This window comes from Rhodococcus sp. C-2 (assembly GCF_027854095.1).
Classification (GTDB): domain Bacteria; phylum Actinomycetota; class Actinomycetes; order Mycobacteriales; family Mycobacteriaceae; genus Rhodococcus_F; species Rhodococcus_F qingshengii.
In genome coordinates this window covers 101,894-159,564 of the sequence record NZ_JAQGFI010000005.1, presented here as the reverse complement: position 1 = coordinate 159,564, position 57,671 = coordinate 101,894, and the positions used below count along the sequence as shown (strand labels likewise).

Sequence of the window (57,671 nt, the reverse complement as noted above, 5' to 3'; positions counted from 1 at the left end):
GAACCTCCGAGATCGGCCTCGCCATCTGTGAGGAATACCTGAAGAAGGCGCCGCTCCGCGTCGTTCTGGCGGCACTCCCTGGCGATCCGGGACGCGAAGCTGCGGTCAAGCAGCTCGAAGCGAAGGGTGCCACCTCGGTGGAGCTCATCGATTTCGACGCCGTTGATTTCGAATCGCACCCGAAGGTGATCGACCAGGCGTTCTCGAACGGTGACGTCGACGTCGCCATCGTCGCCTTCGCACTGGACGGTGACTCCGAAGAGCTGTGGCAGAACCAGCGCAAGGCCGTTCTGGTGGCAAACGTCAACTACACCGCTTCCGTCTCGGTCGGTGTTCTTCTCGGCGAGAAGATGAAGGCTCAGGGCTTCGGCAAGATCATCGCGATGTCGTCGGTTGCCGGCGAGCGCGTCAAGCGTGCCAACTTCGTCTACGGATCCACCAAGGCGGGCCTCGACGGTTTCTACCTCGGACTCGGCGAGGCTCTCGCGGAATTCGGACCGCAGGTCACCGTCGTTCGCCCCGGCATGGTGCGCACGCAGTTCAGTGCCCACGTCAAGGAAGCTCCGCTGACGGTCAACAAGGACATCGTCGCGAAGCTCGCTGTTGCCGCCTCGGACAAGGGCAAGGAAATCGTCTGGACTCCCGGCCCGTGGCGCTTCGTCATGATGGGTCTTCGCCACGTGCCGCGCCCGATCTTCCGGAAGTTGCCGGTTTAAGCTCCTCCCGTGCCAGAAACAACAACTGCTCCGAGTACAGACCTTTCGACCCCGTCGCCGTGGCGTAATGCCGCGGCGACGGTGGTGGAAATGGCCCTCGGAGCGCTGGTCGCCGCTGTTGTAGCCGCTGTCGGGCTCTTTGCTTTCGGCCGAGTGCAGTGGCCGGCGTTCACCTCTTCCAATGTCACGCAGGCAGTCACGACGGTGCTGCAGGTGCTCTGCATCGCAGTGGTCGGTGTTGCGGTTCTGATGTTCCGCGCCCGCAAGGCCGAGCGGGTCGCAAAACTCCTCTCGTGGGCCGGGCTCTCCGGCTTCGTCACCACGACGCTCGGACTTCCCCTGGCCGCGACGAGTCTGTATCTGCACGGCGTCTCGGTCGATCAGCAGTTCCGGACCGAGTACCTGACCCGGCTGACGGATTCTGCTGCGCTGCAGGACATGACGTACGTGGATCTGCCGCCGTTCTACCCGGCCGGCTGGTTCTGGATCGGTGGACGCGTCGCGAACCTGCTGGGAATGGACGGCTGGGAAGCCTTCAAGCCTTATGCGATCGGCTCGTTGGCTGTCGTCGCCGTCGTTGCACTCGTGTTGTGGACCAAGCTGATTCGACGCGATTGGGCCGTCGTCGCGGCATTGGCCGTCACTGCCGTCGTGTTGGCGTACAACTCCCCCGAGGCGTACGGCGCCGTCATCAACCTCCTGATCCCGCCGGTGCTGATCCTCGCGTGGGGCGCATTGGACCGGCCGGGGGCATCTCGATTTGCCGGAGCCGGCGCAATACTCGGGACGGGCCTGTTCCTCGGTCTCGCCGCAACGGTCTACACGCTCTATCTCGGATTCGCCGCGTTCGCAGTGACTCTGATGGCCTTGGTTGCCGCAGTACTTGCCGCACGCGCCCAGAACACGTGGAAAGCCGCACTGGGACCCCTCGTCAGGCTCGCCGTGATCGCGGTGATCTCCGGCCTGGTGGCTCTGACCGTCTGGACGCCGTACCTGCTGAAGGCACTCTCCGGTGCCACCGCAGAGTCCGGCACCGCAATGCACTACCTCCCCGATTCCGGTGCGGTGCTGCCCTTCCCGATGCTGAGCTTCACCCTTGTCGGTGGACTGTGCCTACTCGGCACGATCTGGCTGATTTCGCGGTTCCTGTTCTCCCGCCGCGCCCGAGCACTCGGTATCGGCGTCATCGCCGTGTACCTGTGGGCACTGTTGTCCATGACGTTCACCGTTGCCGGCAGTACGCTCCTCGGTTTCCGACTGGAGCCGGTACTGATCGGACTCCTTGCCGCCGCCGGTGTGTTCGGTTTCTTCGAGTTCGCCGGTTGGATCGTGCTGGGCACCAGCGAAAATCCTCGCGTCAAAGCGGTACTGGTTGCACTCGGTGTCATCGGAGCCATCGCTTTCGCGCAGAACATCCCGCAGGTGCTGGCGCCGGATATCGCTGTGGCATACAGCGATACCGACGGTAACGGCGAGCGCGGCGACAAGCGGCCCCCGGGTGCCGAAGCCAATTACGCCGACATCGACCGGATCATTCGCGAGCAGTTGGGACGCGAACCCCATGACACGGTGGTCCTCACTGCCGACATCGGCTTCCTGAGCTTCTACCCGTACTTCGGCTTTCAAGGACTGACGTCGCACTACGCGAACCCGCTCGCCGATTTCCGTGCGCGCGCTGCGCTGATCGAGCAGTGGTCGGAGCTGAAGACGCCTGACGAACTGGTAGCTGCGCTGGACTCGGCGCCGTGGCGCAGCCCCGACGCCTTCGTCTTCCGCCAGGGCGCCGACGGGTACACGCTGCGGTTGGCAGAGGACGTCTACCCCAACGACCCGAACGTCCGCCGCTACACGGTCACGTTCCCCAAGGAACTGTTCGACGATCCTCGTTTCACCGTGACCGAGCAGGGGCCGTTTGTGGTCGTTACCCGCTCTGACGCAATCTAACCAGGAGATACGTCACAAAAGGCTTACCGTCGGGGTCGTTGACGCGACCCCGACGCACCCCTAACTTCATACCGTGCCCCGAACCGATGCCCGAGCGGCGATGATCGATGCAGCCGAGCGTCTGGTTGCCGAGCGAGGTCTGGCCGCTCTGACTCTTCGTGATGTTCAGACCGAAGCCGGGCAGGCCAACAAATCGGCTGCGCAGTATCACTTCGGGTCACGTGAAGGTTTGCTGGCGGCCGTCGTCGAGTCCAGAATGCGACCTGCCGGTGAGCGTCGTCGTGAGTTGCTCGACGCGATCGATCTCGACGCGAATCCACCGATGATGCGTGCCCTCATCGAGGCTCTCGTCCTGCCGTTGGCGGAACAGACCATCTACCGCGAGGGCACGTTGTACGCACGGTTCCTGGTGCAGTCGATCTTCGACCCGGCGATGTCGTCGACTATCCGTGACCACATGCAGGCCGAGAGTTTCCGCGAAGTTCAGCGGCGGATAGTCGCTGCGTCCTCGTTACCGGCAGAGATCGCCGAACTTCGGGCGGGAACTCTGACCGTGCTCACCGTCGTCACTTTTGCCACGTGGGAAGGCCGCGTCGACAGCCGCGAACGTGCTCACGTGATCGTTGCCGACCTGATCGAAAGTTGCCTCGGAGCACTCTCGGCCCCGGCTGCGCAAATCTGACACGCGGTCCGGCGAGTTTGTTTCCGAAACTGCCGGGGTACTCAGCCCCTCCAAGCGCAGTCGAGCAAACGGCCGCATCAACCACCGGCGGGGTAGGTGATGACAGTGAGCGAACTCGTTGCGCAAAGCCGCGAGCTTGTACCGCATCGTGCAGTTCTAGATTCCGCAGAGCATGTTCTGGTCATTGCGCGCGGCAAACCGTTCGGGCGCGAACAGGCTTTCCATGAAGTGTTGAGCGTCGCGATTCGCAATCGCATCGAAGTACTCACTCTGGCAAGGGCTCTCATCGACGTGTCCGAGTCCCGCGACTACCGCGCGATCCCGACCGACACCGCGCACACCGTTGCGGTGCTCGAATGGGGCGAGCTACTCGAGATCCCCACCGAACACCACCAGAAGTCCAGGGCCGAGTCATCCGAGGACGTCGATGAATCGAGTGAACCCGACGATCCGATCGAACCCGAATATCTGGTCGAGACCGACGTGGGCGGACGGGTCGTCTTCGTCGCCCTCGCGTTCACGATCGGCGGGATAGTCGGATTCTTCGCGCACGACTGGGCACTTCTGCTTCTGATCACCGCCGTGTACCTCGTGTGGATCGCGGCACGGTTGGTCGCGAAACTCGTCAGTGTTTCCCGTAGTGCCCACTGGGCGGACGCTTCGCCGATTCGTGGCGCCGATTCGACCACACGGAACGCGGAAAACTCCCACCATCACGCTGTTGCAGCGTGACGGCGGGAGCATCCGCTTTCGCTAAAGCCTCTGCGGTACACCGTAAGTGACGACGGTATCGCCATTCGACGTGACAGCCTTCGCGTACGGCCTGATGGTCACCGGACCGATTGCTCCCTGTACGTAACCGTGAACTCCGGACAGACGGACAGCGGCTTCGGGACCGTCGAACTCCTGATCTTCGAGCAGCGCGACGTCGGTGATACCGCCCGGCGCCAGGTCGACGTCCAGTTCCTGCGACGGAATGATGTCACCACCGATGACGAACCCATTGGAAATATCCAGGCCCAGTTCGAAATCCGGAACCAGACCGATCCCGAGGTTCGTTCCACTCTCGACTGCCCAGTCGAGACCAGGACTGTTGAGAACGACCGTCGCGCCGGTCAGCGCGATCGGGTAACCGATCTGATAACCGATCGTCAGCTTCGTTCCGGTGAAGCTTGCCGCGTCCGGCCCGTCGATCTTCACGCCGGCAACCCCGTCGTGGAAGAACTCGACACTCAGCGGTGAGCTGTCGAGAGGCGGAAAGACGTGGATAGCGGTATCAGCCTGGAAGACTTCTATCCGATTCCCTTTGACGTCGGTGATCGAACTGGTGTTGTCAACGCCTGCCGACGCCGTCCCACCCCCCAGGACAACGGCCAACAAGGCCACTGCTCCTACTGCGCTACTACGAACTGCTGTCTTCGACATGCACAAGCACCATCCCATCCGGTATAGGCCCCGGACGTAGGTTCCAACTCTTCGTCGAGGATGGGATTCGTCGGGGCTGCCTGAACAAACGCGAGCAAGATCCTTGTTGCGATACCCCGGTCACGAACCCGTCAAACGGTGCACGAAAACATTACTTTCCGGACAAGTCGGGCGGACCGGTTTGTCCCGCTGAGTGCGCCCGCTCGCGGACGCGAACCGTTTTGTTCGTTACTCTGACAGTGGAAGTTATCGAATCGAGACCTAAATAGGCCACCCCGAACTTCTGAGAACTGCCACTTCAGGGATGGGCGCCAGAACCGAAAGGCACCGACTGCATGACCGAGACCTTGCCCGACGTCCAACTGCTCGAAGAAGCACGTCCAGGGCGAGTCCGTTCAGCAGTGCGGCGCTCGGTCGTCCAGCGCGGGCGTCTTGTCGACCTCGCGATCATGGCGACGTTCACCGTTGCGGCGATCTACGTGATGTCGAACCTGTGGAGCGACCTGCAGTCCGGCTATCTGTTCAACGCGGGCCGCGACCAGGCCATGTGGGAATGGTTCTTCGCCGATACCGCTCACGCCCTCGCCCAGTTCCGCAGCCCACTGTTCAGTGACCTGCAGAATTACCCACTCGGCGTGAACCTGATGGCCAATACCGCGATGTTCGGCATCAGCATCCCGTTGGCCCCGATCACGCTGATCTTCGGACCGACCGCCACGTATGCGATCGGGCTGACCGCCGGCCTCGGCGGCACCGCCATCGCTTGGTACTGGGCATTCTCGCGGCACGTACTGACCGGAGTCTCCGTCCGCTCCAAGGTCGCCGCCGCCGTCGGAGCGGGGTTCTGCGGATTCGCGCCCGCCATGATCTCGCATGCCAACGGCCACCCGAACTTCGTCGCGTTCTTCGTACTTCCGTTCATATTCTTGCAGGTAGTGCGCATTTCGAACGGCAAGCGTCCGGTTCGCGACGGTGTCGTCCTCGGCCTACTCGTCGCCTGGCAGATCTTCCTCGGCGAAGAACCGCTCCTCATCTTCACGATGTCAGCCATGGTGTTCGGCGCCGCCTATGCACTGCCCGGCCTGGCCAAGTCGCGCCAGGCGATCAAGCGCGCGATGCCCGGCCTCGTGATCGGCGGCGCGGTCACACTCCTGATCACTGCGGTGCCGCTGTGGTCGCAGTTCTTCGGCCCAGCGAGCTACGACGGCGTCTCACACGGTCAGGCAGGCAACGACACCGCTGCACTCACCACGTTCCCGACCGAATCGGTTGCGGGCGACCCCGAGGGCGCGGAGTTCCGAATGAACCCGACCGAGGAGAACGCGTACTTCGGATGGCCGCTGGTGCTCCTGCTTCTCGGTGCAACGGTGTGGCTGTGGCGCATCCGCCTGACCCGCGCGGCTGCCGCCGTGATCGTGGTCATGGGTGTGCTCTCACTCGGTTCCGAACTGACCATCGACGGTGACAAGACCGGCATCACTCTGCCGTGGAAACTCCTCGCCGACCTGCCGTTGTTCGAATCGGTGCTCGAATCCCGATTCGCGATGGGCGCGATTCCGGCGATCGGGCTGCTGCTCACCCTCGGCACCTACCGCGCTTTTGTCGAACTTCGTGGACCGCGCCGCACGGCAGCCGGTGTCTGGCTGGTGGCTCTCGCCGTCGCGATGATTCCCCTGATCCCGACCCCCATCGACGCCGATCAGCGATCTGCGACGCCCGAATTCATCACCAGCGGCTCGTGGGAGAACTACGTCAGCGACGGCACCCTGGTGACGGTTCCCGTCGCGAGCGCCGAAGACGCCCGCGCACTGAGCTGGCAGGTCGACGCCGACTTCGGCTTCCCCATCGCCGGCGGGTACTTCGTCGGCCCGGATTCGAAGACCCGCGCCGGAATCTACGGCGCCGAGTCCCGGCCCACCTCGACCCTGCTGGTCAATGCCAAACAAACCGGCAAGGTCCCGTTGATCGACGTGGGCACCAGAGCGAACGCACTGACCGACCTGCGGTACTGGCACGCCGACGTACTGGTGCTTCCCCGATTCTCCGGCGACGACGCCCTGCGCCACACGGTCGACGAACTGGTCGGCTTCGACGCCAAGCGCGTCGACGACGTGTGGGTGTGGGACGTACGAGACCTCGTGAGCGGCAAGACCTCCAACCAGAGCTGAGCGGGTTGATCAGCGGGTCATGATCACCGGACCGTCTTCGGTGATCGCGACCGTGTGCTCACTGTGCGCAGCCCGGGCGCCCGAAACGGTGCGAAGGGTCCACCCGTCGGCGTCGTGCCGGTAGTCGTCGGTTCCGTCGGCGATGAGCATCGGTTCGATGGCGATGACCAGGCCGGGCCGTAGCCGGAAGCCTTTGCCTGCTCGGCCTTCGTTGGGCACGTCCGGGCCTTCGTGCATCTCGCGGCCGATGCCGTGCCCACCGTGATCGGCGAGCATTCCGTATCCGAGGCCGCGCGCGTACTGTCCGATCGCGGCACCGATGTCGCCCAATCGGTTTCCGGGCTGGGCGGCGGCAATGCCACGGGCTAGTGCCTCATCGGTCGCGTCGATCAGTGCCTGATCCTCACTACTTCCCTGTCCGACGGTGAAGCTGATGGCGGAGTCGCCGCACCAGCCGTCGAGTCTCGCACCGCAGTCGATACTGATCAGGTCACCGTCACGGAGTCGGTACCCATTCGGGATACCGTGCACCACAGCATCGTTCACGCTGATACAGGCCACACCGGGAAAGGGTATCGGCGCCGTCGCCGGCCGATAATTCAAGAACAGCGCCGAGGCGCCGGCAGCCGAAATGACCTCCGCGGCAACGGCGTCCAATTCGAGCAACGTCACTCCGACGCTCGCCGCCTCACGCGCCGCAGCCAGCGCCTGCGCGGTGATTCTCCCCGCCGCCGCCATCGCGTCGATTTCCCCTGCGGTCTTGATTTCGACCATCTCGAACACCTTCCTTGTCGAATAACTATACCGGTATTACTATAAGCACATGGTGCGCGTGCCGCTGACGGCGGAAGAACTCGAACGAGGACTACGACTGGGTGAACTCCTGCGATCGGCGCGGGGGGACCGAAGCATGGTTCAGGTAGCGCTCGACGCCGGCATCTCGGTCGAAACTCTGCGCAAGATCGAAACCGGCCGCATCGCGACACCCGCCTTCTTCACCATCAGCGCGGTCGCGGAAGTGTTGGGTATTTCACTCGACACCATCGCCCGAACACTTGAAACACCACAATCCGAACAGGAAGTTGCATCCTGAGTAGTTCTCTCAGGATGTGCGGGCCCGCACTCGCCTAACATCGTTCCTTGTGCCGTCTGAAGTAGTAGTGCCCCCGAAACCCGTGCCCACTGGCCCCGAAGCTCCCCGAGAATCGGATTCCCAGCGAGTCCGGACGGCACGACTCATCGCGATAGTCACCGGCCTTCTGGGCCTGCTTCTTGCACTCGCGACGCCCTTCCTGCCCGTCAAGCAGGAAGCCGCGAGCATCGACTGGCCGCAGGGTGGGACCGTCAACAGCGTCTCGTCGCCGCTGATCTCCTACTCGCCCACATCGCTCGACATCACCATCCCGTGTTCCACCCTCGGCCAGTTGGGCGGCAGCGGCGGCACACTGCTCTCGACCATGCCGAACGGGGCGCCGGACCGAAACGCCCGCGGCCTCACCGTCCGCACCACTGCCGACCGCCTCGAAGCACTCACCCGCGATTCGGTATTGATCTCGACCCCGCTCGATCAACTGAGCGGGTGCACGGCGATCACCATCACGACCAACTCCGAGCAGACCGTCGCGGCGGTCACCGGTATCGACGGCGTCGGCACCACCCTGACCGGTGACTACCGCCCACAGGTGGTCGGCATCTTCACCGACCTGCAGGGCGCAGCGCCCGCCGGACTGTCCGCCCACATGGACGTCGACTCCCGGTTCTCGTCCAGCCCCACACTTCTCAAACTGTTCGCGATGATCGTCGCGGCACTCTCGACCATCGTCTCGCTGTACGCACTGCACCGGATCGACGGCGTCGACGGCCGTCGTGCGCGGCGGTTCCTGCCGGCGCGATGGTGGAAGTTCACCGGCATCGACGCCCTGGTTATCGGCACGCTGGCGCTGTGGCATGTGTTCGGCGCCAACACTTCCGACGACGGTTACCTGCTCGGCATGGCCCGGGTCTCGGAGCACTCCGGGTACATGGCCAATTACTTCCGTTGGTTCGGCGTCCCCGAAGCGCCGTTCGGTTGGTACTACGACGTGCTGGCGCTGTTCGCGAAGGTCAGCACCGCGAGCATGTGGATGCGCCTGCCCGCGTTGATCGCCGGCATTCTGTGCTGGATGGTCATCAGCCGCGAGGTGATACCGCGACTCGGTGTTGCGGTGCGCCGCAACAAGGTTGCCATCTGGACGGGCGGGCTCGTGTTCCTGGCCTTCTGGTTGCCGTACAACAACGGCCTGCGTCCCGAGCCCATCATCGCCCTCGGCGCCCTGCTCACGTGGTGCTCCATCGAACGCGCCATCGCCACCGGACGTCTGTTGCCCGCCGCGATGGCCGTGCTGATCGCCGCATTCTCGCTGGCCGCCGGGCCTTCCGGGCTGATCGCCATCGGCGCGCTGATCGCCGGAGCCAGGCCGATCCTGCAGATCCTGATCGCCCGCGGCAAACGCGTCGGCTTCCTGTCCCAGATCATGCCGATTCTCGCCGCCGGAACCGTGGTGCTCGTCGCGGTCTTCGCAGATCAAACCCTCGCGACAGTTCTCGAATCGACCAGAGTGCGAACGGCCGTCGGGCCGAACGTTCCGTGGTTCGAGGAACGGTTGCGTTGGGACGCACTGATGACCATCTCCCCCGACGGCTCACTCGCACGCCGCTTCGGCATGTTCGTCATGATCGTCGGACTCGTCTTCTGCGTCATGATGATCCTGCGCAAGGGCCGGATCCCCGGCACCGCTATCGGGCCCTCGCGCCGAATCCTCGGCATCGTGTTCGCGTCGCTGCTCCTGATGCAGTTCACCCCCACCAAGTGGACTCACCACTTCGGTGTGTACGCCGGTCTGGCCGCCACGGTGGCCGTCCTCGCTGCCGTCGGTGTGAGTGCGTCGAGCATGCGTTCCAAACGAAACCGCGCGCTGTTCGCCGCGGGCATCCTGTTCATCCTCGCTGTGGCGTTCACGAGCTCCAACGGCTGGTGGTACGTCTCGAGTTACGGCGTCCCGTGGTGGGACAAGCCGCCGTCAATCGCTGGCAAGGGATTCTCGACGGCCTTCCTCGGCCTCACGATTCTCGCGCTGCTGCTGGCCGCGTGGTACCACGTCATGGAGCCGCGCCGGCGAAACGGCACGGAGGACAGCGTCAAGAAGACCAGGCGACTCCGCCTTCTCGCCCCGTCACCGTTGACCATCGCGGCCGGAGCGGTCGTGCTGTTCGAGGTGCTGTCCCTGCTCAAGGGCGCGGTCGCGCAGTACCCCGCGTATTCGATCGGCAAGTCCAACATCGAATCCGTCTTCGGCGGAAGCTGCGGTCTCGCGGGTGAGGTACTCGTCGAGTCCGATCCGAACGCCGGCGTTCTGCAATTGACGGATCGGCCCACCGATCTCGCCGGCGCAGGTGCATTCGGTGCGAGCGAATCAACCGGGTTCTCGCCGGACGGGGTTGCAGGCGACCTCACGGCCGACGCAGAAGACTCGACGGCAGGCAGTGCAAACAGCCTCGACACCTCGACCTCGCAGTCCGGCACCACCACGCCGGGAACCGGATCCGGCACCGCCGGTGGCTCGCAGTCGACGGCCGGCGTCAACGGCAGCAACGTCGCGCTCCCGTTCGGGCTCGACCCCGCAAAAACCCCGGTGCTCGGTAGTTACGGAGCACCTCAGAACGCGTCACTGACCACCGGTTGGTATTCACTCCCCGAGCGCAACGACGCCGCACCGCTCCTGACCGTCGCGGCCGCCGGACGCATCCGCTACGTCAACTCCGACGGCATCGTCACCCCCGGCGCAGTGCTGCAGGTCGAGTACGGCAAGAAGCAGGCAGACGGGAGCGTCGACGCACTGGGACGTGTCGATCCGATCGACATCGGCCCGTCGCCGTCGTGGCGCAACCTGCGCGTTCCGATGGATCAGCTGCCCGCCGACGCCGACACCGTGCGTCTGGTGGCCAGTGACACCGACATCAGCGCCGACCAGTGGCTGGCGGTCACACCGCCACGAGTGCCGACCATGCGCACGCTGCAGGACGTCGTCGGATCCACCGATCCCGTGCTGATGGACTGGGCTGTCGGTCTGGCCTTCCCGTGCCAACGTCCGGTGGATCACCTGTACGGCGTCGCCGAGATCCCCGACTGGCGCATCCTGCCCGACCGCATCGGCGCGGAGTCCACCAACGCCTGGCAGGACCACTACGGCGGCGGACCGCTCGGCTGGACTACCGAACTGCTCTCGGCCAGGGCATTGCCGACCTATCTGGACAACGACTGGGATCGTGACTGGGGATCGCTCGAGCAGTACACACCGCTCGATTCGGACGCGGTTCCCGCGCAAATGAACGTCACCACCGAGACCCGATCGGGCACCTGGACACCGGGCCCGATTCGTTACCAGTCGTAACTGTTACGCGTGGACCTACCAACCACCCAGGCACGGTAGGTCCACGCTCAGCCCTGACATACCATCGGTAGCCGTGCCCGACGCCGTGACAGCTTCACCTCAGACTTCGAGTTCGCCGCCTCCTGCTGGTCAGGATGCCCGCGAGCGTTTCCATCGCACGCGATGGGTCGCGATCGTCGCCGGCTTGCTCGGCTTCGTGCTCGCACTGGCAACTCCGCTGCTTCCCGTCGTGCAGACGACGGCTTCGGTCAACTGGCCGCAGAACGGCGTGATCGGAGACGTCGAGGCACCTCTGATGGCTCAGGTTCCCATCGACGTCAACGCATCGATCCCCTGCACCGCGGTCAGCTCGCTGCCCGAGGGCGGCGGCATCTTGCTGTCGACGGCACCTGCACAGGGCGACGGCGCGGCACTGTCGTCGATGTTCGTCCGGGTGTCCGCGACGAGCGTCGACGTGCTCGATCGCAACGTCGTCGTCGCTTCGGCGGCACGCGAGGACGTCGAGTCCAGTCGCTGTGGCGCCATCGCGTTCAGCTCTGACGTCAACCGAACCACGGCAGAGTTCGTCGGACTGACCTATCCCGACGGCAACCCGATTCGTGGCCAACTCGACGGTGACTTCCGCCCGCAGGTGGTCGGCGTCTTCAGCGACCTGCCCGACGGCGCTGCCCCCGAGGGCCTCGGCTTCTCGATGACGATCGACTCACGTTTCTCGTCGAGCCCGAGCGTCTTGAAGCTGGTCGCGATGATCGTGGCCGTCCTCTCGACCATCGTCGCGCTGGTCGCCCTGGCTCGCCTCGACGGCACCGACGGCCGCAAGCACCGACGCTTCCTGCCCGCACGCTGGTGGAAGTTCTCCAGTATCGACGGAGTGGTGGTCGGCACGCTCGTCGTGTGGCACTTCATCGGCGCGAACACCGCCGACGACGGCTACCTCCTCACCATGGCTCGAGTCTCACCGGACGCGGGATACATGGCCAACTACTTCCGTTGGTTCGGCGTTCCCGAGGCCCCGTTCGGTTGGTATTACGAAGTGCTGGCCGTGATGGCGAAGATCTCGACCGCGAGCCCGTTCATGCGTCTGCCCGCTCTGCTCGCCGGAATCCTCTGCTGGATGGTCATCAGCCGCGAGGTCGTCCCGCGTCTCGGGCGGGCGGTTCGCCGGAGCAACGTCGCCCTCTGGACCGGCGGTCTGGTATTCCTGTCCTTCTGGCTGGCGTACAACAACGGTCTTCGCCCCGAGCCCATCGTGGCTCTCGGCGCACTGCTCACCTGGTGCTCCATCGAGCGCGCCATCGCCACCGGACGTCTGCTGCCCGCGGCCACGGCAATCTTGATCGGCGCCTTCACTCTTGCCGCCGCACCCACCGGATTGATGTGTATCGCAGCCCTTCTCGCCGGTGTGCGCCCGTTGGTGCGCATCGTCGTCAAGCGTCACCGACTGGTCGGCACCCTGCCGCTTCTCGCTCCGATCGCCGCTGCTGGAACCATCGTGCTGGTCGTCATCTTCGCCGACCAGACCTTTGCCGGTGTCATGGAGGCCACGCGCGTCCGAACGATCATCGGCCCCAATCTCGAGTGGTACCAGGACTTCCTGCGCTACTACTACCTCTTCGTCCAGACGGTCGACGGCTCGGTTGCCCGACGCTTCGCGTTCTTGACGATGATCCTGTGCCTCTTCACGACGCTCTTCGTGTTGTTGCGCCGCGGCCGCGTCCCCGGCGCGGCAACCGGTCCGTCGTGGCGCCTGGTCGGCGTCGTCTTCGGCACGATGTTCCTGATGATGTTCAACCCCACCAAGTGGACTCACCACTTCGGTGCGTACGCGGGCATCGCCGGTTCTCTCGCCGCGCTGACCGCCGTGGCCGTGTCCGCGTCCGCCCTGCGCTCGCGTCGTAACCGATCGGTGTTCGTGGCCGGACTGCTCCTGATGCTCGCGTTGACGTTCGCCGGCATCAACGGCTACTGGTACGTCTCGAGTTACGGCGTGCCGTGGTTCGACAAGACCATCTCCTACGACGGCCGTGAATCCAACACCCTGTTCCTCGCGCTCTTTGCTCTCGCCTTGGCCTTTGCCGCCTGGCAGTACCTGCGTGAGGGATTTGCCGCCCCGCCCGAGAAGCCGAACACGGCCAAGGGCAGACGAATTCGCAAATTCGCGGCCGCTCCCCTCACCGTGATTGCCGGTCTGATGGTCCTGTTCGAGGTGCTCTCGCTACTCAAGGGCGCAGTGTCGCAGTACCCGGCGTACTCGCTGGGCCGAAGCAACATCGAGGCACTCGCGGGCAAGACCTGCGGCATGGCCGAGGACGTTCTGGTCGAGACCGACGTCAATTCCGGGAATCTGCGGCCTCTGACCGCTCCCGGATTCAACGCCGAGGATCCGTTGTCCGGAGTTGATTCGAAGGGCTTCTCCCCCAATGGGGTTCCCAGCGATCTGACTGCGGATTACATCGAAGTCAAGCAGGGCATGGGCAATACCGACAGCCAGAGTGTCGGTCCCACCTTCGCCACCGGTTCCGGCGCCGGAACCAGCGGCGGCACCGGCAACGTCGGCGTCAACGGCAGCACGGCCAAGCTCCCCTTCGGCCTCGATCCGTCGAAGACACCGGTCATGGGCAGCTATCAGCCCGGTGTGCAGGAACCTGCTTCCCTCATCTCGAGTTGGTACGGATTGCCCACTCGCAGTGAAGAATCACCGCTGGTGGTCATGTCCGTCGCCGGGCGTGTGTGGTCCGTCGACAACACCGGTGCGATCACGTACGGCCAGTCACTTCTGGTCGAGTACGGCAAGACTCAGCCCGACGGGACCGTGCAGGTTCAGGGTTCGTACATGCCGCGAGACATCGGACCCGCGCCGTCGTGGCGCAACGTCCGTATCCCGATCGACGAACTCGCGCCGGACGCCGACGCCGTTCGGGTGGTCGCGTTCGATCCCAATCTCACGGGCGATCAGTGGATGGCATTCACGCCGCCGCGCGTGCCCAAGCTCGAGTCCCTGAACTCGTACATCGGCAACGAGCAGCCGGTGCTTCTGGACTGGGCTGTCGGCCTTCAGTTCCCGTGCCAACGTCCGTTCACACATCAGAACGGCGTGGCCGAGATGCCGAACTTCCGCATCCTCCCGGACCGTCCTCTTGCGGTCAGTTCCACCGACACCTGGCAGTCCGCGGACAACGGTGGCCCGCTCGGATTCACCGAGGTTCTTGCCGGTGCGACGACGGTTCCGACGTACCTGAAGGACGACTGGGCGAGGGACTGGGGATCACTCGAGCGCTACGACCGGTACTTCCCCAATGCGGTTCCGGCAGAGGTGGAGACGGGCACCGCAACCCGCTCGGGCATGTGGATGCCCGGCGAGATGCGGGTGCATTAGCCTGCGCTACCTACTCGGGTGACTGCTCGGGTGCGACGTACGGAGACGGCCGAGACCGCTCCGACAACGACGACGCACCCGAGTAGTTGCCCAACGCCTGGCCGTTCGCCGAGCAGCACAACTGCCAGCAGTACGGCGAGTACCGGTTGCATGAGCAGGAGCGTCGCGCCCACCTCGGCGGGAAGCCGAGGGAGCGAGTGCCCCATCAGCATCCAGCCGAACACCTGGCCGACCAGTGCCAGTGCCGCGAGCCAGCCGAACGCTTCCCAGCCCGGGACGAAATCGATCCGGCCCCACAGTGATCCGATGACGGACCCGGCGATGCCCGCGGACGTCGTCGAGATCAGCACCTGGCTCGCGGCCCGATCCGCCTCGCCCGTCCGGCCGACCACGAAGATGTAGCCGCCGTAGGCGATTCCGGAGACGAGCGAGAGCGCCGTTCCCCACAGCAAGTCGTCGCCGGTTCCCCCGCCCCCGAACACGCCGCCCGCCAAGGCGATTCCCGTGAACATGAACGGCAGGGCGAAGACGAACCGCATCGGCACCCGATTGCCGAATACCAACCAGGACAGTGCGGGCACCACGACCACCTGCACGTTCACGACGACGCTCGCCATCCCCGCGCCGATCATCAGAATCGACTGCGACCACAACGCGAAATCCAGTCCGAGCAGCAGACCGCCGAGCACCTGCAGAACGACTGCCCGCCGGCTCGGCTTGCCCACCCGGCGGTACTCCCGCCACGCCAACCACAACAGCGGCGGCAGGGCCAGGAAGCAACGGAAGAAGACGGCCGTCGAGGGCCCGACATCAGCCAACTTGATGAGGAGCGAACTGATCGAGATCGCGGCTGCGCCTCCGACGACGAGCAATCGAGGGTCGATGCGCCCCCGAGGAGTTCGGGTGGGTGTCGGTGTCTGCGCGGTCGCGGAGGTCAGTGTGGTCACTCGACAATGTTCCTGCCGCTAACTATTCAGCACAAGCAAATGTTCAGACCGTATATTCGGTAGCATTACTACTGTGTTGAATCTCGAAAGACTCCGCGCCCTGCACGCTGTCGCCGAGAACGGATCAGTAGCGGCGGCCGCCCGCACTTTGCATGTCACACCATCCGGGATTTCGCAGCAGTTGAACAAACTCGAGCGAGAGGTCGGTGTTCCGCTCCTCGAACCGCAGGGCCGCGGTGTACGACTTACCGAAGCGGGCCGAATCCTCGCGCGCCGAACCGCAGAGGTTCTCTCGACGCTCGCCCAGGCCGAGGCGGAAATCGCGTCGCTGCAGAGCGAGGTGACGGGCCGCGTACGTATCGGCGCCCTGGTCTCCCCCAGCAGGACGGTGCTGCCGCGAGCCATCGCCGAAATCAGGCATGCGCACCCGCAGCTCGAAATCACCTTCAACGAAGGCGAATCCGAAGAACTGCTCCCCGCACTGATTCGCCGCGACCTCGACGTCGTGGTGGTCGACAGTTGGAGCACTCTGCCCGTCGAACTTCCCGACGGACTCTCCTTCACGCCCGTGTACGACGACGTGGCGCTGCTCGCTCTCCCGACGTCACATCCGCTGGCGGAGAACAAGGTCGTCGCGCTCAGCGAGCTGTCCGAGCATGCCTGGGCGACGTGGACCCGGGGAACGGACTTTCACACCTTCACCGTCCGGACCCTGCGCGCTCAGGGGTTCGACCCACGAATCGAGTACGAGGTCGCCGAGTTTCCCACCCAGGTCGAATTCGTCGCTCAGGGCCTCGCCGTCGCATTGATTCCACGTCTGGCGAGAGTTGTACCGCCGGAAGGTGTTCGAATGCTCGACACGGTTCCGCCGCTCGGCCGAGACATCTACCTCGCCTGGCGGACAGACAGCGAAAGGCCGGCCGTCCTGGCGGCGATAGAAGCGCTACGCCGCCAGTTCGACGCCCTCGGTGACAAAAAGAACTAGAGCGGCATCAAGTTGTGCTTGCGCGGGTTCTTGAAGATCGTCTTGTCCGCGAGCAACTTCAGAGCCTTGCGGATCTCGAGACGCGTCTGCGAAGGCTCGATCACCGCGTCGATGTATCCGCGCTCGGCCGCGATGTACGGCGTCGCGACGAACTCGTTGTAGAAGTTGATCAGCTGAGCACGCACCGCGGGTGCATTCTCACCGGCCTCGGCGAGCTGACGCCGCCCCATGATGTTGACGGCACCCTCGGCGCCCATCACGGCGATACGAGCGGTCGGCCACGCGAGGTTGATGTCGGCACCGAGCTGCTTGCAGCCCATGACGGCATAACCGCCGCCGTACGCCTTACGAACCACCACAGTCACCTTCGGCACAGTGGCTTCGATGTACGAGAACAGGAAACGCCCGCCGCGCTTGATGACGCCGACCTTTTCCTGATCGACGCCGGGAAGGAAGCCCGGTGTGTCGACGACGAAGACGAGCGGGATGTTGAAAGCGTCGCACAGACGCACGAAATGGGCGGCCTTGTCGGAGCTGTCCGCGTCGAGGGCGCCGCTGAGGTACGTGGGCTGGTTGGCCACGACACCGACGGGCAGGCCGTCGACGCGGGAGAATCCGGTGATCACGTTGTGCGCGACCTGGGCTCCGATTTCGTGGAAAGTGCCGTCGTCGAAGATCCGCAGAATGATGTCGTGCATGTCGTAGCCGGCGTTGTCGGCATCCGGCATGAACGCATTGAGTTCGAGATCCGACTCGGTGATCTCGGGTTCGAGGCCCGGGTTGATCAGCGGCGCCTTCTCCTGGCACGACGACGGCATGAAGCTCAGGTACTCACGCACCCAGTCGAAGGCAGCCTTCTCGTCGGGAGCGACGTGATGGATGTTTCCGTACTCCGCCTGCTTGCGGGCTCCACCCAAGTCCTCGAGGCTGACCTCTTCGCCGGTGACCGACTTGATGACGTCGGGTCCGGTGACGAACATGTACGACTCTTCGGTCGCGACCACGACGTCCGTGTTGATCGGGGCGTACACGGCACCGCCGGCGCATTTACCGAGGATGACCGAGATCTGCGGGCACAGGCCGGACAACGGCTCCTGACGTGAACCCATGTTGGCGTACCAGGCCAACGAGGAAACGGCGTCCTGGATGCGAGCTCCACCGGAATCGTTGATACCGACGACCGGGCAGCCCACCTTCAGCGCAAAATCGTTGACAGCTGCGACCTTACGGCCGAACATCTCTCCGGCGGCACCGCCGAACACCGTCTGATCGTGCGCGAACACGGCTACCGGACGCCCGTCGACGGTTCCGTGACCGGTCATGACGCCGTCGCTGTACGGGTTGCCCTCGCCCGCCATCTTCACCAGGGCACCGATCTCGATGAAGCTACCGGGGTCGAGCAACATGTCGATGCGCTGGCGCGGCGTGCTGTGCCCTGCTGCATCGCGCTTGGCAATGGCCCGAGCCGAGCCGGGTTCCTTTGCCTTCTCCAACTTTTCGCGGAGTTCAGCGAGCTTCTCCGCGGTGGTTGTCGTCACTTCTGAACTCCGGTTTCCGCTGCTTTGGTCTGAGCTGTCTCGATCTGGGCCAGCTTGGTGGTGAGGTCTGCCGCAACCTTCGCGATGTACGGCTCGTCGACGATCTGCAGGTGGTCCCCGCCGATGTAGACGACCTCGAGGTTCTTCACGTAGTCACCCCAGCCACCATCCGCCTTGCGGGTCTTGAATGCAGGCTCGAGCGTCATCAGCTCGTCGTGGTACTTGTCAGCCATGTAGAGCACGACGTCGCCGTCGTAACTGCTGAACTCGGCCGTCTGGATGGCGCGATTGTCCAACCACGACGTCCGCTGATGCTCGATGATGCCGCCGGGAATCTTGGCGCCGCTCATCTTGATCATGTCCATCAAGATCTGGATCTGATCCTCGTCGGCTTCGGTGGAAGCCAGAACGTCAAGCGGCAGCGGCACATCCAGGTTGTAGGTGCGCTTGGCGAACTTGCCGTAGCGCTCCCAACGCTTGCGTCGTTCCGCCTCGGTGTCCGGCACGACCTCGCCGGCCATGACGGTGTCGAGCAGCCCGACCACACGCACGTCGGCGCCCTGCTCGCGCAGCAACTTCGCGACCGCATACGACATCACGCCACCGAACGACCAGCCACACAGCACGTACGGCCCGTCGCCCTGGATCTCACGCAGCAGCGGAACGTAAGCAGCAGCGCGGGTTTCGATCGAGCCCTCGACCCGCTCGAATCCGTACATCGGCGTGCCGGCGGGCAGGCGCTTGAGCAGAGGCTCGTACGTCACCGTCGAACCACCGGCAGCATGGAAGACGAATACCGGTACGGCAGTGGAACCTTCGGGGCGGGCACGCAGAGTACGTACGAGTCCGTCGATCTTGCCGTCGTCCTCGAGGTACTGGCGAACGACGTCCGCAAGCTCTTCGATGGTGGTGGAGTCGAGAACGTCGTCGAGAGTGATCTCGCCACCGGCACGCTCGGAAAGCCGAGCAGCAAGCTTCTCGGCGACCTCGTCACCGACGATCGGCAGATCGTTGAAGATGCCCTTGGCCGACTTCCCGGTGACAACCGCCCACGTCGCAAACGTCAAGCGCTCGGCCGCATCTCGCGGCGGAACGTCCGAGCCTGCGTCGTCGGCAGTTCCGGCTCGAGAAGGATCGGAAGGCGCAGCAGCAACCGGAGCAGTGGTAGGTAGTTCCACTGCCACCTCGGCGGGAGCAACGTCCTCGTCAGCAGCGTCGGCCGCCAACTTCTCCGCGGCCTGCTTGTCGGCCATCGCCTGAACCTCTTCGCGATTGTCGATCGCGTAGCGCAGGTACTTGTTGACCTCGTTGAGGCTCGCGTCCTTGACTGCCTGGAGCTGGAGCTGCGGAATGTCGAACTCGTACTCGACGCGGTTCTTGATACGCATCGCCATGAGCGAGTCGAGACCCAGTTCGATGAGCGGAACCTCGGCCGGCAGATCCTCCGGCGAGTACCCCATCGACTCGGCAACCACGATCTTGAGGCGGTCGTCGAGGCTCTGCGAACCGTTCGGATCCCACTTGTCTCCGGCGTCTTCGACGACCTCGGCCAAGGATTCCATCGGCGCACTGGTCTTGACCGGCGCGCTGACGACCAGCTCGGGCAGCGGCTCACCCGACGTGACGACGGCGTCGAAGAGCAGACGGAACGTAGCGCCCTCACGAGCGTGCACCTGCACCGACGCTCCACCCGGATGCGGGTTGAGTGTCGTGGTCAGGGTCGAAGCACCGGCCAGTTCACCGTGCGGAACAGCAGCGGTCAGAGAGACATCCGAAAGCACCTGTCCGGCAGCGGCGCTCACCAGCACCGCCAGGTCGGTGACGGCGGATGCGTCGACCTCCCACACGTGGCGGCCGTCGGGCAGAGCGACGTGCGAACCGGGTACGCGAGCCGAACCGCCGGCACTGACGCGAATGTCGAGCCAATACGGCTTACGCAGGAATGCGGTACGCGGAACCGAAGCGAAATCGCCTGCGGGAAGCAGAGACTCGAGGTTCACGGCATGGCCGTGCACGTACAGCTGCGCGAGAGCGGCAAGAACACCCGCGGACTCGTCTTCCTTACGCTTGAGCGTCTGGATGAGCTCCATGTCGTGCAGGCCCGAATCGAAAGCGGTAGCCGCCACCGACATCAACGTCACCGGGTTGGGTGCAAGCTCGACAAAAGTGGTGTGGCCGTGGGCAACTGCACCGCGTACCGCATTGGTGAAGTACACGCTGTGGCGAAGACCCTTGACCCAGTACGCCTCTTGATGGATCGGCTCGTGACCGGGACGGTAGAAAGTGTCCTTGTCGACGGACGAGTAGACGCCGAGCTTCAACGTGGTCGGCTCGATACCGGCCAACTCCGCGGCAAGCTCGCCGAGCAACGGATCGACCTGTGAGGTGTGGCTGGCACCCTTGGTCTGCAGGACACGCGCCATCTTGCCGTCGGCCTCGGCGGCCGCGACGATCGCCTCGATGTCCGGCTGTGGTCCACCGATCACCGTGTGCGTCGGAGCTGCGTAAACACAGACCTCGAGCTTGGGGTACGTGGGCAGCAGCGCCTCGATCTCGGATGCGCTGTACTCGAGCAGAGCCATCAGACGGATGTCGTCACCGACAAGTGCGCCCTCGGCCTCACCCATCAGCCGTGAACGTGAACAGATCACGCGGACAGCGTCTTCCAGGTTCAGACCGCCGGAAACGTACGCGGCAGCGGCCTCACCCATCGAGTGCGGAACCACGGCTTCGGCCTCGGCGCCGTGGTGACGCAGCAACGCGGCCAGACCGACCTGGATGGTGAAGATTCCCACCTGCGCGGTCTCGACGTTGTACTCGATCGAATCGTCGAGAAACATCTCGACCATCGAGTAACCGGCCTCGTCCTGGATCAGCGCGTCGACCTCGTCGACGGCCGCCTTGAAGGCCGAGTTCTCCGTGTAGAGCTGCTTGGCCATCTTGCGGTGCTGCGAGCCGAAGCCCGAGAACACCCACACCGCGCCCTTGGGCGACGGCGAGTCGGCGGAGAAGACTCCTTGAGCAGGCTTGCCTGCGGCGACGGCGCGCAGCGAGCTGATGGCCTCGGAGCGCGTCTTCGCCAGAACAGCGGCGCGCGAGCGTCCGTGGTTGCGACGCGCGAGTGTGCGGGCGACGTCGGCGAGGGGCGTCTTGCTTCCCTCTTCGGTTTCGAGCCAGTCGGCCAGATCAGCGGCTGCGCGGCGACGACGCGACGGCAGCGCGCCGGACACGGCCAGCACAACGGTGCTCTCGTTCTCTGCTGCCGGTTCGTCGACCACCGGGGCATCCACAACCGGTTCATCGACTACCGCGTCGGCAGGTACGTACTCCTTGACCACGACGTGCGCGTTGGTTCCACCGAAACCGAAACCGGAGACACCGGCGACAGCCTTGCCGGTGTAGCGCGGCCAGTCGGTGGCCTCGGGCGTCACCTGCAGGTGCGACTTCTCGAAGTCGATGTGCGGGTTCGGGCCCAGGTAGTTGATCGTCGCGGGAATCTTGTTTTCCTGCATCGCCAGAACGACCTTGATCAGGCCGGCGGCGCCCGCAGCTGCTTCCAGGTGCCCGAAGTTGGTCTTCGCACTACCGAGCAGAGCCGGCTTGTCTTCGTCACGACCACGACCGACGACACGACTGAGCGCGTCGGCCTCGATGGGATCACCGAGATCGGTACCCGTTCCGTGCGCCTCGATGTAGTCGACGGTGGTCGGCAAGATTCCGGCGTCGCGGTACGCGAAACGCAACACGTCGGCCTGGGCATCGGGATTGGGTGCGAGCAGACCGTTGGAACGGCCGTCCTGGTTGACCGCGGATCCGGCGATCACCGCGAGGATGGAATCTCCGTCACGCTCGGCGTCTTCGAGACGCTTGAGCACGACGAGTCCGCCGCCCTCACTGCGAACGATGCCCTGAGCCTGAGCGGAGAAGGCACGCAGTTTTCCGTCGGGAGCGAGCATCCCGGTCTGATCGAAACCGAGGGTTCCGGGAGGGGCCAGCAGCATGTTGACGCCACCGGCCAGCGCGATGTTGGAGTCACCGCTGCGCAGCGAACGCACAGCCTCGTGAACGGCAACCAACGAAGACGAACACGCGGTGTCCAGAGCGATGGACGGTCCACGGAAGTCGAAGAAGTACGAGACCCGGTTCGCGACGATCGCCGTCGACGTTCCGGTCAACGCGTACGGATGCGCCGTCGTCGGATCACTGACCGCGAGCAACTGGTAGTCGTTGGCGGAACTGCCGATGAAAACACCGACCTGCTTGCCCTTGAGCCCACTGGCCGGAATGCGAGCGTGCTCGAGTGCTTCCCACGCGAGTTCGAGTGCGAGGCGCTGCTGCGGATCGACGTTGACGACCTCGAGCGGAGACATCGCGAAGAACTCGGCGTCGAAGCCCTTGACGTCGTCGAGGTACCCGCCCTTGGTGTTCGCGTTCTCGACCGCGGCCTTGATGGCGGGATCCGACATGAACTCGGCCCAGCGGTCCTCGGGGAGGTCGCTGATGCCGTCGCGTCCGTCCGCCAGCATTTCCCACATGTCCGAAGGCGTGTGCCCGGCACCGGGGAATCGTGTGGACAGTCCGACGATGGCGATGTCGTGAGCGTCCGTCGTGCCGCCTGAGACGTAGTACGAGGCGTCGACGGTCTCCTGCGGCGCCTCGGGCTCACCTTCGATGATCCGAGTAGCCAGCGAAGCGATGGTGGGGTGTTGATAGGCAACCGTGGCGGTCAGCGTGACGCCGAGCAGATCCTCGATGTCTCCGCTCAGAGCGACTGCGTCCCGCGAGGCGAGCCCGAACTCTTCCATCGGGCGATCGTCCGTGATCGAACCCGCCGGCTGACCGGTCGCGTTGGCGATCCAATTGCGAAGCCACTCACGCAGCTGCGCGACACTCATCTCGCTCACAACGTCTTTGCTCTGCGCACCATCTTGTTCAACCATCAACTCACCAAGCCACCGATCATGAAGGGACTGCTCCTCAAACGCTATCGGGGAATGCGGTCTGCTGATAGCCGCCTCGCAACGTTCCCTCGATATAGCTCGCCTTACACGCGCGGCGAGCGATCTTGCCGCTGGACGTACGCGGAATCGAACCCGCGGGGACGAGCAGGATGTCTCGGGCCGTAACACCGTGACGGGAAGAAATCGCCGCACGCACGGTGTCCGCGATCGGCTGCGGATCGGCCTTGCCTGCGCCGGGAGCACGCTCGGCCACGATGACCAACTGCTCCGAGGAATCGTCGTCGTCGAACTTCAGACCCGAGTGCGTGTTGGAGAACACGACGGACGGCAGCTGGTTGGCCGGTACGGCAAACGCAGCGATGAAGCCGGGGCGCAGAGCCGGGCTGGCTTCCTGAGCCGAAGCCTCGAGGTCCTGCGGGTAATGATTGCGACCGTCGACGATCACGAGGTCCTTGACGCGCCCGGTGATGTACAGCTCGCCGTCGACGTAGACGCCGAAGTCGCCGGTACGCATCCAGTTGGCATCCGCCGGCGTGCCCTCGGTGTGGCTGTCTTCGCTCAACCGATTGTCCAGCTTGTTGTGGAAGGTCTCCGCCGTCTCGTCGGGGCGACCCCAGTAGCCGATACCGATGTTCTCGCCGTGCAACCAGATCTCGCCGACGTGATTGTCGGGGACCTCGGTCAGCGTCTCGGGATCGACGATCGCCGCCCACTGACTGCGCGAGACGTACCCACAGGAGACCTGCGCGATTGCGTTCTCGGAGTACTGGTCGACGATGACCATGCGTCCCTTGTTGAGTTCCGTGCGGTCGACGTAGATGACCTTGGCCTCGTCGGAATGCTTGGTCGAGGAGACGAAGAGCGTCGCCTCAGCCATGCCGTACGACGGCTTGATCGCAGTCTTGGGCAGACCGTACTGAGCAAAAGCGTCGTTGAACTTGCGCATCGACGACGTCGTGACCGGCTCACTGCCGTTGATCAGACCGATGACGTTGCTCAGGTCCAGGGTCTCGCCGTCCTTCGGCAGGCCACGCGCGGCAGCGTGCTCGAAAGCGAAGTTGGGAGCGGCAGCAAAGGTGCCGGCGCCGTCGGAAACCGCAGCAAGTTCCTTGATCCACCGGTACGGCCGCTGCACGAAAGCGCGCGGGCTCATGATGGTGATGTACTTGCCGCCCAGAGCAGGCAGGATGACCGTCAGCAGGCCCATGTCGTGGAACAGCGGCAGCCACGTGACACCGCGTGAGTCCTCGTTGAGTTCGATGGAGTCGACCATCTGGAGCGCGTTCGTTCCGACAGCACGATGGGTGATCTCCACGCCGGCGGGAACTCGGGTCGAACCCGAGGTGTACTGCAGGTACGCGATGTCGTCGAGTTCGATGTCGGGACGAACCCACGTTTCACCGACGGTATCGGGAATCGCGTCGACGGCGATGATGCGCGGACGCTCGGCAGCGGGAAGCGAGCGGAACAACTGGCGAACACCGGCCGCCGACGATGCGGCAGTCAGAATCGCAGTCGGCTTGCAGTCACCGAGAACAGCGTGAAGACGGTCGGTGTGACCGGGCTCGTCCGGATCGAAGAGCGGCACCGCGATGGAACCGGCCTGAATGGCCGCGAAGAACGAAATGACGTAGTCGAGTCCCTGCGGAGCAAGAATCGCGACGCGGTCGCCACGCTTGGTGACCTGCTGCAGACGGGCTGCAACAGCGCGCAGACGCACACCGAACTGCTCCCAGGTCAGCTCCAGGGCTTCACCGTCACGCTCGCGTGAGTAGTCGATGTACCGATACGCGAGCTCGTCCGCGTTGACACGCGAGTGTTGCTCGACGTAGTCGACCAGCGTGAAGCCTGGTTGCAGGCGGATCTGGCCCTTCTCGTCGAGAAAGCCATCGAACAGCGCGTTCATTCCATCTCCTCCGAAGCGATCACACAAGCACTGTCTTTCATGCCTGCGCCCCAGACTTCCTTCGCTCTCTCGGGTCCATCTTCGATCAATCGAATCGCACTTTGTGCGCAACTCACCTGAATCACTTCATCGATCCCAAACCATCGATATGTTACAGATTCGCATCGTCCGTATTCTCCGGCCTACTCGCCCGCCAGTAACGGGATGATCGGGGCGAACGCTTCCATCTGCGTCGGGAAGACCCCGACGTACGACATCGACGTCTTCTCGCGGACCAGTCGAATCTGGTCTGCGATTTCCTCGAAAGTGCCCACAGCCAGGTATGGAGAGTTCAACAGCTCCTCCACGCTCAGCTTACGATCCACTTCGATGTTCGGCGGAAAACCTTGGTCCAGAGCGGCGATTGCCATTTCGGCAGCCTGCTCTCGATCGTCGGTGATCATGATCATGGTGATGGTCCAGTTGAGTTCGATCTCATCGAAACGCTCGCCGGCAGCTTCGCGGATCCGCTCGACACGTTCGATGGTCTTTTCCATCGTGATTCCGGAGAGCAGAAGCCGCCCGTCACGGTTGGTCGGTGTGGCGACCGAGATGATGTCCGCGTACTTCGCCGCGAGAGCAAGCATCTTCGGGCCTCCGCCGCCCACGATGATCGGTGGCCGCGGGCCCTGCCGCGGTCGCGGGCTGCCCTTGAGGCCGCGCACCTGATAGTGCTTGCCTTCGAAAGTGCATTCCTGCCCGCGCAGCAGAACGTCGAGAATCTGCAGAGACTCCTCGAGCTTCTCGATGCGAACGCCCGGACTTTCGTAGGCGATGCCGCCCTTGTCGAACTCTTCCTTCATCCAGCCCGCACCGATACCGAGTTCGAGTCGACCACCGGACAGCACGTCGATTGTCGCCGCGTCCTTCGCGAGCACAGCAGGATGACGGAAGCCGTTGGCCAACACGGCGGTGCCGAGACGAATCTTGTCGGTGGCCACCGCGAGCGCTCCGAGAGCGGCGATCGGGCCGACCTGATTACCCAGGTGATCCGGAATCATGAACGAGTCGTAGCCGAGTTCCTCGGCCTTCTGCGCGAGCTTGACGAAGCGTCGCGCACCACCCTCTTCGGCGTTGCCCTCGCCACCGGCCGCAAACCGAAATTTGCGTAGGGCATCGCTGCCGTGGGTGGAACTCATATATCGATCTCCTGTGATGGACACGTACGTCGTACTCGAACTACAAACTCGGACAAATCGAACCTACTCGCCAGTCACTTACGTGACAGCACTGTAGAGGAAGCCCCCGGGCCGTGCAGCACTCTACCGGGACCAAACGAGCAGATTACCCGCGAGCGAACTCCCGAGACGCCCGATTGTGACGAATCAACAGTGCGGCGGTGACTCAACTGTGGGGCGGCGTCGGTGCAGCGTCGATCTTCTCCGCAGCCCACTGTGCCATCCATTGGGTGGCCGTCGTGCCGTTCGGATCGACTTGGAAGGAGTTGTACATCGCGTGCACAGGGTTGTTGTAGTACTCGAGCAGTCGCGGCGCCGAACTCAGCCAGTTGGTCGGGTTGAGAGCGGCTGCCGGCGCGTCGCAGATACCGTCGCTCGGCGCGCAGATCTGATAGGTCCGATCGTTGAGGTCACCGAACCCGCCGGGCCTCGGGCCGGTCATCGTGAGACCGGGCAGCTTCAGCCCGTTCAGCGACAGCTCGGCGCCGACACCGGCAACGCTCGGGCCAACGGTGTTCCCGAACGCCGGATCGCGCCGACCGTCGGCGATCAAGCCGACGCCCAGAACCAGATCGGCAGGCACCGCGCCGGTACCGTCGCCGATACTCGCGGCGACGTCACCCGCAATCACCGCGCCCTGGGAAAATCCGGTCAGGACGTAACTCGTGAGCGGGCACTCGGCGTGCCGCTTCATCAGAAAGTCGTTAGTGGCAGCAGTTCCCGCGGCCCGACTGTTGTTGTAGGACTGCTGTCCGTCCGGCGGGATCGCCACCGGATTCGAAAACTGTGCGACATACGGAACGGTGTAGACGTCGGCCCGTGAAGTATTGAACTTCTCCTGCAGAGGACGGGTCACGTTCAGCATCAAGGACGCCGGATTGGCCGTCGGGTTGTACGGGTCGTCGGTAGCGCTCGACTCCCACGTACCCGGTATGGCTACTACCTGGACATCGGGGCAACTGGCCGGCTGAGACACCGGAGGCTCCGGGCTCGGCGGGATCGGAGTCGGCGAAGGCACCCGCCCGGCCAGGATGTACCAACCGCCGATCACGACCGCTGCGACCACAAGAATGATCAGCAGCGGGATCAGGCACCCACGACGCTTTCCAGACCTCGCCATGACCCGCGCCTACTTGCAGTAGGTGGCGTTGGCGACGTCGATGTAGATCTGAGCGTTCGCACCTGCCTGCTCGGGAGTGATCTGCTTGCCTTCCGCCGACGCTTCCTGGCCGACGAAGGCGGTCACGAAGGTCAGGACCTCGTCGTCGGTCTGAGGACCGGCAGCGCAGATGTAATTGGCCGTGTTGACGGCGATGCTTCCGTCACCGGCTGGGGTGATGCCCTTCGCCTTCAGTCCGTCGAGGAACTTCTGTGCCTCGGGACTGACCTCGACGACTGTGGGACCCGGGAAGCCCTCGATGCTCTGCGGCTGCTCCGGCGGCGCGGTGGCCGCGGCTCCCGGACTGGTGGGCGCAGCCGACGCCGTCGTGGCCGCAGAGGCGGACGCAGATGCCGAACCGCTCGAGGACGAAGCCGCCGCGGACGTCGTGGTGACCGGATTGGAGGTTGCAGTGGAGTCGTCACTACCGCACGCGACAAGCGCGCCACCGGTGGCGAGCGCCAGGGCGCCGACCGCGATCGCGCGTGCACAAGTGTTTCGGTTACCCGAGAAAAGCGACATCAATGTCCGTCCTTGCCTTCAGTCGAAAGTCCATCAACAGGTTACGCAACGCACGCGGGCGGGCACCGATCCGTGATCGGGCCCGCCCGTCGTGCACCACTGTGAGTTAGTGAACTTCTGTCTTGTCACCGATCACCGTGATGTAGCCGAACTGGAAGTTCTGCTGGACACCACCGGGAATGTCGAACTTGTCACTGATCGGGAATCCGAGTCGTCCACCTTCGTATCCGACGCTCTTCCAACCGTCGAACAGCGGACCGTTCTCGACGGACCATGCACCGGTGCCGGGGCTCCAGTAGATGTTGCCGCCCTCGAACTCGGTGAAGCGTCCGTTGTCCTTGATCGGAACCTCGTTCGACTTCGGGAATCCGAGCCAGCCGTTTTCCCAGCCGAGTTCGCCGTACTTGCCCATGATCATTCCGAGAACCGCGTGAGTTCCGTTGGCGCTGCTGTACATTGCGCCGATCTCGAATCCCTGGACCTTGCCCGGCTTGCCGGGGGTCGCGATCTCGTCGGCAGTCGGGTAGCCGAGCGGGCCACCTTCCCAACCCTGTGCGGACCACTCGGCGAGGATGTCACCGCTGACGGGATGAGCGCCGGTCTGCGGGGTCCAGTAGATGGAGCCGTTCTGGAAGTGGTTGAAGCGTCCGCGTCCGTCGGGGGTACCGAGTTCGGGGGTACGCGGGAAGCCGAGCGGGCCGGCCGCTGCTCCGGTGTTCATGTACGCGCCGGCGATACGACCGGCGACGGGCTGGGCGCCCGTTCCACTGGTGAAGTAGATGCGACCGTTGCGGAAGTCCTGTGCCAGGCCACCCGCGACGCTGTACTCGGGGGTGATGCAGTCACCGATCCAGCCGTTGGCTGCGGCCGTCGCACCGATCTCACCCGAAGTGCCGCAAGCCGGCTTCTCGACCTCGACGCCGATGGCGTTGGCCAACTGCGGCCACAGCTGATGAAGCTCGAACTGCCAGTACGGCCACGAGTGGGTTCCGGACGGGCGGTAGTTGACCTGCGCGGGGATGCCGAGCTGGTTGAGCTTGGTCGCGAAGGTCTGCGAGGTCAGGCGAGCGAGGATCTCGAGGCCCATGCCTGCGTAGTTGGTGCTCACGCCGGGAATTCCCGACGGCTGGTCGTACGGGCCGGTCGTACCGCTACCACTCGAGACGTACAGGCTGACGCCCTTGAGCTTCTCGGCGAGCGCGTACGGATCGTGTGCAGCCCACTGCGGGTTGGACGGCGGTCCCCACATCGCGGCGGAGTTGTATCCACCGGCGTCGGTCATCGCGAACTGGATTGCCTGAGGCATGCCGAGCGAGGTGGTGGTGAGGATGCCGGAGAGCGAAGCGGCGAACTTGAAGAAGCCGGGGTTGCGCGCCGTGAGGAACATGGCGGACGTGCCGCCCATCGACAGTCCGACGACACCGCGTGTCTGCGTGGTCCGCCAGTCTTTTTCGAGGATGGGGGGCAGTTCCTTGGTCAGGAACGTCTCCCACTGGTAGTTCTTGCCGTTGTCGGGCTGGAGCCAGTCGGAGTAGAAGCTGGACTGACCGCCGACCGGGAGGATGACGTTGACGTTCTTGTCCGCGTAGAAGGACTCGGCGTCGGTCTCGTAGGTCCAGGCGTTCTCGTTGTCGGTCGCGCGAAGACCGTCGAGCATCCAGACCGAGGGGAAGCTGGCCGACGGATTGACGTTCCAATCGCGGGCCAAGAGGATCTGCACCTGAATCGGGGTGCCCATCGCGGGAGAGTTCACCCACAGCGCGACGCGACGCTCGCTGAGCCAGTCGACCTTCGTGACCGCTGCTCCGGTGGGGTTCTGGGTGGCGGCCGGTGCGGCCTGAGCAGGTGCCGGCGCGGCTGCCGCGGTTCCGGCCGTCGTCAAGCCCGCGGCGATCGGCAGAACCAGCATCGCTGCCAGTGCGCCGACGACCTTTGTCCGGAAGGTTGCCCGGGACCGGCGACGGTCCTCCGTGGCAAGGCCTACTCGCATGAGCTCACTCTCTTTCCTTACGTTCGGTCCGCGCGTCGATCGTGTGGCCGCCTGAGCAGCCAGACCCCCGTTGAAACTATTTCTACACGCAAACGATCCCCGCTTGGGGTAGCCGCGCTGTTACTGGTGGTGCAATTGTTACTGACATCGGGCGCTTGTGCAGCACCTGAATACACAAGTGCCGTCCCGGTTCTCCTTCGAGGAGTCCGGAACGGCACTGGTGAAGTGACTAGGTCACGGGATCGCGCACGATCACCAAGCGTTCATGGTGTCGAGGATCTGGCCGCGAGCCTTCCACAGCTCTGCCGACCAGTACGGCCACGAGTGCGTGCCGTTGGACGGGAAGCTGTAGGTGGCCGGGATACCCAGCGAGTTCATGCGGATCTGGAATGCACGGGTGTTGACCAGGGCGAGAGCCTCGAGGCCCATGCCGTTAGCCGTGTTGTAGTAGTCGATCGGTGCGCGCGGGTGGTCGTATTCACCAGGCAGGCCGCTTGCCGACGAGATGTACATCGACAGGCCCTGCAGACGCGGCGCGAAGACGAACGGGTCGTTGCGCAGCCAGGACGGGCTCCACGGCGGTCCCCACATGGAGTCGACGTTGAAGCGACCGGCATCGAGCATTGCGACGCGGATTGCCTCGCGCATGCCCGGAGCCGAGATGTTCAGGTAGCCCGACAGCGAGCCGGCGAACTTGAACTGGTCACGGTGGTAAGCAGCCAGCGTCAGAGCAGCGCTGCCACCCATCGAGAGGCCGAGGACCGCGTTGTTGGTGGGCGAGACGCCGTAGTTCGCGAGGAAGTTGGGCAGTTCTTCGGTGAGGAAGGTTTCCCACTTGTACGTGATCTGCTGGCCGTTGAAGTTCGACGGTGCATACCAGTCGCTGTAGAAGCTGGACTCGCCGCCGACGGGCATCACGAGGGTGATGTTGTCGTTGCGGTACTGGTCCATCGCATTGGTCTCGAAGCTCCACGCGTTGGCGTCGTTACGCGCACGCAGGCCGTCGAGAAGGTAAAGGGCAGCGTTTCCGCCGCGAGCGGCCCACTGGACCTGGACCTTGATGTTGCCCATCGAGGAGGGCACCCACAGCTCGTCGTATCCGCCGGAGGGGGCGGTGTGGCTGGGAGCAGTGTGCGCAGGCGCAGCAGAGGCGACAGCACTACCGGCAACTCCTGCAGCAAGGGGGAGCACAAGTGCTGCGGCACCGATGGCCAACGCTCGGTGCTTGAGGCGCTGGGTCAGCCTCTTTCTGGCAAAACGCATGGATACTGCTCTCTCTCTTCGTCTGCGGAACCCACTCGGTGGAGTGGTTCCGGCGGATTCCGTCGGGGAACAGGCTTTTCTGCCAGCCCGAACGAGTTCGGGTCGGCAGCGGACCTCTTCCAAGTCACACTGCGCTCGCTGGACTTTATGTCACAGGTTCAGCTGTGACAAATAGGTGGACCGTTACGTCCCAATCCGCGAGCAACACCGTCATCACCCCTCGGGGGTGATTCAGGTTAGGTGAATCGTCTTCGAGTACATCGTGGCCAATCAATTCGGTGTTACTGAATCGAAATATTCAAACCCTCAACAGTCGGTGATGCTGATCACATCACCTGGGTGACTCCGGTGGAACGAGACCGCAGCGTTCCAATTCGTAGGCCGGAACCCGGTCGAATCGGTACTTCGCGAAGTCGAATGCCTGCTGGAAGTTCTGTTTGAATCTGGCCCAGGTCAGCTCGGAGCGGTACGACGTGAGCAGCTCCTGAGTTTCCGGGCAGGTGATGGCCAGCTTTGCGTCCGCAACCCAGTCTTCGTCGAGGAAGAACGGCAGCCACGGTCGAACGTCGATCATTCCCGTGTCCGCGACCACCCAGTCCGGATAGAGATTCTTGTCGTGCCCGATCCGGCCGTCCTCGAGTCGCTCGGTGTGAGCTGCCAGGGGATACGCCAGCCCCATCTGATCGAGCACCCGAACGTCGAGGCCGACGTTCATGCTCGTCATTCCGAGGTTGAGGAAGAAGACGACGTGCTCGGCCGGCTCTTCGATCGGTCCGGGTGGTGGGACGACGAACCAGGAGTCGTAGCTCGCGGACGGCAGCAGCAGCCCACCCTCCGGAGTCCGCGCGATGGTCTCGACCATGGCACGCATTCGCGGATAGTCGAGGTAGTCCTCGGCCAGGATCGGATGCTTGTGACCGGTGTTGAGTGCGTAGAACGCTCGCTCGTCGACGATTCCCGAGCGACCCACCACGGATCCTTCGGGCATACCCGTCGTGTTCGCGGCGAAGAAGGCCCAGATGATCGTGCCGATCCACAGCACCGCCGAGACTCCGAAGATCGCGGTGTCGCGATTACTTCCGAACGCTGCCCGCGCCGGCACCCGCAACGGAATGACCGCCACCGGGATGAGCAGGCAGAACAGCACCGGCAACAGGACGCGGCCGTGCATGAAGTCGCCGCCGACGCGCAGAGAGTAGATCCCGAGGATCAGCCCACTGCCGAGAATGAAGGTGACAATCGCCCGCGGCGTGCGCAGAAACTGCTGAAAGCGCTGCCACAGCGGGCGTGCGGGTTGATCTGCGATAGCGGTAGGTGTGTCCGCTCGGCTTCGCCACACGAGCAGCAGCGCACCGATGAGCAGGAACAGCAACGGTAACCAGAGCAGGTACGGCCCGACCAGGTTCCACAGGTAAGCAAAACCCTGCGCCCACTTCGCGCCACCGGCGTCCTTCGACACCGCGGTGTTCGGGTATGGCAAGGCGTAATAGCCCATTCGCCAGATCTGATAGCCCACCGGGACAAGTCCGGCGACGACGACGATCAGTGTGCGAATCTTCCAGGTCAGGCCTGCGGAGAGAACGATCATCATCAACGCGGCAGCACCGGGAATCGCCATCTCGGGTCGAACCAGTGGTCCGAGTCCGGCCACGAACGAGAGAGTCAGGATCGACGCCGTGGACGGCGTCGACGCCTGCGCCCACCGAACGAGCAGTACCCACAGGAGCGCGATCCAGAAGATCACCAAGCATGTCTCGAGCCCGGAAGTGGCGAAATCTCGCGCAGGCGGAACCGCGATGTAGACGAGAACACCCGCCGGTACCAGCAGGATCGTTCCGCCCGCCGACGGCCGAACGCCGCGGTACAGACGACCGGTGCCGAGCATCGCCAACACGACGGCAGCAGTCGATAGTACTAGCGCGATCGTCAGAACAACGTATTCGAGACGGATCTGCGTGAGCCAACTGAACGCGTAGACGATGTACGTCCACGCGGTACTCGTGTTCGCCTCGACACGCTCACCCGCGTTGAAGACCGGGCCGTTCCCCGCGAGCAGGTTGCGGACGGTTCGCAAGACGATGAGTCCGTCGTCGGCGATCCAGCGACGCTCCCACGCACCCCAGAACATGAGGGCAGCAGCAAGCACCACCCCGCCGAGAAAAACTCCTCGACTGAGGGTGGTGCGATTCGCCGCAGTGTCGACGTGCGGGTCGGCCTCGGTGCGTGGCTCAGACGAGGTAGACAGCGACACCCACTACTCCGATCCACGCAATCGCGAGGAGTTGCAGCACCCGGTCACCGAGCGCGATCTCCTCAGGCTCTCCGGCTTCGCCGCCGTCGACGTCCACCGCGTATCGCAGCACCGCGATGGTGAACGGCACCATCGAGATGGCGTACCAGTTGGTGCCCTTGATGGCGTCCTGTTGGAACGCCCACAGTCCGTAGCAGAGGACCAGCGTCGTCGCTGCCATCGTCCACACGAAACGCAGGTACGTCATCGTGTAGCTCTCGAGGGACTTACGGATCTTCGCGCCGGTCTTCTCGGCCAACTGCAATTCGGCGTAGCGCTTGCCTGCCGCCATGAAGAGTGAGCCGAACGCCATCATCAGCAGGAACCACTGCGAGAGATCGATCTCGGCGGCAACGCCACCGGCGATCGCTCGAAGCAGGAAGCCGGACGAGACGATGCAGATGTCGATGACGGCCTGATGCTTGAGACCGAAGCAGTAGGCGAGCTGGATGACGATGTACACGCCCATGACCACGGCGAGTTGCCAGTTGGCCAGGAAGGACAGCCCGATCGCACCGGCAAGCAGCACGACTGCCATGCCGTAGGCGATGTTGACGGGTAGAACTCCGGCCGCGATGGGACGGAATCGCTTCGTGGGGTGAGCACGGTCGGCTTCGACATCCATCGCGTCGTTGACGAGATAGATGCCTGATGCCGCCATACAGAACACGACGAACGCCAGCGCGACGGGCAACAGCACGTCGGCTTCGGTGGCGGTTCCGGCCGCGATGGGCGCTGCCAGCACAAGGACGTTCTTGACCCACTGACGTGGGCGAAGCGCCTTGACGATGCCGGCGGGCAGGGACTTCGGGGGTCCGCTGACCGTAGCCGGTTCCTCGCTCATTTATCTCCACATTTCTGTTCGGCTCTGGCTTCTTCGACCCGGCGAACTACCGCCGCGGATGCGGCTCCCAGTGCCGCTCCGGCGAGTACGTCGGTCGGGTAGTGAACTCCCAGGACCAGACGCGAGAGCATCATCGGGGGCACCAGCAACGCCGGTAAGGGTAGCCCGGTGAGCCGACCGATCAGCACAGCCGCCGCCGTCGTCGACGTCGCGTGTGATGACGGGAAGCTGAGCTTGCTCGGTGTCGAGACGTTGACCTGCACCGAAGGATCGGAAGGTCGCTTGCGCCTGACCACTCGTTTGATCACCACGGAGGCGGCGTGTGCACCGAATGCTCCGACGGCTGCTCCGGCCCATTCCCGTCGACGCGGCTTGTCCACAGCAGCTCCGACGGCAGCGATCGCGATCCACCCGAGGGAGTGCTCACCGAAGTGAGACATACCGCGGGCGACCTTGACGGCTCCCGGCAGCTGCCCGACGGTCGACTGAATCCCGGCCAGAATCTGTACTTCAGGAGATGCCGAAGACACGTTCCCACCTTTCCGTGCTGGTCAGTGAAGGAACGGCGTCCTGGTACTGCTTCTTGAGCTCGGGGAAACGGGCGGCGAGTTCGCGGCGCAACCGTGTTGCTTCCTTGAGCAGTTCGAGCGCGAGTTTCGGGTTTCGCTTGCGGTAGACGACGCCGCGACCGTCGGCCGTGGTGACGGTGACGCCGTCGACCTGCGAGAGCAGGAACCAACGGGCGTCGATGGTCGGAACGTTGAGCTGAGGGCGCTCGAGGTGTTCCGGCTTGGCCGGCTTCACGTTGTGCACTCCGGCCCTGAGGACCCGGGTGATCTTCGCGACGGTCGACAGCGGCAGGCTCACGTCTCCGACATCCGCACCGGAGGGCAGCGGCAACGCAGTCGACGACGGCAGTACGACGGCGTCGGAGAATTCCTTGCGCTGGGCGTGGACCTCACCGAGTGCCGTCGGCAGCATGTTCGCGACGTGCTCGGGTCCGGCGAGGAAGTCCGCGATGGCCTTGTTCTGGATCGCGACGGTGGAGTACTCGAGGCACAGCAGGTGCTTGAGCGTTGCCTTCACCGTGTTGACCACGAGGCCACGGCCGTTGCCCGGCATGTGGAGCGCGGCCACCACCAGACGGTTACGGAGGTGGAAGTACGCCTGCCAGTCGATGGCGTCGTCCTTGTCGCTCCACGCCATGTGCCAGATCGCGGCACCGGGCAGAGTGACGGTCGGGTATCCGGCTTTCTTTGCGCGCAAACCGTATTCGCAGTCGTCCCACTTGATGAAAAGCGGTAGCGGCTGCTTGATTTCTTCGGCGACCTGGCGCGGGATCATGCACATCCACCAGCCGTTGAAGTCGACGTCGATGCGGCGGTGCAGGAGTTTCGATTCGCGCAGCGGCTTCTTCGAGAAATCGTGGTCGTATTCGACGTTCGGTGCCGCGGTCCACATGAAGATGCCGCGGTCGACCACTTCACCCATCACGTGGAGGTGGCTCCGTTCCTGCAGGTTGAGCATCTGCCCACCCACCAGCATCGGCGACTTCGCGAAACGCGAGAACGAAAGCGCACGCAGAATCGAGTCCGGTTCGATCTCGATGTCATCGTCCATGAACAGGATGTGCTGGCACTGCGTCGTCTTGAGTGCCTCGTACATGATTCGGCTGTATCCGCCCGAGCCGCCGAGGTTGCCCTGATCGTGAATGGCGAGCCGATCACCGAGCGCTGCAGCAGCTTCGGCGAATCCGGGTTCGTCACGCACCTTGCGGGTGCCCTGATCCGGCATGATGACGGCCTTGATCACGTCCGACACCAGCGGATCCGAAGCCAGTGCAGCAAGCGCCTTGACCGCGTCGGTCGGACGGTTGAACGTCGGAATACCAACGGCGACAGTCGCTTCGCCGGGAGCCTCGACGGGCGCGTACCAGCCGCCGCTCTCGACGACCACTGCCGTATCGGTGGTGATGTCGAACCAGATCCAGCCACCGTCCTCGAACGGCGCCAGTTCCACCTCGAACTCGACCGCGGCATCGCCGTCGGCAAATTCCTTGCCTTCCACGTGAATTCGCGAGGAATCCGCCTTGGAACGGTAGATGTCGACGCGGCCGTGGCCGGACAGCTCGAGACGAAGGACCACCGATTTCAGGATGGACCATCGACGCCAGTAGCTGGCAGGGAACGCGTTGAAGTACGTGGCGAACGAGACCTCGGTCTCGGCGCCGAGCGCTACCGACGTGCGCGAGGTCGAGTGCGCCCGCCGACTGTTGGACCAGGACTCTTCCAAGTACAACGTGCGGACGTCGAGCGGCTCACCGGCGCGGGGCAGGATGATCCGCTGAAGCAGGGACTTGCCGAGGTAGGTCACCTCGTCGCCGCTGACGGCATCTTCGCCTTCGAGTAGATGACGTGCGTTCATTCGCTCTCCCCTGCCAATTCCGCACCCGTTTCGAGATGCGGGCGCAGGGTGTTCTCGAACATCGTCAGCGCGCTGGCGATCGCCATGTGCATGTCCAGGTACTGGTAGGTGCCGAGACGCCCACCGAAGAGGACCTTGTTCTCCGCGGTCTCCTTCTTGGCGCGTGAGCGGTACGCGGAGAGCTTCTCGCGATCCTCTGGAGTGTTGATCGGGTAGTACGGCTCGTCCTTCGCCTCCGCGGCACGTGAGAACTCACGCATGATGACGGTCTTGTCGGTCGGGTACTCGCGCTCCGGATGGAAGTGACGGAACTCGTGGATACGGGTGAACGGCACGTCGGCGTCGTTGTAGTTCATGACCGGGGTGCCCTGGAAGTCTCCGGTGGGCAGAACCTCGGTCTCGAAATCGAGGGTGCGCCATCCCAGTGCACCTTCGGAGTAGTCGAAGTAGCGGTCGAGCGGGCCCGTGTAGATGACGGGTGCGTCGGGGCTGGCCGTGCGCAGTTCGTCGCGGACGTCGAAGTAATCGGTGTCGAGGCGGACCTCGATCTTCGGATCCTTCGCCATGTTCTCGAGCCACGCCGTGTAGCCGTCGACGGGCAGGCCCTCGTACGTGTCGTTGAAGTAGCGGTTGTCGAAGTTGTAGCGGACCGGCAGGCGGCTGATGTTCGCCGCGGGCAACTCGGTGGGGTCGGTCTGCCACTGCTTAGCCGTGTAGTCACGCACGAATGCTTCGTAGAGCGGGCGCCCGATCAGGGAGATCGCCTTCTCTTCGAGATTGGAGGCGTCCTTCGAATCGATCTCGCTGGACTGTTCGGCGATGAGGGCGCGTGCTTCTTCGGGAGTGAAGTACCGACCGAAGAACTGCGACACGAGACCGAGTCCCATTGGGAACTGATACGCCTGTCCCTTGTGCAGCGCGAAGACGCGGTGCTGGTAGTTCGTGAACTCCGTGAACTGGGTGACGTAGTCCCAGACCTTCTTGTTGGAGGTGTGGAACAGGTGGGCACCGTACTTGTGGACCTCGATGCCGGTCTCCGGCTCTGCCTCCGAGTATGCGTTTCCCCCCAGGTGGTGACGGCGATCCAGCACCAGCACGCGCTTACCCAGCTGGGTAGCGGCACGCTCGGCGATGGTCAGCCCGAAGAATCCCGAACCGACGACGATCAGGTCGTACTGGGCACGGGCGGTCTCTGAATTTGCAGCGGTCACGATGAACCAGGGTATCGGACCTGTTCGGAAGCCGAGGGTTGGATGCGTCACCAGGGCCGATGCGGCAAGTCAGGACGTTGCAAGACCGATTAGACCGGAAGCACTCGGTGCACCGCTCGACTCGAATTCGATCACGATCGGTTCGTCGACGGGGAAGTGTGCGGGAAGTAGAAGTAGTCCCTCCGACGCGCAGCGTTCGAGAAGTTCGCGGCGGGTGGCCCTCGCGATCTCGGGATCCGCGTCGCCGCCCTGGCTGAGGTCCGGGTACAGAAACTGGATCGGATGGTGGATCACGTCGCCGGCGATGACGGCGCCGCCGTCGGCAGTGCGGATCTCGATCACGATGTGACCCGGCGTGTGGCCGGGCGCGCTGCGAACGACGACGCGTGTGCCTTCGGACTCGGCCAGGACGTGGCCGTCGTCGACCGCCTCCCACTTCGCCCCGTCCAGAACGGGACGGACGCTGTCCTCGAAGGTCTGCGCCAGATCCGAGACCACTCCTTCGTGTGGACCGTCGGCGGCGAGTTGTTGGAGCGCGGCCAGTTCGGTGCGATCGAAAATGTAGGTCGCGCGGGGGAAGTTAGGCCGCCAGGTTTCGGCGTCGAGGGCGGTGTTCCAGCCACAGTGGTCGGGGTGCAGATGTGTGCTGACCACCAGATCTACGTCGTCGACGGACACACCGGTGGCTGCGAAGCGTGAGAGGTAGTCGGTGCCGAACATGTGATGCGGCAAGAGGTTCGGCCGGTGTTTGCTGTTGCCGTTGCCGGTGTCGACGACGATGGCCTTGCCGCCGATCTCCACCAGGTAGGTGTGGATGGCAAGTACGAGGTCACCGCTACCCTCGTCGAAGAACTCCGGTGTCAGCCGCGCCGACGCTTCACTGATCTCGGCCTCACTCGCCTGGGGAAAGAGCTCTCGCGGCGGAAACGGCCAGTGCGCCAGCTCTGTCAGTTGGGTGACGCGTGCCGACCCGACGTCGATGGTGAAGCTCATCACAGTTTGCCTTCCGAACAGCTCGATACCGCTTGTGGGCACCCACAAAGGCACCCACCGAAATGCTCGGTGGGTGCCTGGTCGGTGTCAATGGTTTTCGACGCCGGTGATCAAAGACTCTTCGCGATGATGCCCTTCATCACTTCGTTGGCGCCGGCGTAGATCTTCTGGACGCGGGAGTCCTCGTACATGCGCGCGATCGGGTATTCACGCATGTAGCCGTATCCGCCGTAGAGCTGCACGCACCGGTCGACGACGGCGCATTGCTGCTCGGTGAGCCAGTACTTGACCATCGCGGCGTCTGCGCCGTCCAGCTCGCCGTTGAGGTGATCCTCGATGCAGTTGTCGAGGAAGACACGGCAGGTGCGTGCGATCGTCTGGCACTCGGCCAGCTCGAAGGCGGTGTTCTGGAACTCGAAGAGGCTGTGCCCGAACGCTTGACGCGCCTTGGTGTATGCGACGGTCTCCTCGACTGCACGCTCGATGGTGCCGATGGCCTGCGCGCCGATGATGAGGCGTTCCTGCACCAGCTGCGCCATCAACTGACCGAAGCCGAGCCCCTCGGACTCACCGAGGAGGTTCGAGACGGGAACGCGAACGTCGGTGAAGGACAGCTCCGACGTATCGGCGCCATGCTGACCGACCTTGTCGAGCACGCGGCCGACCGCAAAGCCTTCGCAGTCACGAAGATCCACGATCAGGAGCGAGACACCCTTGGCGCCCGCCTTGGGGTCGGTCTTGACGGCAAGCACGATCATGTCTGCGCTGCCACCGTTGGTGATGAAGGTCTTCGACCCGTTCACGACGTAGTGGTCACCGTCACGGATCGCGGACGTGGTGATTGCCTTGAGGTCGGAACCTGTTCCTGGCTCGGTCATTCCGATGGCGCCGAGGATTTCGCCCGTCGCCATACCTGGCAGCCAGGCCTTCTTCTGCTCTTCGCTTCCGTACTCGAGCACGTAGTGGGCGACGATGCCACTGTGCACGGAGTTACCGAGCGCATAGTCACCGCAGTAGCCCTGCGCCTCGAAGACAGCGAGATCGTGCGCGAAAGTTCCACCGCCCCCGCCGTATTCCTCGGGAATCGAGCAGCACAGCAGGCCGAGCTTGCCGGCTTCGAGCCACACGGACCGGTCGACGCGATGCTGTGCGTCCCACTGCTCACGCTTGGCGATCAGTTCACGATCGAAGAAACCGCGGGCCAGTTCGGCTACTGCGGTGATCTCGTCGTCGTGCCACGACGGCTTGCGCTTGGTCGCCATGATCAGACCCGCTTCAGCAGGGCAGCGAGTGCCTGACCGCCGCCGATGCACATGGTGACGATGCCGAATTCGAGGTCGCGGCGAACCATGTCGCGCGCGGCACGCAGGGTCAGGATGGCTCCGGTGGCGCCGACCGGGTGTCCGAGCGCGATCGCTCCGCCGTACGGGTTGGTCTTCTCCGGATCCAGGCCACTGTCACGGATGACGGCGATGGCCTGCGAAGCGAACGCCTCGTTGACCTCGGCGGTGCCGATGTCGGACGGCTTCAATCCTGTTTGTGCAAAGAGCTTTTCGAGAGCGAGCACGGGAGCGTAGCCCATCAGGCCGGGCTCCATGGCTGCCGTCGTGACGGTTTCGAGCGTGACCAGTCCGGTGAGACCGCGCTTGGCTGCCTCCGTGCCCGTCGCGAGGACGAGTGCGCCGGCACCGTCGTTGATGCCCGACGCGTTACCGGCGGTGACGGATCCGCCCTCTTCGAATGCGGGGCGCAGCTTGGCGAGGGTTTCGACGGTGGTTCCGGGCTTGGGATGCTCGTCCTCGGTGACGGTGACGGAGCGCCGACCACCGGTCTCGACGGGAGTGATTTCCTCGGCGAATGCCGCCTTCGCTGCGTCGGTAGCGGCGCGGCGCTGAGATTCGACGGCGAACTCGTCCTGCTGCTCGCGACTGACGCCGTACTTACGGGCGACGGCTTCGGCAGTGCGGCCCATGTGAGCCTTGCTGAACGGGTCGGTGAGCATCGCGACGGTGCCGTCGACGAGGCTGCGATCGCCGAGCTTGTAGCCCGAGCGGGCGGCGAAGTCGTAGAAGGGCATGCGAGACATGCTCTCGTCACCGCCGGCGAGCGTGATGGCAGCTGCGCCCCATCGCATCTGCATCGCCGCAGACCACACAGCCTGCAGGCCGCTGCCACAGAGGCGGTTGACGGTGTAGGCGGGGACGTTCTCGGGCAGTCCGGCGGCGATGCCGACGCGGCGTGCGTTGTAGGCGTCCGGGCCGACCTGGCCGATGCAGCCCATGACGACCTCGTCGATGTCTTCGGGCGCAACGCCGGCGCGGCTCAGCGCGGCCTTGGCTGCTGCGGCGCCCAACTCGTGCGCGGGTACGTCCTTGAAGACGCCGCCGAAGCTACCGACGGGGGTCCTGGCCCCGTCGACGATGACGATCGGTTCGGGTGTGGTCATGATTGTCCCCATCTGCTGTGCTCACGTCGATTTCTCTGTCCGTGGCCGATACTAGGACATCGAAGTATCTCGCAGATGGGGACGTTGGTGTCAGGGTGTGGGAGCGCTCTCGGCGACGGGCACGACCTCGGCGTCGGTGTCTTTGTGGTTCCGGTAGCGGTAGAGCCCGATACCCACGAGGATCGCTGCAAGTCCCAGGGACACGATCATCTGGCTGCGCGTCGAGTCCAGGGTGAGCATGCCGATGCAGAGCGCGATGATGGCGGCGATCGTGGCGTAGGTCAGGTACGGGAAGAACCACATCTTGAGTTCCAGCTCCTGGCCCGAAGCTTCGAGCTTGCGGCGGGTGCGCAGCTGGGACACCGAGATGACCAGCCAGACGAACAGCGCGATCGCACCGGAGGAGTTGACCAGGAACAGGAAGACCTTGTCCGGGGAGAGGTAGTTCATGCCGACGGTCAGGAAGCCGACGATCGTCGAGACCAGGACAGCGCGCATCGGGACGCCGGTCTTCTCGATACGTGAGAGCGACTTGGGGGCGTCGCCGCGGCCGGCGAGGGAGAAGATCATGCGGCTCGCGGTGTAGAGACCGGAGTTGAGGCAGGACAGAACCGACGTGAGGACGACGACGTCCATGATGTTGCCCGCGGCCGGAATGCCGTAGGAGTCCATGACGGCGACGTACGGGCTGAGTGCAACCGACGCGCTGTCCCAGGGAAGCAGGGTGACGACCACCGCGATCGAGCCGATGTAGAAGATGAGAATTCGCCAGACGACGGATTTGACGGCTGCGCGAACAGCTTCGAGCGGGTTGGCCGATTCACCGGCGGCGATGGTGGCGATTTCGGCCCCGAAGAACGAGAACACGACCACAAGGACTGCGGCGAGCATCGCTCCTGTTCCGTTCGGCAGGAAGCCGCCGTGACCGGTCAGGTTTGTCATTCCGGGTGCTTCGACGCCGGGCATCCATCCGCAGATCGCCACGATGCCCATGCCGAGGAACGCGATGATGGCGACGACCTTGATGGAGGCGAACCAGAACTCGAACTCGCCGAACGACTTGACCGAGATGATGTTGGTCAGCGTCAGCACGATCATCAGAATCAATGCCCAGGTCCACTGGGGAACCCCCGGAACCCAGCGATTCATGATGAGGGCACCGGCGGTGGCCTCGATACCGAGCACGATGATCCAGAACCAGGCGTACAGCCAGCCGATCGAGAAGCCCGCCCAGCGGCCGATGGCCTTGTCGGCGTACGAGGAGAACGAGCCGGTTTCCGGCGACGCTGCCGACATCTCACCGAGCATGCGCATCACGAGGATGACGACGACGCCGGCAAGCGCGTAGGAAATCAGGACACCGGGTCCCGTCTCCTGGATCGCCACACCGGAGCCGACGAACAGTCCGGCGCCGATGACGCCTGCGATCGCAATCATCGACAGATGCCGCTTCTTCAGCGTGTGCTGAAGTGCCGGCTGGTCTGTACTGGACATCAGTACTCCTTGTGGGCTGTTCGGAACGTGGATCTCGGTGGCGCTCTATCCGGAGCGCATTTTCGATAGCGCCAGTGTCGGACCTTCGGCAAGCTCGCGTCAGGCTCCACTTTGTACAAACGTGACCGCAGGCACTACAAAGTGGCGAGTTCGAGGTGTCAGACTGGACTCATGCCCATCACGCTCCGCCAGCTTTGTGCGACCGAACAGTTCGGCCTTCGCGTCCTGGCTGGGCACGACCAGCTCGATCGCACCCTGACCTGGGCACATGTCTCCGAACTTCCCGACCCGACGCCCTTCCTCGACGGCGGTGAACTACTACTCATCACCGGGGTGTCACTACCGACGACGGCCGCGGAAACGACCCGATTCGTACGGACCCTGGTGGCGGCCGGAATTGCCGGAATCGGTTTCGGAACCGGCCTCGGATACGAGCAGGCGCCACAGACTCTGGTGGATGCGGCCACCCGTTTCAGTGTGCCCCTTCTCGACGTCCCATTGCGAACACCTTTCATCGCCCTGACCAAAGCGGTGTCGAAGGCGCAATCCGACGACGACATGAAAGCGCTGCGCAGCAATTACCAGAGCCTGCGGCGACTGCTTCAAGCTGCGGTGACGGTCAACGGCACCCGGGCAGTCGTACGACGGGTGGCGGAATTGATCGGCGGATGGGCGGCTCTGCTGGACTCGGCCGGACATACCGTCGAGATCTCACACACCGCCGCGGCCGCAGGAATCGAGCGAACTGCCCCCGAGCGCGACGCCCGCCCGATGGAAGTCAGTTTCCTCACGAGTGAGAACGAGGACGTCATCTCCCATCCTCTGCTGACGTCGAGGGGAAAGCTGATGGGGTACCTCGTCGCCGGCTGCCCCGGCGCCGTCGGTTCACTGAATCAGGGCATCGTCATCGCAGCCGCGTCTCTGCTCACGTTGATGACGGCTCGAACCCGAGACGCACAGCTGACGATGAACCACCTTCGTACCGTTGCGATGCATCAGCTGTTCGAGGGACAGAATGCGCTCGCCCGCAACATCTCCGGGGAACTGTGGGGAGGATTTCCGGTCGAGCCTTTCCAGGTCTTCCACGTAGCGGGCCCGAGTGGCCTGCTCGAGAGCGTGTCCGTCTCACTGCTCGATGGCCTCAGCCGCGATCTGGCGTTCGGCATCACCGACGGTGCACTGATTGCCGTCGTCTCGGCTACCGACAGCGGGCGAATCCTCGCCCGTGTCAACGAAATCGACGTCACCGTCGGCGTGTCGGACATGCTGTGGTGGGACGATCTCTCGCGCGCCAGACGCCAAGCCGCGCAAGCAGCAGCCGAGGCGGGTGCCCGCAACCTGCCTTCGATGCGGTTCGCCGAACTCTCGGAGAGCGGATTGTCCGCATTTCTCGACCAGGATCGCTCGACGGCATTCGCGGCGGCACACTTGCGCCCGCTTCTGGAAGCGAAGGGCGGTAGCGATCTCTACCGGACCTTGGCCATGTGGTTGGCACACAACGGGGTGGGCGACGCCGCAGCCACAGCGCTGAATATTCATCGGCATACGTTGCGCAGCAGACTCGCTCGGATCGAGAGCCTTCTCCAGCTCGACCTCGGCTCCCCCACGGAACGTGCGGAGTTGTGGCTCGAGTACCGCCTGCTCGGCGACGCCCCGACCATCTGACCGACAACCAACGAACCCTGAACGACCTGAAGGGCCTCCGCCGGGTTACGGCAGAGACCCTTCAGAGTCGATACGTGCGAGTCGCTACCGACCGACCTTCCCCTAGCTTCCGCCCGTCGGTATCCACTCGCGGAGCACGTTGGCATCAACTACCTGCGCGCCCAAAACCTTTGTCCAGATGATGGTTCCGTTTTCGTAGACACGGAAAGTGCCTGCTTCGGAGGGCAACTGCATCTCCGGGCCGGCAGGAGCACCGAGAGAGCCGCTTTCACCGCCGAGCTCCCGATACTTCTTCTCGATCTGCGTCTCCGTAACCGTACCCGATGGATCGTCGGATGGCGAATTAGATTCCGGCACTGTCGATTCCGAATCCGGTGCCACTACCACACCCGCACCGCCACCGATGGTGAACCAGTCGGATTTCAGGCCGAGTTTCTGGCGGAACTGAATTCCGGTGGCGCCAACAGTTGCATTTGTTCCGACTACCTCGACTGCCGTCACTCGCCCGCCGTCGGTACCGAATCCGTTGCGCGAGAGAATCTTGAGCGATTGCAGCTCACCCACATCGAAGGCGTCCGCAATCTGCCCTGCGGTCAGATTCACTGTCCAGTCATGATTCGGAGAAAGCGCGTCACCGAGATCCTCGACGGCCGGGAATTCACCGCCGGAGCTGTAACCTCCTGTGGACGAGGAGAATTCGGTGGCAACGATCTTGCCGTCACGCGACAGAACGGCGCCGGCGGTGGACCGGACGGCTTCGGTGGTGCGGGGATCTTCCTTGCCCGCTCCGCCGTAGACCTGGCAGTCCTGAGTGTCGCAGGTGTCGGCGTACGAGCTGCGATGCTCGGTCGCAGCGTACGAGCGTGCTGCCACGGCTTGCGCCCGTAGCGCTTCGGCCCCACCGGAATCGGCCCATTCGGCCTTCGCTTCGACCGGCACCACGCCGAGCAGGTAGTCCTCCATGTCGAGGAGATTGACTGTCCGAGCCGAGCCGTTGTCGAGCACTACGCCGAGGGCGCCTCGATAGGGCGCGTCGTTGTTGCACAGCTTCAGGAACTGGTCGGCGGGTCGATCAGGACCGAGGTCCACCGGGTCCACCCACGGATGGTCGGTGACCGCTTCCCAGACAACCCCGCCACCACACCCGCTGGTGACCACTACCTGCGCACCGCCACCGGGCAGTGCAGTGAGATGGGCAGCCTCGCCGGGCGCGGTGCGCTGACCGTTGACCACGAGGCCGGCGTCGGAGTAGACGTCGAGCGTCGAGTTGTCCTGGGCCGTGAGCCGCACACTCATCTGGGCGGGCGGCATCGAGTCCAGGACGGTTCCGCCGTAGTAGTGACTGAGGATTCGCTCGCCGGACCAGCCGTCGTTCTTGGCGTAGCCGTAAGCGCCCCACTGGCCCATTCCACGGCCATGTCCGTTGCCGTGACCGGAGAGCGTGAATTGCGTGTCGGCAGCGACGGCATGCAGGATCGACGGCTCGTCAGCGCGGATTTGCGTGAAACCTCCGATCGCGACGCCGAGCGCAAGAGCCGGAACGAGACCGAGGACCGAGATCCGCATCAGCGAGGTTCGCCTCCCGGGTCCGCCCACCAGAAAGCGACCTGCGCGACCGGACACAGGCTTCTTACCTGCAGTTCCGCTTCTTCCGCTTCTCGCCATCAATGCTCTCCTCATCGCTACCGGCCTCACGAGTCCGCGAAGTCGGTACTTCGCGCGCAGGCCAGTCCACAACGATTTAACTAAAGTCTCACCCTAAGGTTGAGCGTTATGGACTTTTGTGACTAGTGTGGCAAGAGTGTTTGGAGTTAGCAACACCAGTCACACGAGTCACATCAGCATCACGAGTTGCAGACGTACGCGTCCGAAAACTGGAGTTCAACCCCAGAACATGGCATCCGACCTGCTCGGATCCGGTTTTGAAGGATTCCGTTCACGGCCGTCATCGGCCCTGAAGTTCGCTCGCAAGTAACTACAACCGAGGAGTAATCCCTTGCCACACCGTCGACCGAAGCCCTCGCTCGTACTCGGGGCTGTAGCCGCAGTGGCTGTCGCAAGTCCTTTTGCGGTCTACGGCTTCACGAGCACTACGTCCGATGTACGTTCCGCGAACGAGACGACGTCAGTAGCAGTGCCGACCCAGATCGCAGAGGTGCTCCTCGCGTCGGTGCCCGACATCATCATTCCGGTCAAGGAGCTGACCGGTCTCGATCTCCCCGACATCAACCTCGGTGATCTGAGAAACCTCAAGCTCCCGACCGAAATCCCGCTACCTCCCGGGATCACGCTGCCGACCGAGCTGTTCCCGGCACCCGCTGCTCCCGGCGCCCCGACCGAAACCGCTCCGGTTCCTTCCGAGGAAGAGCCAGGTGCCGTGGTCAAGGAAGTCACCCGCGACACTCCGTTCAGCATGGTCGCGTTGACCTCGGACACCATCGCCTCGGCGCAGTCCAAGGTCCGCGCCCTGGCCGAAGACGGCACCTGGGGCCCGTGGTTCACCCCTGACGCCATCGACTCCGCCAGCTCGGATCAGGCCACCAACTCCGGTACCGCCACCGAACCGGTCTTCGTCGGCGCCACCAAGTCCATCCAGATCCTCACGCCGCAGGGTGCCGCTGCTCCCGCAGCCGAGGTTGTGCCGGCCCCGACTCCGGAAGCTGCCCCCGCGCCCGCTCCGGAAGCTGCCCCCGCTGAAGCACCCGCAGCCACCGGCGAACTCGGGTACACACCCGCTTCGGTGTCCAAGCCGCTTCGCCAGGTGACGACGGCAGCAGATGCCGTCACCGCCGTGTTGATCGACCCGGGTGCCAGCGAGGCAGACAGCAATCTGCAGGCCGTCGCAGCGCCGCTCGGCGGCAGCGGACCGTCCGTCATCACCCGTGCTCAGTGGGGAGCAGACGAGTCACTTCGCTGCGACTCCCCCACCTACGACGACTTCATCGGTGGCGCGACCGTTCACCACACCGCAGGTAGCAACAACTACACGAAGGCCGAATCGGCCGGCATCGTCCGCTCGATCTATGCCTACCACGCACAGACGCTCGGCTGGTGCGACGTCGGATACAACGTCCTCGTCGACAAGTACGGTCAGACCTTCGAAGGCCGCGCAGGCGGACTCGACAAGGCAGTTCAGGGTGCACACGCGGGTGGATTCAACGAGAACACCACCGGTATCGCGATGATGGGCGACTACTCCACCGTCGAGCCTTCGCAGGCGACGCTCAACGCCGTCGGCAAGTTCCTCGGTTGGAAGCTCGGCATGGCCGGACTCGATCCCAAGGGCCGAACGACGATGTACTCCGAGGGCACCGAGTTCACGCCGTACCCGCAGGGCGCAGCAGTCGATCTGCCGATCATCTTCGCCCACCGCGACGTCGGAAACACCGCGTGCCCGGGTGATGCCGCATACGCACACATGAACGACATCCGGAACATCGCGGCCGCGAACATCGGGGGAACGTTGAACCCCTCGAACCCTTCCAATCCGTCGACGCCTGCGCCCAAGCCGACCACTCCGGTCGACACGGTCACCGGTGGCACCGGTTCGTCGATCCCGGATCTGGTCACCCAGATTCTGCAGATCACCGACAATTCACCGCTCGCGCAGAAGTGGATCGCCGAAGGTGGCGAGATCGGACGCCTCGGCCAGGCACTGTCCGGAATTCTGCAGGCGAAGCTCGGCAACCAGGGTGCGCTGTTCCAGAACGGCGCTGTCTACACCTCGCCGAACGGCGGAGTGTTCACCGTGCTCGGCGAGATCTTCAAGTCGTGGCAGAGTTTCGGTTCCGACGCGGGTGAACTGGGATTGCCGATCTCGGACGAGTACTCGATCCCGGACGGCCTGCGCAGTGACTTCGAGAACGGTTCGCTGATCTTCAACCAGATCACCGGCATGGTCACGAAGGTCCTCAAGACCTACAACGAGACCTTTGCCCAGGAAATGGCCAACAGCGCGCCTGTCGGCTGACACTCGAGCAGTACACGTCCTCGGGCGCTGGTGGGTTCTACGACCACCAGCGCTCGAGGACTTTTGCGACCCCGTGTGCCGAATTGGTGTCGGTGACCTCGTCGGCTGCGGCTTTGGCTTCGGGGTGAGCGTTGCCCATGGCAACGCCGAGGCGTGCCATCCCCAGCATCGGGATGTCGTTGGGCATGTCTCCGAAGGCCACCAGACCCGACAGGTCGAAGCCGAACCTCTCCGCGGCAGCAACCAGGCCCGACGCCTTCGTGATGCCCGGCGCCGAGAGTTCGATCAGTCCGTTCTCGGTGGAGTACGTCATGTCGGCGAGCGCACCGACGTGCGGAGCGAGCGTGTCGTACATCGCCGTGCTGGTCATGCCTGGACGGCGAATCAGGAGTTTGACGGCCGGCGCCGCAAGCACTTCGTCCTCGGACATCTCGGTGTTGTCCGGGTTGAGCCAGGCATGTTCGTAGTCCGGTGAGCTGACGAATTGTGGGGTGGCGGCGTCATGTGCGCTCTCCCCTACTCGTTCCGCGGCCAAACCTGCGCCCGGGAGTGCAACCAGTGCCAGCTCGGAGAGTTCGGTGAGTGCGTCGACCGACAAGGTCGCGGCGCTGAGGACACGGTCGGCGTAGCTGTCGTACACAACGGCTCCGTTGGCGCACACGGCGAGTGGCGCGTATCCCAAGCCCTCGACGACGGGCGAAATCCATCGCGGAGGACGCCCGGTTGCCAGCAGGAACGGCGTGCCGGATTCGACGACGGCATGCACGGCGGCGCGGGTGCGGGCACTGACCAACTCGTCGTGATCGATGAGGGTGCCGTCGACATCGGTCGCAACCAAGGTTGGGCGGTCAGGGCTGATACGACGGTCTGGGCTCACACCGCCATTGTGCCTGCCCGGTACGACGGTCTCGCTCAGCGCGCCCGCTTCGGACATCGCGAAACCGCGAGAGATTCGCGCAAAACGCATTTCAGTCCGACCGGTCTGGTATCTATTGCGGGAGAACAAGACTTTCACAAAGGGAGAAACACCCATGTCCGTGCCGCCCGATCTGCCCCCGCCGCCCTATGGAAACTCCCAGCCTTACGGGAATTCCCAGCCCTATGGCAACTCACAGCCCCAATTCCAGGTGCCTTCGCCGCAACCGCAACCTGAGAAGAAGTCGAAGAAGTGGCCGTGGATTGCCGGTGGAGTCGTCGTGTTGCTTGTCGTCGCAGGCCTCCTCGGTGGACGAGATAAGGACGACTCGAAGTCCACCGCTGCACCGACCACCACCGCTGCACCGACTACCACTGCTTCTACGACGCCTGCAGCTGTCGCACCGATCGTCAGTGCGCCGCCCGCTGCTCCTGCCCCGTCGTCCAGCAAGGTGGCGGCGCCCACGACGACCACATACCAGGCGCCCGCACCTGTGGTCACTACGACAGTTGCGCCTGCCCCGGCCAGGCCGCAGGTCAGCTCCGGTCAGCGGAACGCCGTCCGATCCGCCCAGCAGTACATCGACATGACTGCCTTCTCCCGCAGCGGACTGATCGAACAGCTCGAGTACGAAGGTTTCTCCACGGAGGATGCGACGTACGCGGTAGACAATTTGAACGCCGATTGGAACAAGCAGGCTGCGCTGAGTGCCGAGCAGTACCTCGAGATGACGTCGTTCTCCAGGTCAGGACTGATCGAACAGCTCGAGTACGAGGGCTTCACGAGTGCGCAGGCCGAGTACGGAGCCAACGCCGTGTACTGACCGCATCAGCGCAAGCGCCGTCTATTCAGCGCGCCCGCTTCGCGCGTTCCTGTGCGTCCATGGCCGCAGCTTCCTCCGGCGTCGGTGCGCCACCGCCGAGTCGACGAGGCACCCAGTACGCCCCGGGCTCGTGCACGAACCCGTCCTGCACGTGGCGCAGGATTGCATCCATCTCGATGCGCAGAATCTCGCTCAACGCTTCGGCGGGCTCGACCGGATCGATCGGTGCACCCACCTCCACCGAGATCGGGAAATGATTGCGGCCCAGATTTTTCGGTCCGCCCTTGGTGACGATCCGCTGGGCGCCCCAGACGATCAGCGGAATTATCGGAACGCCGGCGTCGATGGCCATCCGAGCTGCTCCGGATTTCATTTCCTTGATCTCGAAGCTCCGGCTGATCGTCGCCTCCGGGTAGACGCCCACCAGTTCGCCCCGTTTCAGGGCGTCGACTCCGGCTCGATACGCCTGCGCTCCGGCAGAGCGATCGACTTCGATGACACCGCATCCACGCATGAGGAAGCCGAGGACCTTGTTGTCCGCCAACTCGGCCTTTGCCATCACCCTGAGCTTGCGTTTCGCGGTACCGACCGCCAGGGCCGCCGGTATGAAATCGAGGTAGCTCGTGTGGTTGATCGCGATGACGGCACCGCCGGACACCGGGACGTGCTCCGTCCCGGTGCGGGTGACTTTCACGCCCTGGAAACCGCTCAGACCACGCGCGACTACCTCGACAGCGGTGTAAACGGGTTCGAAGGACATCAGTCAGCCTTCGGACTTCCGCGCCTCGCGAGCCTTGGCTTTCGCCTCGGCCTCATCGGCATCCATCTTGTCGGCCTGCTCGAGCGTCGGCGCGCTGCCACCGAGGCGAGCCGGCACCCAGTACTCGCCGGCGGGATGGTCGTAGTTCTTCTGCAGATCGAGCAGCAACTCCTGCATCGTCGACCGCAGCTTCGCCGTCAGCTCACTCGCCGGCTCGAAAGGTGCAATCGGCTCGCCGACGGCAATGGAGATGGGAGTGTTGGTGCGGCCCAAACGCTTCGGATAACCCTTCGTCCACACGCGCTGAGCGCCCCAGATGACGACGGGAACGATCGGGACGCCCGCCTCGATCGCCATCCGAGCGGCGCCGGACTTGAATTCCTTGATCTCGAAGCTCCGACTGATCGTGGCTTCGGGGTACACGCCCACCAATTCGCCGCGCTTCAGGAAATCTACGGCCGCCTTGTAGGAGTCGGCGCCCGCGCCGCGGTCGACCGGGATGTGCTTGAGGGCCCGCATGATCGGTCCGGAGATCTTGTTGTCGAAGACCTCTTTCTTGGCCATGAACCGGATGTAGCGCTTCGGGGTCCGTGCCGGCAGTCCCGCATACGTGAAGTCCATGTACCCGGTGTGGTTGATCGCGATCACGGCGCCACCGGACGCCGGGATGTTCTGCTCTCCCTTGACGGAGAACTTCAGGCCCTCGAAAGCGAAGACGGTACGGGCGATGCCGATGACTGTTCTGTAAACGGGATCCACAGTTCGCTAGCGTAGACGGGAATCCGTGATCTGACCCGCAGCAGTTCTGGGGTGGATGTTGGTCAGAATGTCGCAAAAGGGGCGTACGAACGAATGAAGTCGGCAGGACGAGCGGCAGTGGGGGCAGTCGCACTCGCCATGACGTTGGCGATAACCGCATGTGAGGACGACGGACGGACGGGAATCCTGACGGACGAACCGTCTCCGCCGACGACTGAAACCACGACGACAACCACTCTCGCACCCACGACGACAATTGCGCCCGCTGCGCCGGTCGCGCCACCTCCGGTTGGTGACGTGCCCGGCAATCCGGCTGCTGCGCCGGCCTTGGCAGCTTGGGCAACGGACCTGGTGTCCTTGGACGTGGACGCGCTCACGAACGCATGCTGGACGATGCCGCCCACAACGATCGCCGACCGATACTCGGATGTTCCCGCCATCTTGACGGCCATCGCCGCACCAGGCGTCGACGGCCAGTACGCGGTCACCTGGAGCGGCGGCGGACTCTCCGTCGCCGCCAAGCGCTCGGAGATCGCTTCCGGCTATGCGTGCCCGTTCGTCTTCCCTGCGGGGCAATCAAACTTCTACACCGCGGCCGACGCTTCCCACGCCGTCGTCAGGTTTCTCTCACGCGCCACGGGACGGCCGGTCAATACCCGCGACGTCGAGACGTTCTATCCACTGATCTGCCCCGGCAACAGCCCGTGGGATCCGGACGGCACCGGCGCAACCGGCCAGCCGCCTCTCAAGCTCGATCCGAATCAGCTGGCCGGTATCAAGTCTTTCGACGCCGACGCTGCAACAGTCAGTCCGGTTCGCGGCGACTACGTCCGTGTCACCCTGCCCGTCAGCGACGGAACCGGTAACTCGCGCTCGATGCAGTTCACCCTGTCGATCGGCCCCGAGGGATATTGCCTCGGGGCCGCGACCTGAACTGCTTCGGTCAGGAACCGAAGGGAAGGAAATCGCTCGAGCCAGCGCTGCCTGAACCGAGGCTGCCCGTGCCACCACCGGTTGCAGCCTTGACCTGAATTGCGTGGGCCGTCGAGGTGGAGCCTGTGAATCCGGCTGCGCCACTGTAGATTGCCGAAATCGAATGCGTGCCGGTTGTGGTGAAGGTGTGGTTCAGCGCCGCGATCCCGTTGACCACTGCAACAGCGTCACCGATCGGAGTATCCCCATCCATGAACTGCACCGTTCCACCGTTCTGCACCGAACTGACAGTCGCCGACAGGGTCACCGACTTGTTCACCACGGCATCACCAGGCACCGTCACCACAGTCTCCGTGGTGACATCCGAAGGCGCAGGGTCCGTTACATTCACCGTCCGCGCCTGGGCCGAGGATCCGACTACACCGGCTCCTCCCGAATAGACCGCAGTGATGCTGTGCGCACCCGCAGAGGTAAACGAATGCGTCAGGCCCGCAGCGCCGGCCGTAACCGCTTCAGGACCGCCGATCGCGACGCCACCGTCGTAGAACTGCACGGTTCCGACGCCGACAGCATCATCCGACGACGTTCGGACGGTTGCCCACAAGTCGGTCGCCACACCAGTTTTGGCGTCGGTCGGAATATTCAGTTCGACGACGGATTCCTGGTCGGCAACACTGACCTGAACTGACTTCGCACTCGCAACCGAGTTTTTGAATCCGGCACCAGCGGTGAAATTCGCGGTAATGCTCTGCGCGCCAGCGGCATCGAAGGAATGCGAGAGGGTCGCGGTACCACCGGACACCGTCACCGGTGCACCGATTGCCGTGCCGTTCGACTTGAACTGCACCGAACCCACAGCGTTGTTCGGAGCAACCGTCGCGGTGAGATCAACCGCCGTACCCGTAACCGCCGTCGCGGGAACCGAGAGCGACGTCGTGGTCTCGACATCGACCGGAGCCGGATCAGAGACCGTCACCGTCTGAGCAGGCGCCGACGAACTCACAAACCCTGCACCAGCGGTGAAGTCAGCCGTAACACTCTGAGCGCCAGCAGCATCGAACGCGTGCGACAGAGTCGCAACACCGGACGTGACTGTCACCGGTGCACCGATCGCAGTGCCGTTCGACTTGAACTGGACCGTACCGACAGCATTGTTCGGAGCAACGGTTGCCGTCAGGTCAACCGCAGTACCGGTGATCGCAGTCGCCGGAACCGAGAGCGCCGTCATGGTCTCGACATCGACCGGAGCCGGATCAGAGACCGTCACCGTCTGAGCCGACGCCGACGAACTCACAAAGCCAGCACCAGCAGTGAAGTCAGCCGTAACACTCTGAGCACCAGCAGCATCGAACGAATGGCTCAGTGTCGCAACACCCGCGGAGACTGTCACCGGCGAGCCGATCGCAGTGCCGTTCGACTTGAACTGCACCGTACCGACAGCATTGTTCGGAGCAACCGTCGCAGTCAGATCAACCGCCGTACCCGTAACCGCCGTCGCGGGAACCGAGAGCGACGTCGTCGTCTCGACATCCACCGGAGCCGGATCAGAGACCGTCACCGTCTGAGCCGACGCCGACGAACTCACGAACCCTGCACCGGCAGTGAAGTCAGCCGTAACACTTTGTGCACCAGCAGCATCGAACGAATGGCTCAGTGTCGCAACACCCGCGGAGACTGTCACCGGCGAGCCGATCGCCGCACCGTTCGACTTGAACTGCACCGAACCCACAGCATTGTTCGGAGCAACAGTCGCGGTCAGATCAACAGCCGTACCCGTGACGGCCGTCGCCGGAACCGAGAGCGACGTCGTCGTCTCCACATCCACCGGAGCCGGATCAGACACCGTCACCGTCTGAGTAGGCGCCGACGAACTCACAAACCCTGCACCGGCAGTGAAGTCAGCCGTAACACTTTGTGCACCAGCAGTATCGAATGCATGCGACAGCGTCGCGACACCTGACGCAACTGCAACCGGTGAACCGATCGCAGTGCCGTTCGACTTGAACTGCACCGTACCGACAGCATTGTTCGGAGCAACCGTCGCAGTCAGATCAACAGCAGTACCCGTAACCGCCGTAGCCGGAACTTGAAGCGTTGTAGTCGTACTCAGCGCTGAGCTCGAGATCTCGATGGTCTGAGCTTGCGCGGTCGAACCACCAAAACCTGCAGTACCTGAGTAGACCGCAGTGATCGAGTGCGATCCCGTCGTGGCGAACGTGTGATCCAGGGTCGCCGCTCCGCCAGTCACCGCGATGGGTCCGCCGATGTCGATGCCACCGTCCTTGAACTGGACCGTTCCACCGTTAGCTGCCGGTGAGATGTTTGCGGTCAGCGCGACCGAGGTCTGCTCGACGGCACTACTCGGCACTGTCAACGACGCAGTCGTCTGTACATCGGCAGCGGCCACGCTCACTGTGCGTGCTGGTGACGTGGATGTCAGAAACTCGAGAACACCGTCGTATACAGCGGTGATGGAGTGACCGCCTGCCGCGGTGAATGTATGTGGCAGTGTGGCAACGCCATTGACGACGGCCACCGGGGCGCCGATGTCAGTTCCGCCATCCTTGAACTGAACGGTGCCGCCTGTCGGTGCCGGGGAGACCTGCGCAACCAAATCGGTCGACTGACCGACCGTTGCAGCCGCGCCGGATGTCACTGTGGTCGAGGTCGCCGCCTGCGAGACGACGTTGACGGTGGCCAATGCCTGACCACCCGCATTCAACCCACCACCACTCGAATCGCGCGGAGAGCAGTTGTAGCGCTCCCAGTACCCCGGCCAAAGGGTCTCGTACTGCAAGAACGTGAACGCATTCTTCGGCGAATTGAACGCACCCGAATCACCATCTGTGGCACGCAACTTCGGCTGCACCGTACTACCCGCGGCACCGGCAACCACCGTCACGTCGATCGCGGGCAACCGGAAGGTCTTCCCTGCCCCTACCTCGATTCCACCGTCACTGTTCTTGCTCGTGCTCGGGCCGTTACCGCCCTTGTTGTTCGAGTCAGCAGTCTGATTGTTCCCCGAAATACGCAGATGCGTACCCGCGCCATCCGGCGAACCGCCGTCGTTGATCCGAATCACCGACGGAGTTACACCGGACAAATTCGACGAAGTACCTGCCACGACCTGAGCATCCACCAACGACACCCCTGCAGGTATATCGAAGTCGTACTTGAGCCGCGTCCATTTACCGACACTGCGGCCTGCATGCCCACCCGTCGGCACCGACATCACGTTCGGCTGAACCCGATAGGTGAACGTCGACCCCGCCACCACCTTCTCCGGTGCAGACACCGTCACACCCGTCGAATGAAACACATCCGCGATATCAACAGCCAGATGTTCATAACCATCGCAACCCAGCTTGAACCCGATCGAGTTCTCCACCGCGGGAGATGACGTCGGAGCTGCCGAAGCAACGCCACCTGCCACCAGCACGCCACCGACCAACGCCGCCACCACGACCGCGGAACTTCTTCTCACCAACACGAACTCTCCTCAGCTAGCAACAGACGTGGATCGGGAACCGCACGGAAGGAGGTCACTCGAACAGAGCGGAAATCGGAATGGAGCTGGACGCTCGTACAGTACCCGTCAAAAGTAGTACTTGTATCAGTTATTTCAGACAAATATTCACGAATTGCCAATAGTTCAGCTAACGACCGATCAGCGATTCCCGAAGAGCAATGCCCCCTTGCACCTATGGGCGCAAGGGGGCATCACATCATCGGAGAATCATGAACCGAACGGCAGCGACAGTGAACCGAGCGAACCGGAGCCACCACCCCCGTTACCGACGTTCACAACCGATGCAGTCGACGTGGAACCCGTGACGCCCTGGGCTCCGCTGTAGACCGCGGTGATCGAATGGTTGCCGGTCGTGGTGAAGGTGTGGCTCAGCACGGCCTGCCCACCGACAACATCAACGGCAGTTCCGATCGGAGTCGTTCCGTCGAAGAACTGGACGGTTCCCGACGTCGCGCCGGAAGAACTGACCACAGCCTTCAGCTGCACCGCCGTGCCGACCTTTGCCGAGGACGGAGCCGTCAACGACGTAGAGCTTTCGACATCCGACGGGGTCGGAACCGTGACATTGACGTCGACAGACTCCGCAGTGGACGACGTGAACACACCGGATCCACTGAATACAGCCGAGACTGCAAAGGTGCCTTCTGCTCCGAAGACGTGCGGGAGCTTGGCAACTCCGTCAACAACCGCGACCGGGGCGCCCAGATCGACTCCACCGATCTTGAACTGGACCGTTCCGCCGGAAGGCACCAGGGCGTCCGAGGGATCTTCGGACACTGTCGCGAAGAGATCAACAGGCAGTCCGACCTTGGCTTCACCCTGAACACTCAGCACCGTCTTTGTCGCCTTGTCGACCGGAGCCGGATCGGACACCGTCACCGTCTGAGCAGGCGCCGACGAGCTGACAAACCCAGCTCCAGCGGTGAAGTCAGCGGTAACACTTTGTGCACCAGCAACATCGAACGAATGCGAGAGCGTCGCAACACCCGACGTGACTGTCACCGGGGAGCCGATTGCCGTGCCGTTCGACTTGAACTGCACCGTACCGACAGCATTGTTCGGAGCAACCGTCGCCGTCAGATCAACCGCCGCACCCGTGACGGCAGTCGCCGGAACCGAGAGTGACGTCGTGGTCTCGACATCCACTGGAGCCGGATCGGACACGGTCACCGTCTGAGCAGGCGCCGACGAGCTGACAAAGCCAGCTCCAGCGGTGAAGTCAGCGGTAACACTTTGTGCACCAGCAGCATCGAACGCGTGCGACAGCGTCGCAACACCCGACGTGACTGTCACCGGGGAGCCGATGGCCGTGCCGTTCGACTTGAACTGCACCGTACCGACAGCATTGTTCGGAGCAACCGTCGCCGTCAGATCAACCGCCGCAC

The 57,671-nt window shown here is 63.8% G+C and carries 39 protein-coding genes (1 of these 39 cut by a window edge); 13 read left to right on the top strand and 26 right to left on the bottom strand.

Annotated elements, in window-relative coordinates:
* From PCS43_RS12265 to PCS43_RS12250, 4 genes are all read left to right on the top strand, one after another.
* Window positions 1-716, top strand: the 3' portion of a protein-coding gene (locus PCS43_RS12265; protein ID WP_007731800.1) for a decaprenylphospho-beta-D-erythro-pentofuranosid-2-ulose 2-reductase. 46 nt of this gene lie to the left of the window's left edge; the window shows 716 of its 762 coding nt (coding positions 47-762); its start codon lies beyond the left edge, outside the window; the stop codon is at window positions 714-716.
* 90 nt (window positions 717-806) lie between these two features.
* Window positions 807-2,660, top strand: coding sequence for a galactan 5-O-arabinofuranosyltransferase (locus PCS43_RS12260; protein WP_099696939.1), 1,854 nt, complete (start codon window positions 807-809; stop codon window positions 2,658-2,660).
* Between the two features lie 73 nt (window positions 2,661-2,733).
* Window positions 2,734-3,342: a TetR/AcrR family transcriptional regulator gene (locus tag PCS43_RS12255; protein ID WP_099696815.1), complete on the top strand. Its 609-nt coding sequence runs from the start codon at window positions 2,734-2,736 to the stop codon at window positions 3,340-3,342.
* A gap of 99 nt (window positions 3,343-3,441) precedes the next feature.
* Window positions 3,442-4,074 carry a hypothetical protein gene (locus tag PCS43_RS12250; RefSeq protein WP_231915915.1) on the top strand — a complete coding sequence of 211 codons (633 nt, stop codon included), beginning with the start codon at window positions 3,442-3,444 and terminating at the stop codon, window positions 4,072-4,074.
* A gap of 21 nt (window positions 4,075-4,095) precedes the next feature.
* On the opposite strand, the gene PCS43_RS12245 is transcribed toward PCS43_RS12250, so the two are convergent.
* Entirely contained in the window at window positions 4,096-4,767 is a 672-nt protein-coding gene (locus PCS43_RS12245) for an MspA family porin (protein ID WP_003943954.1), read from the bottom strand.
* Window positions 4,768-5,102: 335 nt separating this feature from the next.
* On the opposite strand from PCS43_RS12245, the gene PCS43_RS12240 reads away from it, so the two are divergent.
* Entirely contained in the window at window positions 5,103-6,935 is a 1,833-nt protein-coding gene (locus tag PCS43_RS12240; RefSeq protein WP_042921226.1) for a hypothetical protein, read from the top strand.
* Between the two features lie 9 nt (window positions 6,936-6,944).
* Here the strand turns inward: PCS43_RS12240 and map are convergent, their stop codons facing one another.
* Entirely contained in the window at window positions 6,945-7,709 is a 765-nt protein-coding gene (gene map / locus PCS43_RS12235) for a type I methionyl aminopeptidase (RefSeq protein WP_029537381.1), read from the bottom strand.
* A gap of 49 nt (window positions 7,710-7,758) precedes the next feature.
* On the opposite strand from map, the gene PCS43_RS12230 reads away from it, so the two are divergent.
* The 3 genes from PCS43_RS12230 (at window position 7,759) to PCS43_RS12220 (ending at window position 14,741) form a co-directional block, all read left to right on the top strand.
* On the top strand, window positions 7,759-8,028 hold the full coding sequence (locus PCS43_RS12230) for a helix-turn-helix domain-containing protein (protein WP_003943854.1): 270 nt from the start codon (window positions 7,759-7,761) through the stop codon (window positions 8,026-8,028).
* A gap of 82 nt (window positions 8,029-8,110) precedes the next feature.
* Entirely contained in the window at window positions 8,111-11,365 is a 3,255-nt protein-coding gene (locus PCS43_RS12225; RefSeq protein WP_065455069.1) for an arabinosyltransferase domain-containing protein, read from the top strand.
* Window positions 11,366-11,438: 73 nt separating this feature from the next.
* Window positions 11,439-14,741, top strand: coding sequence for an arabinosyltransferase domain-containing protein (locus tag PCS43_RS12220; protein WP_209910875.1), 3,303 nt, complete (start codon window positions 11,439-11,441; stop codon window positions 14,739-14,741).
* Here the strand turns inward: PCS43_RS12220 and PCS43_RS12215 are convergent.
* Window positions 14,738-15,688: a DMT family transporter gene (locus tag PCS43_RS12215; protein WP_003943901.1), complete on the bottom strand. Its 951-nt coding sequence runs from the start codon at window positions 15,686-15,688 to the stop codon at window positions 14,738-14,740. The genes PCS43_RS12220 and PCS43_RS12215 overlap by 4 nt on opposite strands.
* Before the next feature lie 73 nt (window positions 15,689-15,761).
* Here PCS43_RS12215 and PCS43_RS12210 point away from each other — a divergent pair, with 73 nt between their 5' ends.
* Window positions 15,762-16,673 carry a LysR family transcriptional regulator gene (locus PCS43_RS12210; RefSeq protein WP_065351773.1) on the top strand — a complete coding sequence of 304 codons (912 nt, stop codon included), beginning with the start codon at window positions 15,762-15,764 and terminating at the stop codon, window positions 16,671-16,673.
* On the opposite strand, the gene PCS43_RS12205 is transcribed toward PCS43_RS12210, so the two are convergent.
* The 17 genes from PCS43_RS12205 to PCS43_RS12125 form a co-directional block, all read right to left on the bottom strand.
* Window positions 16,670-18,211: an acyl-CoA carboxylase subunit beta gene (locus PCS43_RS12205; RefSeq protein WP_003943957.1), complete on the bottom strand. Its 1,542-nt coding sequence runs from the start codon at window positions 18,209-18,211 to the stop codon at window positions 16,670-16,672. The two genes, PCS43_RS12210 and PCS43_RS12205, sit on opposite strands and share 4 nt — an antisense overlap.
* On the bottom strand, window positions 18,208-23,151 hold the full coding sequence (gene pks13 / locus PCS43_RS12200) for a polyketide synthase Pks13 (protein ID WP_209910872.1): 4,944 nt from the start codon (window positions 23,149-23,151) through the stop codon (window positions 18,208-18,210). The genes PCS43_RS12205 and pks13 overlap by 4 nt, the downstream gene beginning before the upstream one ends.
* A 37-nt stretch (window positions 23,152-23,188) precedes the next feature.
* Entirely contained in the window at window positions 23,189-25,078 is a 1,890-nt protein-coding gene (gene fadD32, locus PCS43_RS12195) for a long-chain-fatty-acid--AMP ligase FadD32 (protein WP_003943899.1), read from the bottom strand.
* A gap of 182 nt (window positions 25,079-25,260) precedes the next feature.
* Window positions 25,261-26,256: an LLM class F420-dependent oxidoreductase gene (locus PCS43_RS12190; protein WP_007731815.1), complete on the bottom strand. Its 996-nt coding sequence runs from the start codon at window positions 26,254-26,256 to the stop codon at window positions 25,261-25,263.
* A gap of 205 nt (window positions 26,257-26,461) precedes the next feature.
* Entirely contained in the window at window positions 26,462-27,415 is a 954-nt protein-coding gene (locus tag PCS43_RS12185; protein WP_209910868.1) for a cutinase family protein, read from the bottom strand.
* Between the two features lie 9 nt (window positions 27,416-27,424).
* The gene (locus PCS43_RS12180; RefSeq protein ID WP_209910864.1) at window positions 27,425-27,976 is read right to left on the bottom strand and encodes a DUF732 domain-containing protein; all 552 of its coding nucleotides are present in this window, start codon (window positions 27,974-27,976) and stop codon (window positions 27,425-27,427) included.
* A gap of 106 nt (window positions 27,977-28,082) precedes the next feature.
* Window positions 28,083-29,966, bottom strand: coding sequence for an alpha/beta hydrolase-fold protein (locus tag PCS43_RS12175; protein WP_003943922.1), 1,884 nt, complete (start codon window positions 29,964-29,966; stop codon window positions 28,083-28,085).
* Between the two features lie 252 nt (window positions 29,967-30,218).
* Window positions 30,219-31,229 carry an alpha/beta hydrolase gene (locus tag PCS43_RS12170; RefSeq protein ID WP_007731818.1) on the bottom strand — a complete coding sequence of 337 codons (1,011 nt, stop codon included), beginning with the start codon at window positions 31,227-31,229 and terminating at the stop codon, window positions 30,219-30,221.
* 331 nt (window positions 31,230-31,560) lie between these two features.
* Entirely contained in the window at window positions 31,561-33,480 is a 1,920-nt protein-coding gene (zomB, locus tag PCS43_RS12165; protein ID WP_270923040.1) for a flagellar motor control protein ZomB, read from the bottom strand.
* Window positions 33,458-34,363, bottom strand: coding sequence for a decaprenyl-phosphate phosphoribosyltransferase (locus PCS43_RS12160; protein ID WP_003943808.1), 906 nt, complete (start codon window positions 34,361-34,363; stop codon window positions 33,458-33,460). Before PCS43_RS12160 ends, zomB begins: the two co-directional genes overlap by 23 nt.
* Window positions 34,360-34,893, bottom strand: a complete 534-nt coding sequence (locus PCS43_RS12155; RefSeq protein WP_003943893.1) for a phosphatase PAP2 family protein — start codon at window positions 34,891-34,893, stop codon at window positions 34,360-34,362. The genes PCS43_RS12160 and PCS43_RS12155 overlap by 4 nt, the downstream gene beginning before the upstream one ends.
* Complete coding sequence (locus PCS43_RS12150) at window positions 34,874-36,787, bottom strand: glycosyltransferase (protein ID WP_007731821.1); 1,914 nt, start codon at window positions 36,785-36,787, stop codon at window positions 34,874-34,876. The genes PCS43_RS12155 and PCS43_RS12150 overlap by 20 nt, the downstream gene beginning before the upstream one ends.
* Entirely contained in the window at window positions 36,784-37,998 is a 1,215-nt protein-coding gene (glf, locus tag PCS43_RS12145; RefSeq protein ID WP_007731822.1) for a UDP-galactopyranose mutase, read from the bottom strand. The genes PCS43_RS12150 and glf overlap by 4 nt, the downstream gene beginning before the upstream one ends.
* A gap of 69 nt (window positions 37,999-38,067) precedes the next feature.
* A complete protein-coding gene (locus PCS43_RS12140; RefSeq protein ID WP_209910862.1) occupies window positions 38,068-38,991 on the bottom strand; it encodes an MBL fold metallo-hydrolase in 924 nt (307 codons plus the stop codon).
* 110 nt (window positions 38,992-39,101) lie between these two features.
* Window positions 39,102-40,253 carry an acyl-CoA dehydrogenase family protein gene (locus PCS43_RS12135; protein ID WP_007731824.1) on the bottom strand — a complete coding sequence of 384 codons (1,152 nt, stop codon included), beginning with the start codon at window positions 40,251-40,253 and terminating at the stop codon, window positions 39,102-39,104.
* 2 nt (window positions 40,254-40,255) lie between these two features.
* Window positions 40,256-41,437, bottom strand: a complete 1,182-nt coding sequence (locus tag PCS43_RS12130; RefSeq protein WP_007731825.1) for a thiolase family protein — start codon at window positions 41,435-41,437, stop codon at window positions 40,256-40,258.
* Between the two features lie 90 nt (window positions 41,438-41,527).
* The gene (locus PCS43_RS12125) at window positions 41,528-42,931 is read right to left on the bottom strand and encodes an amino acid permease (RefSeq protein ID WP_007731826.1); all 1,404 of its coding nucleotides are present in this window, start codon (window positions 42,929-42,931) and stop codon (window positions 41,528-41,530) included.
* Between the two features lie 171 nt (window positions 42,932-43,102).
* On the opposite strand from PCS43_RS12125, the gene PCS43_RS12120 reads away from it, so the two are divergent.
* Window positions 43,103-44,596 (top strand): PucR family transcriptional regulator, encoded by a 1,494-nt coding sequence (locus PCS43_RS12120; RefSeq protein ID WP_003943944.1) that lies wholly within the window; start codon window positions 43,103-43,105, stop codon window positions 44,594-44,596.
* A gap of 102 nt (window positions 44,597-44,698) precedes the next feature.
* Here PCS43_RS12120 and PCS43_RS12115 read toward each other — a convergent pair whose 3' ends face one another.
* Entirely contained in the window at window positions 44,699-46,261 is a 1,563-nt protein-coding gene (locus tag PCS43_RS12115; protein ID WP_270923039.1) for a SpoIID/LytB domain-containing protein, read from the bottom strand.
* 331 nt (window positions 46,262-46,592) lie between these two features.
* Here PCS43_RS12115 and PCS43_RS12110 point away from each other — a divergent pair, with 331 nt between their 5' ends.
* Window positions 46,593-48,566 carry an N-acetylmuramoyl-L-alanine amidase gene (locus tag PCS43_RS12110; RefSeq protein ID WP_030535825.1) on the top strand — a complete coding sequence of 658 codons (1,974 nt, stop codon included), beginning with the start codon at window positions 46,593-46,595 and terminating at the stop codon, window positions 48,564-48,566.
* 37 nt (window positions 48,567-48,603) lie between these two features.
* Here the strand turns inward: PCS43_RS12110 and PCS43_RS12105 are convergent, their stop codons facing one another.
* Window positions 48,604-49,425 carry a Cof-type HAD-IIB family hydrolase gene (locus tag PCS43_RS12105; protein WP_037131235.1) on the bottom strand — a complete coding sequence of 274 codons (822 nt, stop codon included), beginning with the start codon at window positions 49,423-49,425 and terminating at the stop codon, window positions 48,604-48,606.
* Window positions 49,426-49,597: 172 nt separating this feature from the next.
* On the opposite strand from PCS43_RS12105, the gene PCS43_RS12100 reads away from it, so the two are divergent.
* Window positions 49,598-50,305, top strand: coding sequence for an Ltp family lipoprotein (locus PCS43_RS12100; RefSeq protein WP_081305320.1), 708 nt, complete (start codon window positions 49,598-49,600; stop codon window positions 50,303-50,305).
* Between the two features lie 25 nt (window positions 50,306-50,330).
* Here the strand turns inward: PCS43_RS12100 and PCS43_RS12095 are convergent, their stop codons facing one another.
* Together PCS43_RS12095 and PCS43_RS12090 are read right to left on the bottom strand one after the other, a co-directional pair.
* Entirely contained in the window at window positions 50,331-51,065 is a 735-nt protein-coding gene (locus PCS43_RS12095) for a lysophospholipid acyltransferase family protein (RefSeq protein WP_058038054.1), read from the bottom strand.
* A 3-nt stretch (window positions 51,066-51,068) separates the two neighbouring features.
* Window positions 51,069-51,824, bottom strand: coding sequence for a lysophospholipid acyltransferase family protein (locus PCS43_RS12090; RefSeq protein WP_003943903.1), 756 nt, complete (start codon window positions 51,822-51,824; stop codon window positions 51,069-51,071).
* 93 nt (window positions 51,825-51,917) lie between these two features.
* Here PCS43_RS12090 and PCS43_RS12085 point away from each other — a divergent pair, with 93 nt between their 5' ends.
* Window positions 51,918-52,757, top strand: coding sequence for a hypothetical protein (locus PCS43_RS12085; protein ID WP_075831794.1), 840 nt, complete (start codon window positions 51,918-51,920; stop codon window positions 52,755-52,757).
* A gap of 10 nt (window positions 52,758-52,767) precedes the next feature.
* On the opposite strand, the gene PCS43_RS12080 is transcribed toward PCS43_RS12085, so the two are convergent.
* Both PCS43_RS12080 and PCS43_RS12075 read right to left on the bottom strand, forming a co-directional pair.
* Window positions 52,768-56,241 (bottom strand): beta strand repeat-containing protein, encoded by a 3,474-nt coding sequence (locus tag PCS43_RS12080; protein ID WP_209910857.1) that lies wholly within the window; start codon window positions 56,239-56,241, stop codon window positions 52,768-52,770.
* Between the two features lie 252 nt (window positions 56,242-56,493).
* On the bottom strand, window positions 56,494-57,671 hold a 1,178-nt coding region (locus tag PCS43_RS12075; protein ID WP_270923038.1), incomplete at its 5' end, for an Ig-like domain-containing protein.

Excerpts from the sequence above, each read along its gene's own strand:
- PCS43_RS12125 (WP_007731826.1), bottom strand. The coding sequence starts at position 42,931 with ATGTCCAGTACAGACCAGCCGGCACTTCAGCACACGCTGAAGAAGCGG.
- PCS43_RS12100 (WP_081305320.1), top strand. The coding sequence starts at position 49,598 with ATGTCCGTGCCGCCCGATCTGCCCCCGCCGCCCTATGGAAACTCCCAG.
- map (WP_029537381.1), bottom strand. The coding sequence starts at position 7,709 with ATGGTCGAAATCAAGACCGCAGGGGAAATCGACGCGATGGCGGCGGCG.
- PCS43_RS12085 (WP_075831794.1), top strand. The coding sequence starts at position 51,918 with ATGAAGTCGGCAGGACGAGCGGCAGTGGGGGCAGTCGCACTCGCCATG.
- PCS43_RS12170 (WP_007731818.1), bottom strand. The coding sequence starts at position 31,229 with ATGCGTTTTGCCAGAAAGAGGCTGACCCAGCGCCTCAAGCACCGAGCG.
- PCS43_RS12150 (WP_007731821.1), bottom strand. The coding sequence starts at position 36,787 with ATGAACGCACGTCATCTACTCGAAGGCGAAGATGCCGTCAGCGGCGAC.
- pks13 (WP_209910872.1), bottom strand. The coding sequence starts at position 23,151 with ATGGTTGAACAAGATGGTGCGCAGAGCAAAGACGTTGTGAGCGAGATG.
- PCS43_RS12135 (WP_007731824.1), bottom strand. The coding sequence starts at position 40,253 with ATGGCGACCAAGCGCAAGCCGTCGTGGCACGACGACGAGATCACCGCA.
- PCS43_RS12095 (WP_058038054.1), bottom strand. The coding sequence starts at position 51,065 with ATGTCCTTCGAACCCGTTTACACCGCTGTCGAGGTAGTCGCGCGTGGT.
- PCS43_RS12185 (WP_209910868.1), bottom strand. The coding sequence starts at position 27,415 with ATGGCGAGGTCTGGAAAGCGTCGTGGGTGCCTGATCCCGCTGCTGATC.
- PCS43_RS12190 (WP_007731815.1), bottom strand. The coding sequence starts at position 26,256 with ATGAGTTCCACCCACGGCAGCGATGCCCTACGCAAATTTCGGTTTGCG.
- PCS43_RS12180 (WP_209910864.1), bottom strand. The coding sequence starts at position 27,976 with ATGTCGCTTTTCTCGGGTAACCGAAACACTTGTGCACGCGCGATCGCG.
- PCS43_RS12260 (WP_099696939.1), top strand. The coding sequence starts at position 807 with ATGGCCCTCGGAGCGCTGGTCGCCGCTGTTGTAGCCGCTGTCGGGCTC.
- PCS43_RS12240 (WP_042921226.1), top strand. The coding sequence starts at position 5,103 with ATGACCGAGACCTTGCCCGACGTCCAACTGCTCGAAGAAGCACGTCCA.
- PCS43_RS12115 (WP_270923039.1), bottom strand. The coding sequence starts at position 46,261 with ATGGCGAGAAGCGGAAGAAGCGGAACTGCAGGTAAGAAGCCTGTGTCC.
- PCS43_RS12140 (WP_209910862.1), bottom strand. The coding sequence starts at position 38,991 with ATGAGCTTCACCATCGACGTCGGGTCGGCACGCGTCACCCAACTGACA.
- fadD32 (WP_003943899.1), bottom strand. The coding sequence starts at position 25,078 with ATGAACGCGCTGTTCGATGGCTTTCTCGACGAGAAGGGCCAGATCCGC.
- PCS43_RS12230 (WP_003943854.1), top strand. The coding sequence starts at position 7,759 with ATGGTGCGCGTGCCGCTGACGGCGGAAGAACTCGAACGAGGACTACGA.
- PCS43_RS12175 (WP_003943922.1), bottom strand. The coding sequence starts at position 29,966 with ATGCGAGTAGGCCTTGCCACGGAGGACCGTCGCCGGTCCCGGGCAACC.
- PCS43_RS12160 (WP_003943808.1), bottom strand. The coding sequence starts at position 34,363 with ATGAGCGAGGAACCGGCTACGGTCAGCGGACCCCCGAAGTCCCTGCCC.
- PCS43_RS12130 (WP_007731825.1), bottom strand. The coding sequence starts at position 41,437 with ATGACCACACCCGAACCGATCGTCATCGTCGACGGGGCCAGGACCCCC.
- PCS43_RS12245 (WP_003943954.1), bottom strand. The coding sequence starts at position 4,767 with ATGTCGAAGACAGCAGTTCGTAGTAGCGCAGTAGGAGCAGTGGCCTTG.
- PCS43_RS12120 (WP_003943944.1), top strand. The coding sequence starts at position 43,103 with ATGCCCATCACGCTCCGCCAGCTTTGTGCGACCGAACAGTTCGGCCTT.
- PCS43_RS12250 (WP_231915915.1), top strand. The coding sequence starts at position 3,442 with ATGACAGTGAGCGAACTCGTTGCGCAAAGCCGCGAGCTTGTACCGCAT.